56 protein-coding genes and 2 pseudogenes (2 of these 58 only partly in view) are annotated in these 54,871 nt (G+C 64.2%); 28 read left to right on the top strand and 30 right to left on the bottom strand.

The genetic code is table 11. The features are described 5' to 3' along the window. From F2P46_RS00715 to F2P46_RS00725, 3 genes and pseudogenes are all read right to left on the bottom strand, one after another. Positions 1–210 (bottom strand): annotated as a pseudogene (locus F2P46_RS00715) (flagellar biosynthetic protein FliR) (its annotated part extends 66 nt beyond the left edge of the window); the annotation flags it as partial. A 228-nt stretch (positions 211–438) separates the two neighbouring features. Then, positions 439–807 (bottom strand): type II toxin-antitoxin system PemK/MazF family toxin, encoded by a 369-nt coding sequence (locus F2P46_RS00720; protein ID WP_229508914.1) that lies wholly within the window; start codon positions 805–807, stop codon positions 439–441. Beyond that, positions 804–1,091 (bottom strand): hypothetical protein, encoded by a 288-nt coding sequence (locus F2P46_RS00725; RefSeq protein ID WP_368737863.1) that lies wholly within the window; start codon positions 1,089–1,091, stop codon positions 804–806. Before F2P46_RS00725 ends, F2P46_RS00720 begins: the two co-directional genes overlap by 4 nt. Before the next feature lie 379 nt (positions 1,092–1,470). Between F2P46_RS00725 and F2P46_RS00730 the strand changes: the two genes are divergently transcribed. From F2P46_RS00730 to F2P46_RS00745, 4 genes are all read left to right on the top strand, one after another. Next, complete coding sequence (locus F2P46_RS00730; RefSeq protein WP_229508916.1) at positions 1,471–4,479, top strand: M12 family metallo-peptidase; 3,009 nt, start codon at positions 1,471–1,473, stop codon at positions 4,477–4,479. 82 nt (positions 4,480–4,561) lie between these two features. Continuing rightward, entirely contained in the window at positions 4,562–5,125 is a 564-nt protein-coding gene (locus tag F2P46_RS00735; RefSeq protein ID WP_166884691.1) for a cohesin domain-containing protein, read from the top strand. Positions 5,126–5,194: 69 nt separating this feature from the next. Next, a complete protein-coding gene (locus F2P46_RS00740) occupies positions 5,195–5,569 on the top strand; it encodes a pentapeptide repeat-containing protein (RefSeq protein ID WP_166884322.1) in 375 nt (124 codons plus the stop codon). Positions 5,570–5,926: 357 nt separating this feature from the next. Next, entirely contained in the window at positions 5,927–6,979 is a 1,053-nt protein-coding gene (locus F2P46_RS00745) for a porin (protein ID WP_166884324.1), read from the top strand. 9 nt (positions 6,980–6,988) lie between these two features. On the opposite strand, the gene F2P46_RS00750 is transcribed toward F2P46_RS00745, so the two are convergent. Continuing rightward, a complete protein-coding gene (locus tag F2P46_RS00750) occupies positions 6,989–8,143 on the bottom strand; it encodes an epoxide hydrolase family protein (RefSeq protein ID WP_166884326.1) in 1,155 nt (384 codons plus the stop codon). A gap of 163 nt (positions 8,144–8,306) precedes the next feature. Between F2P46_RS00750 and F2P46_RS00755 the strand changes: the two genes are divergently transcribed. The 4 genes from F2P46_RS00755 (at position 8,307) to F2P46_RS00770 (ending at position 10,948) form a co-directional block, all read left to right on the top strand. Beyond that, a complete protein-coding gene (locus F2P46_RS00755; protein WP_166884327.1) occupies positions 8,307–8,993 on the top strand; it encodes a TetR/AcrR family transcriptional regulator in 687 nt (228 codons plus the stop codon). Next, positions 8,990–9,433 carry a hypothetical protein gene (locus F2P46_RS00760; protein WP_166884329.1) on the top strand — a complete coding sequence of 148 codons (444 nt, stop codon included), beginning with the start codon at positions 8,990–8,992 and terminating at the stop codon, positions 9,431–9,433. Before F2P46_RS00755 ends, F2P46_RS00760 begins: the two co-directional genes overlap by 4 nt. A 137-nt stretch (positions 9,434–9,570) precedes the next feature. Next, complete coding sequence (locus F2P46_RS00765; protein WP_166884330.1) at positions 9,571–9,750, top strand: hypothetical protein; 180 nt, start codon at positions 9,571–9,573, stop codon at positions 9,748–9,750. A 436-nt stretch (positions 9,751–10,186) separates the two neighbouring features. Beyond that, positions 10,187–10,948, top strand: coding sequence for a transporter substrate-binding domain-containing protein (locus tag F2P46_RS00770; RefSeq protein ID WP_166884332.1), 762 nt, complete (start codon positions 10,187–10,189; stop codon positions 10,946–10,948). Positions 10,949–10,951: 3 nt separating this feature from the next. Here F2P46_RS00770 and F2P46_RS00775 read toward each other — a convergent pair whose 3' ends face one another. Next, on the bottom strand, positions 10,952–13,459 hold the full coding sequence (locus F2P46_RS00775; protein ID WP_166884334.1) for a TonB-dependent siderophore receptor: 2,508 nt from the start codon (positions 13,457–13,459) through the stop codon (positions 10,952–10,954). A 120-nt stretch (positions 13,460–13,579) separates the two neighbouring features. Then, positions 13,580–14,419: a type 1 glutamine amidotransferase domain-containing protein gene (locus tag F2P46_RS00780; protein WP_166884336.1), complete on the bottom strand. Its 840-nt coding sequence runs from the start codon at positions 14,417–14,419 to the stop codon at positions 13,580–13,582. Positions 14,420–14,520: 101 nt separating this feature from the next. Here F2P46_RS00780 and F2P46_RS00785 point away from each other — a divergent pair, with 101 nt between their 5' ends. After that, positions 14,521–15,420, top strand: a complete 900-nt coding sequence (locus tag F2P46_RS00785; RefSeq protein ID WP_166884338.1) for a LysR family transcriptional regulator — start codon at positions 14,521–14,523, stop codon at positions 15,418–15,420. Here the strand turns inward: F2P46_RS00785 and F2P46_RS00790 are convergent. Next, positions 15,417–16,028, bottom strand: a complete 612-nt coding sequence (locus F2P46_RS00790; protein ID WP_166884340.1) for an ankyrin repeat domain-containing protein — start codon at positions 16,026–16,028, stop codon at positions 15,417–15,419. The genes F2P46_RS00785 and F2P46_RS00790 overlap by 4 nt on opposite strands. Before the next feature lie 187 nt (positions 16,029–16,215). Here F2P46_RS00790 and F2P46_RS00795 point away from each other — a divergent pair, with 187 nt between their 5' ends. Further along, positions 16,216–17,133, top strand: a complete 918-nt coding sequence (locus F2P46_RS00795; protein WP_166884342.1) for a LysR family transcriptional regulator — start codon at positions 16,216–16,218, stop codon at positions 17,131–17,133. Here the strand turns inward: F2P46_RS00795 and F2P46_RS00800 are convergent. After that, on the bottom strand, positions 17,130–17,537 hold the full coding sequence (locus tag F2P46_RS00800; protein WP_166884344.1) for an iron chaperone: 408 nt from the start codon (positions 17,535–17,537) through the stop codon (positions 17,130–17,132). The two genes, F2P46_RS00795 and F2P46_RS00800, sit on opposite strands and share 4 nt — an antisense overlap. A gap of 149 nt (positions 17,538–17,686) precedes the next feature. Between F2P46_RS00800 and F2P46_RS00805 the strand changes: the two genes are divergently transcribed. From F2P46_RS00805 to F2P46_RS00815, 3 genes are all read left to right on the top strand, one after another. Further along, entirely contained in the window at positions 17,687–18,154 is a 468-nt protein-coding gene (locus tag F2P46_RS00805) for an STY0301 family protein (protein WP_166884346.1), read from the top strand. A 156-nt stretch (positions 18,155–18,310) separates the two neighbouring features. Further along, complete coding sequence (locus tag F2P46_RS00810; RefSeq protein WP_166884347.1) at positions 18,311–18,802, top strand: type VI secretion system tube protein Hcp; 492 nt, start codon at positions 18,311–18,313, stop codon at positions 18,800–18,802. A 12-nt stretch (positions 18,803–18,814) separates the two neighbouring features. Further along, positions 18,815–19,270, top strand: coding sequence for a BPSL0067 family protein (locus F2P46_RS00815; RefSeq protein ID WP_166884349.1), 456 nt, complete (start codon positions 18,815–18,817; stop codon positions 19,268–19,270). 101 nt (positions 19,271–19,371) lie between these two features. On the opposite strand, the gene F2P46_RS38155 is transcribed toward F2P46_RS00815, so the two are convergent. The 8 genes and pseudogenes from F2P46_RS38155 to F2P46_RS00855 all read right to left on the bottom strand — a co-directional run bounded on the left by F2P46_RS38155 (position 19,372) and on the right by F2P46_RS00855 (position 26,718). Continuing rightward, positions 19,372–19,656 carry a tetratricopeptide repeat protein gene (locus F2P46_RS38155; RefSeq protein WP_306667665.1) on the bottom strand — a complete coding sequence of 95 codons (285 nt, stop codon included), beginning with the start codon at positions 19,654–19,656 and terminating at the stop codon, positions 19,372–19,374. 42 nt (positions 19,657–19,698) lie between these two features. Continuing rightward, positions 19,699–19,995: pseudogene (locus tag F2P46_RS38735) on the bottom strand (tetratricopeptide repeat protein); the annotation flags it as partial. A 203-nt stretch (positions 19,996–20,198) separates the two neighbouring features. Next, complete coding sequence (locus F2P46_RS00830; RefSeq protein ID WP_166884353.1) at positions 20,199–20,756, bottom strand: hypothetical protein; 558 nt, start codon at positions 20,754–20,756, stop codon at positions 20,199–20,201. Between the two features lie 67 nt (positions 20,757–20,823). Further along, positions 20,824–21,279: a hypothetical protein gene (locus tag F2P46_RS00835; RefSeq protein WP_166884354.1), complete on the bottom strand. Its 456-nt coding sequence runs from the start codon at positions 21,277–21,279 to the stop codon at positions 20,824–20,826. A gap of 16 nt (positions 21,280–21,295) precedes the next feature. Further along, the gene (locus tag F2P46_RS00840; RefSeq protein ID WP_166884356.1) at positions 21,296–21,592 is read right to left on the bottom strand and encodes a hypothetical protein; all 297 of its coding nucleotides are present in this window, start codon (positions 21,590–21,592) and stop codon (positions 21,296–21,298) included. A gap of 28 nt (positions 21,593–21,620) precedes the next feature. After that, a complete protein-coding gene (locus F2P46_RS00845) occupies positions 21,621–25,055 on the bottom strand; it encodes a DUF4132 domain-containing protein (protein WP_166884358.1) in 3,435 nt (1,144 codons plus the stop codon). Positions 25,056–25,187: 132 nt separating this feature from the next. Further along, positions 25,188–26,375: a sensor histidine kinase KdpD gene (locus F2P46_RS00850; protein WP_166884359.1), complete on the bottom strand. Its 1,188-nt coding sequence runs from the start codon at positions 26,373–26,375 to the stop codon at positions 25,188–25,190. 142 nt (positions 26,376–26,517) lie between these two features. Continuing rightward, positions 26,518–26,718 (bottom strand): hypothetical protein, encoded by a 201-nt coding sequence (locus F2P46_RS00855; protein WP_166884361.1) that lies wholly within the window; start codon positions 26,716–26,718, stop codon positions 26,518–26,520. A gap of 248 nt (positions 26,719–26,966) precedes the next feature. Here F2P46_RS00855 and F2P46_RS00860 point away from each other — a divergent pair, with 248 nt between their 5' ends. Continuing rightward, entirely contained in the window at positions 26,967–27,707 is a 741-nt protein-coding gene (locus tag F2P46_RS00860) for an aminopeptidase (RefSeq protein WP_166884363.1), read from the top strand. A 33-nt stretch (positions 27,708–27,740) separates the two neighbouring features. Here the strand turns inward: F2P46_RS00860 and F2P46_RS00865 are convergent, their stop codons facing one another. Together F2P46_RS00865 and F2P46_RS00870 are read right to left on the bottom strand one after the other, a co-directional pair. Continuing rightward, on the bottom strand, positions 27,741–27,989 hold the full coding sequence (locus F2P46_RS00865) for a hypothetical protein (protein WP_166884365.1): 249 nt from the start codon (positions 27,987–27,989) through the stop codon (positions 27,741–27,743). Further along, positions 27,986–28,297: a hypothetical protein gene (locus F2P46_RS00870; RefSeq protein WP_166884367.1), complete on the bottom strand. Its 312-nt coding sequence runs from the start codon at positions 28,295–28,297 to the stop codon at positions 27,986–27,988. Before F2P46_RS00870 ends, F2P46_RS00865 begins: the two co-directional genes overlap by 4 nt. A 9-nt stretch (positions 28,298–28,306) precedes the next feature. On the opposite strand from F2P46_RS00870, the gene F2P46_RS00875 reads away from it, so the two are divergent. Next, positions 28,307–28,456, top strand: coding sequence for a hypothetical protein (locus tag F2P46_RS00875; RefSeq protein ID WP_166884369.1), 150 nt, complete (start codon positions 28,307–28,309; stop codon positions 28,454–28,456). Here F2P46_RS00875 and F2P46_RS00880 read toward each other — a convergent pair. Beyond that, complete coding sequence (locus F2P46_RS00880; protein WP_166884371.1) at positions 28,453–28,608, bottom strand: hypothetical protein; 156 nt, start codon at positions 28,606–28,608, stop codon at positions 28,453–28,455. The two genes, F2P46_RS00875 and F2P46_RS00880, sit on opposite strands and share 4 nt — an antisense overlap. A gap of 39 nt (positions 28,609–28,647) precedes the next feature. After that, positions 28,648–29,589: a hypothetical protein gene (locus tag F2P46_RS00885; protein WP_166884372.1), complete on the bottom strand. Its 942-nt coding sequence runs from the start codon at positions 29,587–29,589 to the stop codon at positions 28,648–28,650. Positions 29,590–29,810: 221 nt separating this feature from the next. Here F2P46_RS00885 and F2P46_RS00890 point away from each other — a divergent pair, with 221 nt between their 5' ends. Then, positions 29,811–29,963, top strand: a complete 153-nt coding sequence (locus F2P46_RS00890) for a hypothetical protein (protein ID WP_166884374.1) — start codon at positions 29,811–29,813, stop codon at positions 29,961–29,963. Between the two features lie 39 nt (positions 29,964–30,002). On the opposite strand, the gene F2P46_RS38165 is transcribed toward F2P46_RS00890, so the two are convergent. Continuing rightward, positions 30,003–30,134: a hypothetical protein gene (locus F2P46_RS38165; RefSeq protein WP_267875812.1), complete on the bottom strand. Its 132-nt coding sequence runs from the start codon at positions 30,132–30,134 to the stop codon at positions 30,003–30,005. A gap of 17 nt (positions 30,135–30,151) precedes the next feature. Continuing rightward, positions 30,152–30,925: a hypothetical protein gene (locus tag F2P46_RS00895; RefSeq protein WP_166884376.1), complete on the bottom strand. Its 774-nt coding sequence runs from the start codon at positions 30,923–30,925 to the stop codon at positions 30,152–30,154. A gap of 241 nt (positions 30,926–31,166) precedes the next feature. On the opposite strand from F2P46_RS00895, the gene F2P46_RS00900 reads away from it, so the two are divergent. After that, entirely contained in the window at positions 31,167–31,967 is an 801-nt protein-coding gene (locus F2P46_RS00900; protein ID WP_166884378.1) for a ferritin-like domain-containing protein, read from the top strand. 67 nt (positions 31,968–32,034) lie between these two features. On the opposite strand, the gene F2P46_RS00905 is transcribed toward F2P46_RS00900, so the two are convergent. Both F2P46_RS00905 and F2P46_RS00910 read right to left on the bottom strand, forming a co-directional pair. Beyond that, the gene (locus F2P46_RS00905) at positions 32,035–33,396 is read right to left on the bottom strand and encodes a heavy metal sensor histidine kinase (protein WP_208296469.1); all 1,362 of its coding nucleotides are present in this window, start codon (positions 33,394–33,396) and stop codon (positions 32,035–32,037) included. Beyond that, entirely contained in the window at positions 33,396–34,067 is a 672-nt protein-coding gene (locus F2P46_RS00910) for a heavy metal response regulator transcription factor (RefSeq protein WP_166884380.1), read from the bottom strand. The genes F2P46_RS00905 and F2P46_RS00910 overlap by 1 nt, the downstream gene beginning before the upstream one ends. 137 nt (positions 34,068–34,204) lie before the next feature. On the opposite strand from F2P46_RS00910, the gene F2P46_RS00915 reads away from it, so the two are divergent. Beyond that, positions 34,205–34,714: a heme-binding protein gene (locus F2P46_RS00915; RefSeq protein ID WP_166884382.1), complete on the top strand. Its 510-nt coding sequence runs from the start codon at positions 34,205–34,207 to the stop codon at positions 34,712–34,714. Between the two features lie 12 nt (positions 34,715–34,726). Beyond that, a complete protein-coding gene (gene uraH / locus F2P46_RS00920) occupies positions 34,727–35,131 on the top strand; it encodes a hydroxyisourate hydrolase (RefSeq protein WP_306667660.1) in 405 nt (134 codons plus the stop codon). A 9-nt stretch (positions 35,132–35,140) separates the two neighbouring features. On the opposite strand, the gene pstS is transcribed toward uraH, so the two are convergent. Both pstS and F2P46_RS00930 read right to left on the bottom strand, forming a co-directional pair. Further along, positions 35,141–36,205 (bottom strand): phosphate ABC transporter substrate-binding protein PstS, encoded by a 1,065-nt coding sequence (pstS, locus tag F2P46_RS00925; protein WP_166884386.1) that lies wholly within the window; start codon positions 36,203–36,205, stop codon positions 35,141–35,143. A gap of 432 nt (positions 36,206–36,637) precedes the next feature. After that, positions 36,638–37,756 (bottom strand): hypothetical protein, encoded by a 1,119-nt coding sequence (locus tag F2P46_RS00930; RefSeq protein ID WP_166884388.1) that lies wholly within the window; start codon positions 37,754–37,756, stop codon positions 36,638–36,640. 104 nt (positions 37,757–37,860) lie between these two features. Between F2P46_RS00930 and F2P46_RS00935 the strand changes: the two genes are divergently transcribed. Continuing rightward, the gene (locus F2P46_RS00935; protein WP_166884389.1) at positions 37,861–38,319 is read left to right on the top strand and encodes a thioesterase family protein; all 459 of its coding nucleotides are present in this window, start codon (positions 37,861–37,863) and stop codon (positions 38,317–38,319) included. Between the two features lie 157 nt (positions 38,320–38,476). Here F2P46_RS00935 and F2P46_RS00940 read toward each other — a convergent pair whose 3' ends face one another. The 3 genes from F2P46_RS00940 to F2P46_RS00950 all read right to left on the bottom strand — a co-directional run bounded on the left by F2P46_RS00940 (position 38,477) and on the right by F2P46_RS00950 (position 43,102). Beyond that, complete coding sequence (locus F2P46_RS00940) at positions 38,477–39,874, bottom strand: amino acid permease (RefSeq protein ID WP_166884391.1); 1,398 nt, start codon at positions 39,872–39,874, stop codon at positions 38,477–38,479. Between the two features lie 215 nt (positions 39,875–40,089). Then, positions 40,090–41,478, bottom strand: coding sequence for a DUF4214 domain-containing protein (locus F2P46_RS00945; protein ID WP_166884393.1), 1,389 nt, complete (start codon positions 41,476–41,478; stop codon positions 40,090–40,092). A 253-nt stretch (positions 41,479–41,731) separates the two neighbouring features. Continuing rightward, positions 41,732–43,102 carry a DUF4214 domain-containing protein gene (locus F2P46_RS00950; protein WP_166884394.1) on the bottom strand — a complete coding sequence of 457 codons (1,371 nt, stop codon included), beginning with the start codon at positions 43,100–43,102 and terminating at the stop codon, positions 41,732–41,734. Positions 43,103–43,418: 316 nt separating this feature from the next. On the opposite strand from F2P46_RS00950, the gene F2P46_RS00955 reads away from it, so the two are divergent. Beyond that, on the top strand, positions 43,419–44,330 hold the full coding sequence (locus F2P46_RS00955; protein WP_208296470.1) for a M48 family metallopeptidase: 912 nt from the start codon (positions 43,419–43,421) through the stop codon (positions 44,328–44,330). 87 nt (positions 44,331–44,417) lie between these two features. On the opposite strand, the gene F2P46_RS00960 is transcribed toward F2P46_RS00955, so the two are convergent. After that, the gene (locus tag F2P46_RS00960; protein ID WP_166884397.1) at positions 44,418–45,815 is read right to left on the bottom strand and encodes a DUF4214 domain-containing protein; all 1,398 of its coding nucleotides are present in this window, start codon (positions 45,813–45,815) and stop codon (positions 44,418–44,420) included. Between the two features lie 505 nt (positions 45,816–46,320). On the opposite strand from F2P46_RS00960, the gene paoA reads away from it, so the two are divergent. The 7 genes from paoA to F2P46_RS00995 form a co-directional block, all read left to right on the top strand. Next, positions 46,321–46,959 (top strand): aldehyde dehydrogenase iron-sulfur subunit PaoA, encoded by a 639-nt coding sequence (gene paoA, locus F2P46_RS00965; protein WP_166884398.1) that lies wholly within the window; start codon positions 46,321–46,323, stop codon positions 46,957–46,959. Continuing rightward, complete coding sequence (locus tag F2P46_RS00970) at positions 46,956–47,909, top strand: xanthine dehydrogenase family protein subunit M (protein ID WP_166884400.1); 954 nt, start codon at positions 46,956–46,958, stop codon at positions 47,907–47,909. The genes paoA and F2P46_RS00970 overlap by 4 nt, the downstream gene beginning before the upstream one ends. A 2-nt stretch (positions 47,910–47,911) precedes the next feature. After that, on the top strand, positions 47,912–50,110 hold the full coding sequence (gene paoC, locus F2P46_RS00975; protein WP_166884402.1) for an aldehyde oxidoreductase molybdenum-binding subunit PaoC: 2,199 nt from the start codon (positions 47,912–47,914) through the stop codon (positions 50,108–50,110). A gap of 133 nt (positions 50,111–50,243) precedes the next feature. Continuing rightward, the gene (locus F2P46_RS00980) at positions 50,244–51,215 is read left to right on the top strand and encodes a cupin-like domain-containing protein (RefSeq protein ID WP_166884696.1); all 972 of its coding nucleotides are present in this window, start codon (positions 50,244–50,246) and stop codon (positions 51,213–51,215) included. Positions 51,216–51,357: 142 nt separating this feature from the next. Further along, positions 51,358–51,852, top strand: coding sequence for a hypothetical protein (locus F2P46_RS00985; protein WP_166884404.1), 495 nt, complete (start codon positions 51,358–51,360; stop codon positions 51,850–51,852). A 271-nt stretch (positions 51,853–52,123) separates the two neighbouring features. Further along, positions 52,124–52,873, top strand: a complete 750-nt coding sequence (locus tag F2P46_RS00990; RefSeq protein ID WP_166884406.1) for a bifunctional 2-polyprenyl-6-hydroxyphenol methylase/3-demethylubiquinol 3-O-methyltransferase UbiG — start codon at positions 52,124–52,126, stop codon at positions 52,871–52,873. A 119-nt stretch (positions 52,874–52,992) separates the two neighbouring features. Further along, positions 52,993–54,871, top strand: the 5' portion of a protein-coding gene (locus tag F2P46_RS00995) for a CHASE domain-containing protein (RefSeq protein ID WP_166884407.1). 1,208 nt of this gene lie beyond the right edge of the window; the window shows 1,879 of its 3,087 coding nt (coding positions 1–1,879); the start codon lies at positions 52,993–52,995; its stop codon lies beyond the right edge, outside the window.

The raw sequence follows: 54,871 nt of genomic DNA on the forward strand, positions 1-54,871 counted from the left end.
CGCCGTTGGAACAGGCGTCTGCGGCGTAGCCGCCAAACGCGGCACCCGGCGCGCCGTTTCAATGCCCTGGTTGAACAGCACCTGGAGCGGATTGCCCAGGTAAGGCAGCACCATCACGATCACCAGCATGCCCACCCCCAGTGTGATCGGAAAGCCAATCCCGAAAATGTTTAACTGCGGCGCGGTGCGCGTCAAAATGCCCAGCGCGAGTGGTGGATCTGCTGCAGAAGCGCCGGCGCGGCAACGGACATGACACGATTCCTGGTCAGGTGCCCTGCACCGACAAATTTGAATGAGAATTATTATCAAAATAGACGACGCCCGGATTGCATGGCAATTTCAATCGTGGGCCTGGGATGAACGATCTGGCAGCGCTGCTGTGCCACCGGCTTGACTGTCATTGCGTGGCGGCGCGGTATGCCGCTTGAACCGCCGGGATCAGGGAGGGATGAAGGATGCCCAGCTTGGGTATTTGTCCATGCGGCGCCGCAGGGGCACCGAGAACCACTCGCTGGTATATGGCAAGTCGATGGCGCGCTTAAGATCGAACTTTGTATCGTACCTCAATCCGGCCGCTTGAAAGCCGGCCCGGTTGCGGTCATGCAGTATGGAAAATTCGCCACGGTGAAGTGTCGTGGTGCGCTGGCTTGTGCCATAGGCGACTCGGACATGGAATGACGGTGCATCGTCGTCAAACACCTGCAGGATGAGCGCTGGCCTGGGCTTGGGACGTTGGCTGACGTTGTCCGGGAAGCGACACCAGACGATCTCTCCAGCGGTGGGCTCGGCCCACCACAGCGGTTTCATGGGGTCTTGATGTCAAACAGGCTCGACCTGACATAGCGTTTGACGCCTTGTGGTACCGCATTTGCGATGTCGCGCATTTGCTCGTCTGTCAGGGGGCCATCGTCGGCGTCGTATTGCGGTAGAAGCCTGGTTGCGAGATCGCGCAAGGCTTGATGGATTGCCTCAGTCTCATCAACACCCAGTAACTCGGCGAGGCGCTTGGCTGTTTCTCGCGTAACACCGGTGGCGCTATCAGTCGCGTGGTAGCGAAATGCAATTTGATCGGTCATGGTTGGGGTAGTCACGATGTTGTTCCTCACGGGGATGTCTTAAGTTATCCATGCGTTCATCCTTTGTCAAGCAGGTACTGCACGAAAAACTATGAAGGGCAGGAAGTCATGCATTTCCAGGGTCGATCATTGGCGGTTCCTGACGACGCCTTGAGCGTGGCATCCCTCCTTGATACCCACCCGGCATGTCCCCACCCGGTTGTTGCAAAAATTCAAAATTAATCTTGTGTCAAATGCCAATCCAGCAATACTATTAGTACAGTTTAGTTGCATTATTTGCAGCCAGGCCAGGGCGGCTTTTTTGACCAAAAAACATGCCCGTTGATCCGGAACAATGCGCAGGAAGACATCTCACCACGACCAGAATATTGACCAAGCCGCGAAAGGGCACCGCATGACAATGAAGCCTTGGAATCCGCTGTACAACGGCGGGTTGCAACATCCGCGTAGCGCCGCATGCAAGAAATCCTCCCTTGCCCTGTGTATCACCCTGGCCTTCGCCGCCGCCGCGCCCTTGGCGCAGGCCGCCGTGGCCGCACCGGCCGCAGCGCCGGTCTCGAGCCAGCGCGCCGCCCCGTACTGGCAGGATGCGACCGTCTCGAGCGGCCGCATGGGCATCGCCAGCGCCAAGACACCGGCCCTTTCGCTCAAGCGCTTCCGTGGCGCCACCCTGGACGCGGCCGGCATGGCCTCGCTCACCGCCAGCGCCCCGCTCGAACGCGGCAGCAGCATGATGGCCAGCAGCCAGACCATTTCGCTGCCGCACCCGGATGGCGGCTACCAGCGCTTCACCCTGGTCGAGTCCCCCATCATGGAAGCCGCGCTCGCCGCCAAGCACCCCGGCATCAAGACCTACAAGGGCCGGGGCATCGACGACCCGAGCGCCACCTTGCGCATGGATATCACCCCGCTCGGCTTGCACGCCTCGGTACGTTCAGCCAACGGCGGCTGGTACGTGGACCCGTACTACCATCTCGATACCAGCCTGTACGCCAGCTACAGCCGCAGCGACCTGATCAACCAGCACGGCCCGCTGGTCGAAGGCGCGCTGCCCGAAGCGCAACTGGCGCTGTCGCATTCCTTCTATAAAGAAGGCGTTCCGGTCGAGGTGCTCGGCACCGGCTTCGCGCCCGGCGCCACTGTCAACCTGAGCGTGCGCGGCGAAGGCGACACGGCCACCCTGCACAGCGCCACCGCCACGGCCGATGGCCGGGGCACGATCCGCGTGACCCTGCCGGCAGGCCGCGCCGGCGCGTTCGACCTCAGCGCCACCGACGGCCAGAACACCAGCGCCGTGCCGTTTCGCGTGATGGATGGCGCCATGGCGCCGAACGTGGCCGTCAGCGACCAGTTGCGCACCTACCGGCTGGCGCTGGTCACCGACCCGACCTACGCCACCTATTTCGGCGGCGCGGCCAACGTCACCGCCGCCAAGGTGACGCTGATCAATCGGGTTTCGCAAGTGTATGAAGACGAGACCTCGATCCGCCTGGTGCTGATCGACGCCACCGACGCCCTGAACCTGGACACCGCCGCCCAGATGACGGAACCCAACGGCCCGTGCGGCGCGGCGGCGTGCTTCACGCCGACCCAGGCCGAAGGCTGCGGCAGCGGCACCTTGTCGCGCAACCGCGTCGTCACCGGCTTGCTGGCCGGCGCCGGCAACTTCGACGTCGGCCACATCGCGCTCGGCCTGAACGGCGGCGGCGTCGCCAGCCTGGGCGTGGTCGGCGCGAACGGCAAGGCGCAGGGCTGCACCGGCCTGCCGAAACCGATCGGCGACTCGTTCGCGGTCGACTATGTGGCGCACGAACTCGGGCACCAGTTCGCCGGCAACCACACCTTCAACGGCGTCATCTCCAATTGCAGCGGCGGCAACCGCAATCCGGGCACCTCGGTCGAAGTGGGCAGCGGCTCGTCGATCATGGCCTACGCCGGCATTTGCGGCGCCGACAACCTCCAGCCGCACAGCGATCCGTACTGGTCGCAGCGCAGCTTCGATGAAGTCGTCGCCTACACCTCGAGCGCCGAGTCGATCCTGAACGAAGTGCAGGTCGCCGCGCTGCGCGGTTTCAATACGGCCGGCCAGCAATTCCGCATCAAGGTCAATGGCAACCTGTCGGCGCCGATCGTACGCGGCACCAACTACACCACGGCCGGGGTCAAGGCCGCGCTGGAAGGCAGTCCGGGATGGCCGGCGGGCGGCACGGTGAGCGTCAGCGCCCTGAGCGACGCGGCGTTTACCGTGACGTTCAACGGCAAGCTGGCCGGCCTCAATGTCGCGCCCCTGCAACTGGTCGACTTCACGGCGGGATCGAGTGGTTTCGTGGGCGAAGTCGCCGTGGGCGGGCCGACTACGCGTGGCGGCAGCGTCGTCGCGACGGGCAACAACGCGCCGGTGGTGACGGTGGCGGCCAGCTACACGATTCCGGTGCGCACGCCGTTCGCCCTGACCGGCAGCGCGACCGACGCCGATGGCGACCCGCTCACCTACATGTGGGAGCAGAACGACCGGGGCGCCGCCGGCGGCACCGGGCTGACCAGCAACGTCAAGCTCAATGGCCCGCTGTTCCGCCAGTTCGGCACGCGCGCCACCGTGAGCGCCGCCGCCACGCTCGAGTACAACTCGCCGGGCGAAAACCACACCACAAGCGATCCGACGCGGGTGTTCCCTGACCTGGCGCAGATCCTGTCGAACAACACCAACGCGATGACGGGCGCGTGCGCCGTCGCGGCCACGCCGCCGAGCCTGGCCGACATCGAGTGCTATTCGGAATATCTTCCGACCGCAGCCTACGTCGGCCTGGCCGGCACCAACGCGGCGCCGGCCTCGCTCAACTTCAAGCTGACGGCGCGCGACGGCCGGGGCGGCGTCAACAGCGCCAGCACCTCGCTGGTGCTCGCGCCCGAGGCCGGCCCGTTCCTGGTCACGTCGCCCAATACGGCGCAAACGCTCGATCCGGGCTCGCTGCAGACCGTCACCTGGAACGTCGCCAACACCGACGTGGCCCCGGTCGGCGCGGCCAGCGTGAACATCGCGCTCTCGACCGACGGCGGCAAGACCTGGCCGGTGCTGCTGGCCGAAGGCGTGCCCAACAACGGCAGCGCCCAGGTCACCTTGCCGGCGGCGCCGGCGTCGGCGGCGCGGATCAAGGTGGAAGCGGTGGGCAATGTGTTTTTCGACATCTCCAACGCCGACTTCGGCATCCACCTCGCGGGCGACCAGAACATGGACGGCAGCGTCGACTGCGCCGACCTGGCGCTGGTCAAGGCCGCTTTCGGCAAACGCACGGGCCAGGACGGTTTTGACGCGCGCGCCGATGTGCTGGCCGACGGTGTCGTCAACGCACGCGACCTCACTTACGTAGCGCAGCGCCTGGCCAAAGGCGCCGCCTGCAACTGACCGTAGCACGGCCGGCCGGGTGCATGCGCATCGGGCCGGTCGTTACCGCATATTGAGCCCCACGGGGCATGAGGATGAACAGATGACGACATTCAAGAAACTCTTCGCCGCCATGATGCTGGCCGCGAGCACGCAGGCGTTTGCCATTCCGACGCTGTCGGTGAACGCCGTGCCGTCGCCGGTGGTATCGGGCGGCAAGGTCGACCTGGCGGTGAATATTTCGGATATTACCGACCTGTACGGCTACCAATTCACGCTCAGCTTCGATGCGGCGCTGCTCAAGGCGAGCGGTGTCAAGGAGGGGGCGTTTTTGAGCGGTGCAGGCACGACCTTCAGCGACGGCGGCACGATCGACAACGCGACCGGCACGATTTCATTCGTGTTCAACACGCTCGTTGGCGCGGGGCCGGGCGCGTCCGGCAGCGGCGAGCTGGGGCTCTTCAGTTTCGATACCTTCGGCAACGGCAATGCGGCGCTGACGTTTTCCGACGTGCTGTTCCTGGACGCCAACCTGAACGAGATTGCCGTGGCGGCCGATGGCGGCTCGGTGCAGGTGGTGCCCGAGCCGGGAAGCTTCTTGCTGATTGGGATCGGGCTGGTGGCTGCGGGCGTGGTGCGTCGACGCCAACAGGCGGCGCGTCACTGATTGATTGATTGATGATGTCAGGCCTGGCACTGCGCGAGCCACCGCGAGCGCGGGCGCACCGGGAGGCAAATGGACAGTACAGATATTGCCTCTGAAGTATTAGCCGCATACGAACGCGGCGAACGGTGCTTTCAAGGCCTGACGATCTGCCGTGAGAGTTTCGAGGGGCAGGTGTTGGAGGATGTGGTGTTTCAGGACTGCAATTTGTATGCCGATTTCAGGCATGCCAATCTGCGCAACGCCACATTTCGCAATGGCGGCATCAAAACCTGCGATTTCAGGGATGCCGACTTGACCGGCGCCCGTTTCGAGAATGTGTCCGTTGAAAGCTCGCAATACGCACGAGCAAAAACGGATGGGGTTTGTTGGAACAACAACTGGGCCTACGGCAGCATCTCAACGCAAGACGATTTTGACAGCTGGATCAAAGACCATGAAGAGTAGTCTCAGCGGTAACCACGCCGTGCCTCCCCAGGGGCGGTAAACGTGGTGGATGTTGTTTTTTGTTTACAATGCTGTCCTCCTAAATTCCTCCCCGATAATTACCTCTTCCTCCGTCCGCGCCCTATGGGGTCGCCCCCTCGTGTTGCATGCAGGCACTTACTTCCGCTGTAAATCTGTTTCATAAAACAAAAGAAAATTTGACACATTTTCTGAAAGCCATTCCAATGGCGCATGCATATACCTATGCGAGTACATTTAGACAATAAAAGTTTTTTGTTAGCAAGGTGGCGGACATCGTTCCTCCACCTATTAAAGAAGTCATCAGGAGTGCAATTGAAAAGAATTATCAGGTGCAGTATGGCCGCAGTCGTATCAGGTGCGCTGGCTTCGCCAGCAATGGCGCAGGGCAGCATCACCGTCGGGGGCGTTCTCGACACCGGCTTCATGTCGGTCAGCAATATCGGAGAAGGTTCGCAATCGAAGATCGTTGCGGGCGATGGCATCATGGGCATGTCGCATGTGGGCGTGCGCGGCAAGGAAGACCTGGGTGGCGGCGTGAACGCCGTGTTTACCCTGCAGGCGGGGATCAAGCCCAGCAAGGGCAGCCAGACGTCGACGGGTCTGCTGTTTTCCCGTAACGCCTACGTCGGCCTGGATGGTGCTTTGGGCACGCTGACGGTAGGCCGGCAATGGGGTTTCAATGACGACTGGATGGTGGGCAGCGTGTTCATGGGGGGCTACCATGCCGGCGGGGTGTTCAAGTTGACCGAGTTCGAGGCCCTCAGCGCGGTGTATGACAACACCATCAAATACGTCACCCCGACGGTTGGCGGCCTGCAGGGTGGGGCGATGTACGGGCTTGGCGAAGTCGCTGGCAAGGCTTCCGCAGGCAGCATGTACAACCTGGCGCTGCGTTATGCGCAGGGACCGTTCTACATGGTCGCCAGCTACGCTCATGAAGAGGCGGCCAACGCCAGCGCGAGCGTTTACACGGTCAGCACCGTGGGCGCCAGCTACAGCGTCGGCGCATGGCGTGCGCGGCTCGGCTATGCCGCCAGCGATATCGGCGGTCCCGGCAAGTTCCAGTCCATTATCAGCTTACCCAAGAGTAAGGCCAGCGTTGTCGAGGCCGGCGTGGACTATACGGTGTCGAGTGCGTTCACAATGTCGGGTAACGTCGTTTATCGCGAGAACAAGACCTTCTCCAACAAGACGACCGTGCTTCGTTGGCTCGGCCGCTACACCCTCTCCAGTCGCACCAGCCTGATCGCCAACGTGGCGTATCTGAGCAATGCCGACGGCGCGACGGAAGCGCTGGTCAACAACAGCTCGCCCCTGGCCGGGCTGGGAGGGGCCATCGCCGACCAAAGCCAGACCGGCATTGCATTGGGCATCATCCACTCGTTCTGACCGCAAGGCTTATCGGGCGAACCGGAACGTTGCCCGGACCTCGCCGATAAAGTCCGCAGGCTGCTCCAGCGCCGCAAAATGGCCGCCGCGTTCAAGCTCGTTAAAGTGAAGCAGCTTGGCAAAGCGCCGTTTGGCCCAGCGCTTCGACAGCCTGGTCTGCTCGCCCGGAAACATGCTGATGCCGGCCGGCGTCGCCATCGGCGCGGACGGCATGCCGCCTTGCCGCATCGCCTGCATGGTTTCCCAGTACAGGCGGGCCGAACTGGCGCCAGTGTTGGGCAGCCAGTACAGCATGATGTCGTCGATCATGTCGTCCAGTTCGAATGCGCTTTCGGCGTTGCCGCCGCTGTCGGAGACGTCCTGGAACAACGCATAGATCCATGCGGCCAGTCCTGCCGGCGAGTCCGCCAGGCCGAAGCCGACCGATTGCGGGCGCGAACTTTGCAGCTGGTAGTCGCCGGAGAACTCTTGATTGTAGCGCCGGGCGTCGTCCAACATCGCTTGCTCGGCCGGCGTGGCGTTGGCCCGCTCCTGTTCGGTCGGCTGGAACATGACCATGTTCAGGTGAATGCCGATCAAGCCCGGCGGCGCCATATAGCCCAGCGTGGTGGTGACGGCCGCGCCCCAGTCGCCTCCCTGCGCCGCCCAGGACGCATAGCCGAGGCGGGCCATCAAGGTCGTCCACGCCTGCGCGATGCGGCCGACGTTCCACCTGGTGGCAGCCGGCTTGCCCGAAAAGCCGAAGCCCGGCAGCGAAGGAATGACCAGGTGAAAGGCGTCGCGGGCCTTGCCGCCATGCGCGACCGGGTCGGTCAGCGCGCCGATCACCTTGCGAAACTCCAGCACCGATCCCGGCCAGCCATGCGTGAGCAGCAGCGGGACCGCGTCCGGCTCGGGTGAGCGCAGGTGCAGGAAATGGATGTCGAGCCCGTCGATTTCGGTGCGGTACTGGCCGAGGCCGTTGAGCAGGGTTTCGCAGCGGCGCCAGTCGTAGCCATCCTGCCAGCGGGCGACCAGCGCGCGCAGTTTGGCCAGTTGCGGCCCCTGACTGGTGTCGGGCACGGTCTCGGCATCGGGCCAGCGGGTCTGCGCGAGGCGTCGCTGCAGGTCGTCCAGCTCGGCTTGGGGAATGGACAGATGGAATGGATGGACTGCGTCGGACATGGTGTTGCCCTCACGGTGTGCATCGGCTGGCCCGCGGCGGCAGGGCAGGTGGGACGCGGGTACAATCAGCGGGTTTGCTGGATTTAAACTGAACTGAACGGTTCAGTCTAGATTAGAACAGATTCAATTCGACATGAGGAACGACGCTGTGGGGAAGGACAGCATGGACGCGGTAGAACACGACAAGCGCGGCGCCGGAGGGCGGCCGGCGGCGGGGCGCAAGGGTGAGGTCGATGCCCGGCTTCTCGACGCGGCGACGCGGCTGTTCCTGGCCTTGGGATTCGACGCCACCAGTTGCGACCAGGTGGCCCTGGATGCGCGCGCCGGCAAGGCGAGCATCTATGCGCGCTATGCCAACAAGGGGGCGCTGTTCGCCGCACTCATCGAGAGTAATCTTGCGCGCCTGTTTGCGACGCCCGACGCGCTCGACGTTGCCGACAGCCCCTTGCGCGAACGCATGACAGTGGCCTGCCTGAGCGTGGTGGAGAAAGCCTTGCAGCCGGATGCGGTCGCTTTGCTGCGCCTGCTCGTCGCGGAAGCGCCGCGCTTGCGCGACATGGCACTGAGTGCCGACCAGGTGCGCTGGCGCATGGGCGTGGGGCGGGTTGCCGACGCCATTGCCGCGCGCTCGTCCGAACCCGATGCGATCGCCAGGGCGACCGTGCCCGCTACGCAGTTGATCGACATCGTGCTCGCGCCGGCATTGATGCGCGCGCTGCTGGGTGAGGATGAGGCTGGGCTCATGCCGAGCGCGAAAGAGTGCATCGGCGCGGCCATCGACTTCCTGGCTGCGGGCGGAGCCTTGGACAGCTGGGATGAAGCTGCCTCCCCGGATACTTTCTACAAATGACAAAAACTGACGCGTCCGTATTGAATGAACTATCCCGGCTGGAGAAGCAGGCAATTGTCGTCGAGGATTTTGATGAAGGTGGTGACGCCCTGCAAGCGCTGGCGAAGTTAGATAAAGCGCGTGCGCGGGAGGTGGCATTGAGGATCCTGCGCGAGGAGATCGGCGACGTGTATTATCAGGCCTCTGCGTTTGATGTTCTTTATGGTATTTCTGCGCCAGATGCGGTTCGGTATATGGAGGCAGCCGCCACGACCGTCGATCCCTATATTCTGGGTAGCATGCTTACCGAGATTGCCGTCGATTCGGGCTATATCGAACATCAGGCCCTTGTGGCGAAGGCGGTTCCGCTACTGCGCCGCGCGCTCGCAAGCCGGACCACGAAGGAGTTAAGTGCAATTGAGGCATCCGTAAAACACTTCGAGGAGACTTATCCTGCCTAAATCCGGTGTCAGGTCTGACATTCGGACACGAACTCAGCATAAGATGGCCAGTCGTTTGCTTTACGCTCGAGTTTGTGTCCGTTTGTCAGACCTGACACCGGGTTGCTGGAGCTCGATGCGGACGGGCGCCGGTGCACATGTTGGCAATATTGGGCGTACACGCCAACAAATGGACGATCGTCAAAATCGAGGTGTCATTTACCAGCGCTTACGGCGGGCAGAATCTGACGCCGCAACAAAAAATCGCGCAAAGCTGTTCGGTGCCGTTTCATATCCGTCTGCGCAATGATGTCGCCCTGGCGTCGATACGGCGATAGGACCGCAGGTTTCATCGGCTCGGCATCCGATGCCAGGGGCGTGACACCGGTGGTGGCCGCCGTAGCGCACTGCGACCCCGCTCGACGTCACATCGAGAACACAACGCCGCCCCGCTAATCCCCCTTGCGCAATTGCTCGCTTCGATGGCTGCTCGCGATGGATGGCCACCCTTGTGCCGTATCCACGCTTGGCCGTCGGAAAGGAATTTGTTTCCCAAATTCACTAAAATATTGACGCAATTTTTGAAAAGATCTTTAATGGGTGATATAAGCAACTATATGCGATGAGGGTCATCGTTCAAAACAAAGGTGGCGACCTTCGTTCTTCCTCCCTTTGCAGACATCGTGAGGAGCCAGTGAAAACAATTATCGAGTACAGCACCTCACGGGCGTTGTCGGGCGGGCCGTGCCCTGTTACCGGCCTCGCGAGCGTCCGGTGAACACACTGGCCGCGCTGTGCATTGCTGTTTTGTTGAGCCTGGCCGCGCCCGCGCGGGCGGCCGATCTGTTGGCGCTCAAGCAGGGCAACAGGCCGCCGTTCTCGTTTCTTGACGCGCAAGGCAATGCGGTCGGCATCGAAGTCGACCTGGTCGCCGAAGCGCTGCGGCGCGCCGGACGGCGCGTGGCCTTTCATGAGGCCCCCAACGTACGGCTGCTGCCATTCATTGAGGGCGAAGGCGTCGACCTGGCCGTGAGCGTGCGCGGCAGCGACGCCGATGGCGTGTACTTCTCGGACGAATTCATCAGGTATGAGAACGTGGCCATTTCGCGCAGGGACAAGCGCATCGCGCTCAAGGCGATCGCCGATCTCGACCGCTACACCTTCGCCATTTGGCAAAATGGCTGGCGCGACCTGGGGCAGGTCTTCGAGGCGCGCTACCGGCCTCGCGCGAATGGCCTGTTCCCCAGGAACTATTTCCAGCCGGCTAACCAGAAGGCCCAGAACAGGATGTTCTGGGTTGGCAGGGTGGACGTGATCATCGTCGACAAGAAGGTCTTCGAGTGGTATCGCAAGCAATACAGTGCCGAGTTCAACACCCAGGTCGAACTCGACTACCATGCGATTTTCGATGCGACCACCGGGTTCAAGGTCGCGTTTCGCCGTCCCGAACTGCGCGACGCTTTCAATCGTGCGCTCAACGCCATGCGCAGGGACCGTAGCTACGACGAGATTGTCGCGCGCTACGGCGCCAGATGAACGTCAGAACTTGTAGCTGGCCCGCGCGTACACGAAGCGCCCCGAGCGGCCGAACGGCGCGCGGTTGGCGTACGGCACCGCCGCCGTGGTGTTGAGCGAGGCCGGCACCGGGTCCGAATACACGTCGAACAGGTTGTCCGCGCCCAACGCCAGCGTCGCGCCGCCGGCCAGGGTGTAGCGCGCTTCCAGGTTGACCACGGTCTTCGGCGTCAGCCAGAAATCGCTCGCTTGCGTGCTGCCCGCCGACAGCACCTTGCCGTACCGCGTGGCGTTGAAGGTCGCGCCCCATTGCGCCAGCTTCCAGCGCGCGCTGGCGCTGATCTTGTTCTTCGGCTGGCCTTCTTCGATACCGAGCACGTTGGCGCGCCCGAACAGGGAAGGCGCCGGGCTCAGCGCTTCGAGCTGCGCCGTGACCGGTACGCGCGTCACTTCGGTGGTGTTGAAGTTGCCCGCCAGGGTCAGGTCGATCAGGCCCGCAGCGCTGCGCAACGGCCAGTTGGCCACCACGTCGATACCCGTGGTGGTCGAGTTCACGCCGTTGATGAAGAAGCGGCTCCCGCCCACGCCGCTGTAGCCATTGGCGCTGAGGAACTGGCGCACATTCGCTTGCGTCAGGTTTTCACTGAGCACGATGCGGTCGCGGATCTTGATGCGGTAGGCGTCCAGCGTCAGGCTCACCGGGCCGATGCGGGCCACCGCGCCAAGCGCCAGATTGACCGATTTTTCCGCTTCCAGCGGCTTGGCGCCGAGCGCGACGGCCACCGGGTCGTCGGGACGGAAGGTGGCGATATTGAACGCCGCGCCGTCGATGAAGGTCATCGCGGTCGATGTGTAGAACTGCTGCTGCGGAGAAGGCGCGCGGAAGCCGTTTTGCAGCGAGCCGCGCAGGCCGAACGCCGGCGTGAAATCGTAGCGCGTGGCCAGTTTGCCGGTGACGTTGCTGCCGAAGTCCGAATAGCGCTCGGCCCGCACCGCCAGCGAGGTCAGCAACTCCGACGTCAGCTTGGTTTCCAGGTCGAGGAAGGCGCCGATCGAATGACGCCCGCTGTCGATGGCGTTGGCCGGGGTGTAGCCGGGGAACACTTGCGAGCCGGCCGCGCTCGGACGGCCGTCGGCCAGGGTCACGCCGCCGTAACGGTAAGAATCGGGCTCGCCGGCCCACAGTTCATAGTTTTCGCGGCGCGCTTCGGCGCCCACGGCCACGTTCAGCGGCGCCGGCAAGATGGCCACGCTGACCGGTTTGACGGCCGAAAAATTCAGGGTCAGCTGGTCGTAGGCAAAACCGCCGGCGTCGAATTCGGTTTTGCTGGTCGCGCCGAGCGAGCGGTTGAGCGAGTTTTCGACCGTGAACGCCATTTTGTTGCGGCCGAAACCGAGCGAGGCGTCGAAGTCCCAGCCCTGCGCGCTCCACGCCAGCCCGCCGGTGGCGCTGAAGTCGTCCACCGTCGGCGCGATGACGGGCAGGTAGCCATCCGGATAGACCGAGACGATGTTTTCATCTTGCAGCGGACGGCGGAAGAAGCCGGCGGCGCTCGAATCGCGCTTCTGGTAGCTGGCCGAGCCGTACAGTTTGGCCTCGCCCGATAAGGCAATGCCGGCGTTGGCGAAGATGGTCGATTGGGTCAGTTCCGGCTCGCCGCCCCAGGTGTTGTAGCGCTTGATGGTTTGCTCGCGCGGGTCGAACTTGCCGTTGATGAGGGGATACTGCTGGCGCACGTCGTAAGCGCTGCGCTCGGTATGCGATTGCTTCTTGTATTCGGCCGCCACGGTCAGGAAGCCGTCCTCGCCCAAGGTAAAGCCTTTCCAGCCGCTGACGGTGGTGGTCTGGCCGTCGGTGCGCTTGCGCTTGTTGGGCACGTCGAGCGCCAGGCCGGCCGGCACGGCGCCGGTGTTGTAGTCGTATTCCGAGATGCGCGCGCCGGTGCTCACGCCAACTTCCCCGCCGCTGCGGTTTTCGCGCAGGCGGAAGTTGATCACGCCGGCAATCGCGTCCGAGCCGTACTGGGCGGCGGCGCCGTCACGCAGCACTTCCACCGTCTGGATGATGCCCGCCGGGATGGTGTTCAGGTCGGCCGAGGCCGAACCGCGCCCCACGGTGCCGTTGACGTTGACCAGCGCCGACGCATGGCGGCGCTTGGAGTTGACCAGCACCAGCGCCTGGTCCGGCGCCAGCCCGCGCAGGGTGACCGGGCGCACGGTGTCGGTGCCGTCGGTCAGGCCCGGACGCGGGAAGTTCAGCGCGGGCAGGGCGGCCGACAATGCCTGGCTCACTTCGGTCACGCCATTGTTGTTGATCAGGTCGGCCGACACCACATCGACCGGGGAGGCCGTATCGAGCACGGAACGGTTCGATACGCGGGTGCCGGTCACCACCACGGCCGGCGGCGTCTCGGCGCCGGCGCTGGTGTCGCCGGTCTGGGCCAGGGCCGGAATCCACAGCGACGCCATCGACATGGCCAGGATGCTGAGACGCAGACCTTGGGGGGCGCTTTGATAACCGTGTTGCTTCATTCTGTTGACTCCTCAGTGATGGGGCGCCGGCACTGCGGCCGAACGGGCTGCCACTATAATTTGCGCCCGGCGTTAACAGAACGACGCATTTCACATAAGCTTAGAAGGGCCGGCGAGGTGCTATTTCGTCAGGCGATCGAGCAGTGCTTGCCCGACTTGCAGGGCGGACGCCGGATTCTGGCCCGTGATCAATTCCCGATCCGTGACCACGTAGCTGGTCCATGGCGTGGCATTGCTGCTGTAGCGCGCGCCGGCCGTTTCCAGCGCCGTTTGCGGCAGCAGTTTCATGACGCCTCCCTTGAGCGAACCTTGCGCCAGGCCTTCTTCCTGGTTGCTGATCACGGTCATGCGGTAGCCCGCGTAGATCCAGCCCGGCGGCGTCGCCTTGCCGCCTTGCTCCATGCGCTCGATGCTGGCCTCCGGCTTACTCAGTGCCGACAGCAGCGCCGCCGGGCCGTGGCACACCAGCGCGGTCGTCTTGCCGGCCTGGTGGAAGTGGGCAAGCAGGCGTCCGAGCGCGGCGCTGCGGATCAGGTCTTGCATCGGCGCGTGCCCACCCGGAATGTAGAGCGCGTCGTAACGCGCATAGCCGATCTGCTCGACCCGCGCCAGGCTGATTACCGGCGAGCGCTGCTGCGAGGTGATCTCGAGTTTGGCGACCAGGTCCTGATGCTGCTTGAGTGTGGCCGCATCGCCGCCGAAGTACATGACGTCGAGCGAGGTGGCGTCGACCGTCGGAGCCTGTCCTGTGGGCGTGGCGAAGGTGACGTCATGGCCGGCGTCGAGCAGGAGCTTGAGCGGCTGGGCCAGTTCGTTCAGGTAAAAGCCGGTCGGGTAGCGTTTGCCATCCTTCAGCTCGAGGTGGTTGGCGTCGGACAACACGACCAGCACGTTGGCGGCCTGGCTGGCGCCTGCCAGGGTCAGCAGCATGGCGGCGACGAGGGGTTTGAGGTGGTTCATAGTCGGTTTCCTTCGGTAGTTAGCGTAGGCAAGACTATATTCGCGCCTTGAAAGGAGATAAACTACCTGCCCGGTCAATGATTAGTTCTTGAAAGGCAAAAATGGCGCGACGTTACGGGCATTTGGGCGATGTCGAGATTTTCCTGGCGGTGGCCGAGCACGGTTCGCTGACGGCGGCGGCGGTGACCCTGGCGACCACGGCGTCGGTCGTCAGCCGCGCTTTGGTCCGGCTGGAGCAACGCCTCGGCAGCCAGCTGTTGCGCCGCACCACGCGCAGCCTGAGCATCACCGATGCCGGCCGGCTGTACCTGGAACAGTCGCTGTCCGCGTTCGCGCTGATCGACGAGGCCGAGCGCGCCATTTTGGGCCAGGCCGACGAGGTGGCGGGGCGGGTGCGGCTGAGCGTGCCGACCACGTACGGCCATTACCGCCTGCCGGCCTTGCTCGACGCCTTTGCGCGGCAGTATCCGCTGGTGCGGGTGGAACTCAACATTGCCAACCGCAACGTGGACCTCGTGGCGGAGGGGTTTGACGTGGCGGTGCGCCTGGGCGAGCTGCCCGACAGCGGCATGGTGGCGCGCAAGCTGGAAGACGCGCCGCTGTGCCTGGTGGCTTCGCCGGCTTACCTGCAACGCGCGGGCACGCCGGCCTCGTTCGACGAGCTGCAGCGGCACGCCTGCATCTGCTTCGTCATGCCCAGCACCGGGCGCGTCTCGCCCTGGCTGCTGCGCGATGCGGGCGGCGATGTGGACTGGTCGCCGGCGGCGCGCTTGACCGTCTCAGACGATGTGCTCGGCGTGGTGTCGCTGGCCGCGCATGGGCTGGGTGTGTGCCAGAGCTACGACTTCATCGTGCGCGAACGCATCGAGCGGGGCGAACTGGTGGAGCTGCTGCCCGCCATGCGCGGGCGCACGCGTGCGTTTTCGGCGATTTATGCCGCTCACCGGCGCCCGTCGGCGGCGGCGCGCGCCCTGATCGGCGCGCTGACGGGCGCACGCTAGCGCGGTGGCGCCACCTCGAACAGCGCGTACAGCGCGTCGAGCGCGGCGCTGGCGGCGGCGACATGCTCGGCGCTGAAGACGGCGCGGGATTGGTCGAACCGGGTGCCGATCATCCGCACATGGTCCTTCATCGGCGCGGTGATGTGGGCGCCGGCCGCCAGCAGGTCCCTGGCGATGACGATCATCTCGGTCAGCTGCGCGTTGTGGCAGGTCTTGAGCGCCAGTTCCAGCGGCGTCAAGCCCTGTGCGTCGACGGCGTCGACGCGCGCCCCGTGCGCGAGCAGCACGCCGGTGCTGCCGGCGCGGTGGCAGCGCGCGGCGTCGTGCAGCGGCGTGGCGCCGGACGCGCTGGGGCGGTTGACGTCCGCGCCCAGTTCCAGCAACACCCCGATGCGGCCGCGCCAGCTGCATGCGCGCAGGTGCAGGGGCGTGTCGCCGGAGGTGTTGGTCGCGTACAGATCAGCCCCTTGCGCAAGCAGCCAGCGCGCCAGCGGGTCCGGGCACAGGTCGAAGGCCAGCGCGCTGCGCTTGTCGTCGCCGCCACGGGCGTCGATCAGGCGCGTGTCGAACACGGCTTTCAGTTCATCGAGATCGCCGTTGTCGAGCATCGCCTCGAACTCCTTGGGCAGTAGTTTCCTTTTAGGCTAGACCATGCCGCGTCCTCGATAACAGCAATATGATCGGTTTGCGCATTCTAAACCGGCCCGGCAGGCGATGCGCAAGGATGGGATAATGGACCATGCGCCTGTCCCTGTTGCGCCGCATCCTCGCGAAAACCGGTTCCGGAGCCTACTTATGCTGATGCTGTCGAAACATTTACCCAGCACCAGGGCCTTGCAGTGCTTCCTGGCGGTGGCGCAAGAGCTCAATTTCCGCCGCGCCGCCGAGCTGATGAACATGTCGCAGCCGCCGCTGTCGCGCCAGATCCAGGGCCTGGAAGAGATGCTGCGGGTGCGCCTGATCGAGCGCGACACGCAGCGCGTGAGCCTGACCCCGGCCGGCGTCGCGTTCAGGGAAGAGGCGCACAAGCTGCTGCTGGCGCTCGATGCCGCCGTTGGCGGCGTGCGGGCGAACTGCGACGACGCCGATGCGGTACGCATGGGCCTGACCAGCGTGATCAATCACGCGCTGATGCCGGCCTTGCATGCGCTCGTCAGCGATGCGGCCTTTACCGGCGGGCGGGCGTTGGAACGGGCATGGTCGCGCCAGCTGGCCGAGCGCGTGAGCAGTGGCGCGCTCGATCTGGCGATCGTCGGCGATATCGCCGCGTCGGGGGCGGACCTGGCGGTCGCGCCGCTCGCTTGCGAACCGATGATCCTGGTCTTGCCCGAGACGCATCCGGCGGCGGCAAACGCGCAGGTCGACCTGGCCGACGTCGTCGACTTGCCGCTGTTCTGGTTCGCGCGCGCCGACAATCCGGCTTTTTACGACAAGTGCGAGCGCGCTTTCAGGCACCTCGGTTATGCGGCCCCGCGCCGGCCCGAACCGAAAGACTTCACGCTGTTGCTGGCCGCGGTGGCGGCGGGCGAGGGCGTGGCGCTGTGCCCGCAATCGATGCGGGCGACGTCGCGCCTGGGCGTGGCTTACCGCGCGCTGCCGCCCGCTGTGGCCCGCTTGTTGTCGATCGACGTGCAGGTGGTGGCGCGCGCGCACGAAACGCGCCCGGCGGTGTTGGACAAGATCGCGCATATCCGCATGGCGCTGGCGCGCTAGCCTTGACTGCTGGCGGCTGCGCCGGGCTTGGCCTGCTTGCGCCAGAAGGTCGCACAGTCGGCTTTGTCGGCGATGTTGAAGCCGATGATTTTCCCGAGCAGGGAAAAGTCGACGTCGGCGCGCCAGGGAATGCGGATTAACAGTTTGGTGTGCTCGTAGCCGGTCTGCTTGATCTGGCCGGAGAAGTGCGCGATGGCGGCCGCTTCGGGAGCCACCGCCAGATGATGCCGGGCCGTGCTGAAACCAACGATAAAGGTGCCGTGATCGGTGAACATGGGCTGGTTCCAGGCAATCCTGCGTTCGAGCGCGGGGAATGTCTGGCCGACCCAATCGAGCACCTCGCTCGTTCGCGCGCGCTGGGATGGCTCGTCCATCTGTGCCAGATAATCCGAAAAAACGTTCATGGTGTGCCTCAGGAATGACGTTGATTTTCCGCAGGCCTACGATGTTACCTCAGCATTGACGACATGTCGGGCTTTTAGCGTCGACATTCATTGGCAATCGCATGATGTTGCCGCGATAATATTATCCAGTCCAGCTTTTGGGAGTTAACATGATCATGCAATCTCTATCTTCAAGTCGCGGCGCCGTGAAAGCGCTTTTGCTGGCAGCGATTTTCCTGTCCTCGGCAGCACAGGCCGTCGAGGTGACGTGTCCTGACTTCTATCGGAACAAGACGCTGACGCTGCCGCCCGATTCGTCCGATCCGGAAGGCCATGGACTGCTGAAACCGGCGCATCTGAGCTATACGTATATTCACGATGGCGATCTGTACAGCGAGCAGACAATGGTTCCGCCTGCCTCCAGGAAGGTCAAAGGTGGGTGGCAAACCGAGTTCGGCGTCGTCGCGGATACGGATAACTGGCTGGTGTGCGTGTATGGCGGGCAGACGTGGGGCGATGGCAGCCTGGAGCGTTGGCAACGGATCGACAGCAAGCTGAGCTCGTGTGTATTGCACGTCACGCAGACCAGTAAGCCGCGCAGCCAAACTGTCTGGAAGGCCCGGGCGAGTTGCAAGTAATCATCCTGATGCGGTCCGGATCGAATCAGCTTATCGTCACCGGCCTCGGCTTGCCGCAATTGTATCAACCCGAAGTCTGCGATTTAACATTAATTTATTAGCAATACTGCGGCGTTGCAGCGATAATACTGATTAGTTAATATTTTTGGAGTCAACATGGCAACAGATGTCTACATGCAACTCGACGGTATCAAAGGCGAATCCACGGATGCGGGCCACAAGGACTGGATCGAGGTATCGCGCGTGACCTGGAGCGTGTTCCAGCCGGGTGCATCGACAGCGTCGACGGCCGGCGGGATGACCACCGGCAGGGCGGAACTGTCGGACCTGTCTTTCAAGAAGCTCGCTGACATGGCGTCGCCGATCCTGCAACAGCATTGCGCCATGGGCAAGACCATTCCCAAAGCGTCTTTCCAGTTCATGCGCGCCGATGGCGATGGCAAGCCGGTCAATTATTACACCGTGGATCTGGAAAACGTGATCGTGTCGAGCGTGACGCCCGATAGCGGCGACAGTGGCATCGTGATTGAATACGTGCATCTGGCGTATTCCAAGATGAAATGGAAATACACCCGCCAGGGCATCAAGGGCGGACCAGAAGGCAACTCCGCCGGCGGCTGGGATTGCGCAGCGAACCGCTGCGCGTAAGGGGAGGTTGCAATGCCTCACCCCGTCGTTTATCGTGACAACCTGGATGACCTGATGGCGGAATGGAAGCGCACGGACACGAAAAAGATTGGAAACGGGCAGTGCGTGCGCCTGCCTCAAGAATATACCAATGTTGGACATACAAGCAGATGGCAACGCGGGGCCAGGGTGCTCGATTTGACTACCCTGCCGCCTGGCACGGTCATCGCCAACTTCAAGCTCGTGAATAACAAATGGCGGTTTCCTAACGAAAAAGGGTGGCATGCCGCGCTATTTTATGGTTTCGCCGAGGTCGAGAAAGATCCCAAAGGCAAGCCCACTGCGATTGTCATGGTTGATCAGTGGACAAACAAAGCACCGGGCATGCGTCGCGTAAGCTCCTGGACAGCTGCGGAAAAAAAAGCCAATCCGAAACGGGCGGAGGCATCGAACGAAGCCACGGAATTTTACGTGGTAGAGGTGCAGTGACAACGCTGTTATGCAAGCACCTATACCGTGTCCGCCATGTGCAAGTAAGCAAGCAGGAGATGCACGAAACCCGTACGTCGCCTGCGCCCCCACCGTAGCGCTCAGCGTGGCCGGGGGACTGGAATCCCGGCCGCTTTGCGCCACTCCGCAGCTCTGACCGGATCGGCCGCCACGCCAATGCCGCGTTCGTAGATGTTGGCCATGGTGCGCTGCGCGGCCTTCTCGTACAGCGCCCGCGCCTGGCCGTCGTCGCGCGCCACACCGCGTCCGGTTTCGTAGCAGCGCGCAAGATACGATTGTCCCGACGGGTCGTCTTGTGCCGCCGCCATGCGCAGCAAGGCCACACCTGGTTCCATCGAGCCGGGGCCGTTATCGTCGATCAGCATCGCTCCGTAGTACGCCTGGGCGCGCGCCAGTCCTTGCGCGGACGCCTTGCGCAGCCAGGCCCGTGCCGCCTCCTTGTCGGCGGCAAGGCCGACCCCTTCGAACAGCAGCGCGCCCAGCATGTGCTGCGCATCGGCCAGGCCCAGCTCGGCGGCCTTGCGGTACCAGACGATGGCTTGTTCCAGGTCGGGTTGACCGTCGTCGCCCATATGCAGCGCCATTCCCAGAGCGAAGTGGGCCTTGGCGTAGCCTTGCGCGGCCGCTTTGCGCCACCATGCGTATCCCTCGGCCCGGTTTTGCGCGACACCTTCGCCATCGAGGTAGATCGTGCCGAGCCTATACTGCGCCGCCGCTTAGCCACGTTGCGCCCCGGCACGGACCACGGCCAGTGTGGCTGCCGCCTCGGCCGGGCCGGGTCCGTCCAGGGTCCATGCATACTGCATTTTCATCCACGCCTCGACCGGCTGGCCGCCAGCGCCGGGGTGCTGATGACGGCCGAAAACGTATCAATTCTACATGTCGACGTTTGGTTCGGCAGGTCTGATCAGCTGGCGCGCTGCCAGTCCATGATCCAGTTTTCCGCCCAGCTGCGGCCGCCGTCGCGCGACACCGCCTGGCGCCAGCGGCACGACGCCGGGCCGATGCGGTCCCAGACGCCGCGCACGATGACCGCCTGGCCGTCTTCCACATCGGCCGCGTCCCAGGTGCCCACGCCACCCTCGAAGCCGCCCCAGCTTGCCGGATTGAGCACGCCGTTCTTGCGGTTGCACCAGTAGTCGGCCCAGCGTCCTTGCTTGACATCGAGAATGCGCAGTCCCATGCCGCTGAAGTTGCGTGACGGGATGCGCAGTTCCTCGACGCTGGCCAGGCCGCCCAGCAGGCTGCTCACGCTGGCCTCGCCGTCGAATGCATCCCACTGCGTGTCCTTGAACTGCCTGTGCCGGATTTTCCACTCGCCCGACAAAAAATCGAAGTCGCCCGGCTTGCCGGTTGCCGCCGCTGGCGCTGCGGCGGCGCTGCTTGCGCCGGGCTGGCCTGCTGCGACGAGGCCGGCGGCCGCTTGCGGCAGCATGCGGCGTTGGATGTTGGTGGTGCTGCTCATATCGCTCTCCTGTCACTGTGGTTAACGACAGCGAGCATGAGGCTTATTCAGGGCCGATTGCGCCCTGTTAAGATTCTTGGGGCGGTTCGTGTCCGAGCGCTGTGACGACGTACGCCAGTGCGTATTCGAGATCGTGCAGCGCGATGACCGCGGCGGGTGAGGTGAAGTACAAGGTCAGGTCGAGCGTCGATTCCATGCGCCAGATGCTGCTGACGAAGGCGCGGCAATCGTCAATGCGCGCCACGATGTGGAAGGGCTGCCCGCAAGGGATGTGAACCTCGGGGCCGGCGCTGGCGATGCCGGCACAGACAAGGTCCAGGACGGCGGCCCGGTCGACCGGATGAGGCCAGTGCCGCAGCGTCGGCGCGTCAAGCGCGTTCGCCTGCGCAAGCGCTTGCCGATGACGCAGGAAGTCACCCGGCGCGGGCATGGTGATGCGCACATCGCCAAGCCCGTCCAGCGCGGCGGCGAACTGGCGCACGCGGCGCTCGAGCAGCTTGATGCGCAACTTCTCGGAGGTCATGGTGGTTGTACCCGGCTCACCCGGCGATAAGAACCCAGAGCGCGGCGCCGAGGAACATCGGCACTGCGTTTAACACAAAGCTCACCCACTTCAGCCCGGGGAGGGTATCGGGCTCACTGAACGAGGCCATGGCGACGAACATGCCGATGCCGCTGCCGATCACCAGGGCGGTGGCCGCGTCGACGACGCAATCGAGCATGAAATTGCCGCAGCTGAAACCAAGCGATTCAGTCCATGCCAGCACGAATACGACGAAGGTCAGCAGCGCGATGGCCACGCTGAGAAGGGCTAGCTTGCTGGCGTGAATCAGCATGGTGATGCTCCGGAAAGGCTGGTGGTGTTCATGCGCATAAGGCCTGCATATCGCGAATCAGTTCGCTGGCCGCGATCGGATCGAGTGCGGACAGCGGTTCGGCGGTGCCGACCGAGCCCCATTTGTCGCCCTCGCCGGTGACCAGCTCGCACAGCCGTTGTTCGGCGGCGCTGTCGGTCGCGTCGGCGTGGATGCCCGGTTCGAGCCACAGTACCGCAATGCGCCCGGGCGCGACGAATTTGAAGACGTTGGCGATGACGCCGCCGCCTTCGGGCGTGCCGCGCCGCCAGCCTTTGCCGGCCAGGCCCAGCACCCGCCCTGTGGGCACCGCCGCGCCGTTCCAGCGCAGCAGGCGGTCGGACGTTTTTTCAGCGTCGCTCAGGGTGTAGGTGTCGCGCCCGATCTGGGCGAAGGGCTGGGTCAGTTCGTAGTCGGCCAGCAGGGCGCCGAAGGCGGCGGCGTGCGCCGCCGGCAGGTCGAGCGCATGCGGGATGCCGATGAGCGCGTCGGGCGGCAGCGCATACGCGTCGTCGGCGGCGTCGGTCAGGGCGCCGTCGGGGGCGACGCGGAAGCATCCGAGCAGGCGGGGGCCAGCGGCCTCCCAGGCGCCCCAGACGATGCGCTGCACCAGGTGGCGCAGCAGCGGATGGCCGGCCAGGAAGGTGTGGAACACCTGCGCGTCCCAGCGCCGGCGCGTGCACATCGCCACTTCCAGGCGCTGCACCTGTTGCGCGGCGATGGTGCGCGCATCCTTTTTCAGGAGCTTGAAGCGCGCCACGGCGGCATCGGCCAGCGCCGCGTCGTCGCCCTTGTTCGGCTTGGGCAGGTCGGGCAGGCGCTTGCCATCGGCGTCGCGCACGCAGGGCTTGAGCGCCTCGTCAAAGCCGACCAGGAAGGCGCGTGGCCCGAAATCGAGCCGCAGCGTGCCTTGCGCGTCCAGGCCCAGGTCCGGCGCCAGGCGGTCTTCCAGCTCTTCGCTGGTCAAGCCGCGCGCGGCGGCGACCTCGGCGATTTTTTCGCGCGCGCGCTCTTGCAGGGCCTTGAACTTGACCTTTTGGGCGATGCCGTTAAGGAGGACCAGCGCGGTGTCGCTGCCGAGCCGGGCCAGCACGTCGAGGCCGGTGACGGCGCGCGCGTGCTGGCCTTCACCCGGCCAGGCGCGGATCAGCGGCGCCAGCTTGCGCGCGGTGTCGTCGTTGCCGACCAGGCCGAGCGCGCTGAAAATCCAGCCCTCGCGCGATTCCGAGCCGGCATCGGTCCAGGCGCGAAAGGCGTCCCACGCAAAGGCGGCCAGCGATTCGCCGGTGCAGGCTTGGTGCAGCTGGTCCACGCCCGCGTACACGCCATCGGCGTGCGGGAAGCGCAGCATGACGCCGATATGCTCCAGGCTCGCGACGGGGAGTGGCTGGCCGCTGGCGGCAAGGCGCGGCCGGGTCCAGCCCTGTGGCTGCCAGAAGTCGGGCAGCTTGGCGATTTTTGCCGGATGACGATCGAGCCTGTCCTGCTCGAGCAGGGCGCGCAAGGCCGCTTCCACCTTCGCTTGCTCATAGCGTGCCGCGACCTGCATCAGCAAGGGCGCGTGGCCGGCGCCGGCGATCAGGAGCAGGGCGGCGCGCGCCTGGTCGCGGGCCGCACCCGGCTTGCCCAGCGCCGGCGCGATCAGGCCGCAGGCCGCGTGCTCGGGATTGGCCAGCAGCCAGTCGCGCGCGGCGCTGCGCGGCGCGCCGGGTTTGAGCGTGGCGCAGGCGCGCGCCATCGGCGCCGCCAGTTCCACCGCGCCGAAATAGCGGGCGTGCCGCAGTTCCTGGGCGGGGCGGCGTTCGCACAGCGTGACCAGGTTGGGCAAGCCGCGCAGGCCCAGGGTGCCTACCACGCACTGCGCTTCGCTTACCTCGAAGCCGTCCAAGGCGTTCCAGACCTGTTCATTCATCGGTTCCGGCAGGCTGGCGAGCATCCAGCCGCTGATCCACGCATCGGCGCCGCGGTGGGCCTCCCAGATCGCCATGAACGCGTCCGCGTCGGCCTTCATGACCGCCTGCGCGGCCTGCATGGTAAAAGGCGACGTTTGGATTCCCAGGTGTTTGACCGCCATGACCGGGTCGCGTAGCACGTCGGCCGGGGCGTATCGGGGAACGGGAATGTGCGCCATGGTCGCGCGTTCGGCTGTGCTCCAGCGTTCCACAGGAGCCAGCGCGAGCGCTTCGAGCAGCAGCGGCGCCGCCGCTTTTTTGGGCGCCGCGTGCCAGGGCGGCGAGGCCAGCACCGGCGGCAGGTCTGCCGTGCCTGCATCATCGGCCGGGGTGCCGGTTGCGGCGCGCGCGCCGATCTGCGCCAGCACGCGCGCCGCCTCAATCGATATCCACGGCGTGAAATCGGGCAGCGAGCGCGCGTGCGTGTGCGCCAGGGCGGCGAGCACCGTGCGCGCCGACGCCGGGCCGGCGCCGTCGGCCGCGACCAGTTCACTGAGCGCGGCGATGGCGGCCAGCGGCCAGCGCTGCGCCGCTTTCGAAAAACGCACCGCCGCGTCCTTGTTGACATCGCAGGCGAGCGCCATGGCGCGCATCGAGGCGGGGGTGCCGATGCAGGCCAGTGCGCGCCCGGCCGCCGCGATGGCCGCGCCGTCTTGCAGCAGCGCGACCGCGTCCACGCCGCGTTCGCGCACCGCGCTGGCCACGGCGGCCGGGGTGGCGTGGTACATCTGGTGCCAGTGGCCTTCGCGCGCCGTCAAGCCGCTCAAGGCGGCCAGGCTGGCCGGCGCGGTCGCGGTCAGGCGCAGCCAGGCCGCGCTTTGATCATGCGCCAGGATGGCCGGCAGCAGCGCCAGTTGGTCGGACAGCGCCGGCTCGTCCGGCAGCAGCACCCCGAGCAGCGGCTGGCGGCATGGATGCAGCGTCGGCACGGCGCTCCGGATCATCTGCACGCACTGCGCATAGACGGCGGCGTCGGCGACGGCGAGGTGGGCGCGCAGGGCCAGTTCGGTGGCGCAGAAGGCGGCGTGCATGGTGGACAGGCGCTTGCCGTCGCCATCGCATGTGTACAGGCTGACGCTGCCCATGAACGAGTACACCCAGAACTTTTCCAGCTCCAGCAAGACCTGCAGCGCATACGCCAGCCCTTTGGAGGCAACCAGGAAGTCGATGAAAGGCGATCCCTGCGCGCGTTGAAGGTCGCTCTCGAACACGGTTTGCCCGGCCAGCAGGACCACGTCGGATTCGGGCGTGCCTTCGCGTACGTCTCGCGCCACGCGCCCGGCCGCTTCGGGGTGCTCGGCCCAGGTCGACATGAAATCGCATTTGCGGCGCGCTTGGGCGATGTAGGTGGCCCAGGCGACGCCGGCGTCGCGCGGTGGGGGCGCTCCGGGAAAGCGGCGCGAGGGCAGCGCGGCGCCGGCCAGGCTGGGGGACAGTTCGATGAGCGGGCCGGCACCAAGCCAGGGTGGGACGAGCGTCGATGTGTGCGGCATGCATTTTCCTGGCGTGAATAGTGATGAACCCAGCGATGAAACCAGTGATCAAACAGCGCCGGTCTTGGTGCAAGGCGTGCGGAAAGGCGGGCGCAATTTTAACGCCATACTAACATTGCAGGTTTAGCACGCCTATTTGGGCACGGGATGGCACCCGGCCGCGGGCAACGCCGGCGTAGCTTGCGGGGCCGCGCGGCTGCCGGCGTCGACATGCGGACGGCAGTCGACCGGCACATCGATCAGGAAGGTGGTGCCGGTGGCCGCCGAGCTGTCCACGGACACGCTGCCGCCATGGCTTTCGGCGGCCTGCTTGACGAACGGCAGGCCGATGCCCCAGCCCTGCGCCTGCACTTGCCGCTCGCGCCGCAGATAATCGAAAATGCGGCCGCGCTGTTCCTCGTCGAGCGGATTGCCGGTGTTGTGCACCGTGAGCACGATATTGCCGTGCGCTTCGGTCAGTGCGATGCGGATCGTGCCGCCATCGCCGTATTTGATCGCGTTCGCCACCAGGTTTTCCAGCGCCCGGCGCAGCGTTTCGCGGCACCACCAGCCGGTGACGCGCGGCGCGGCCACTTCCAGCGCGGAAGGGTAGCGGTCGGCGAACTCGCGCCGCACCTGCTCGATCAGTTCGCGCATGTCGAACCGGCTCAGGCGCAGCGGAAGGCGCGCGCCGTTGGGCGCCGTGAGAGCGTCGAGCACTTCGTCGACCATGCTGTCGAGGCGCAGCCCGTTGGCGGCGATTTTTTGGCCGAGGCGCCTGGCCTGCGCCAGGTCACCGGCGAGCTCGATCAACTGCGCGCCGTTGGCGATCACCGCCAGCGGGGTGCGCATGTCGTGCGACAGCGCGGCCGCCACTTTGTGGCGCAGCTCTTCATGGATCGCGGTGAACGCGCGCACCGCTTCGCGGATGGCGGCGTAGATGGAGCGTTCGATGATGATCCATTCGGCGCCGCTGATGGCCACGCCCTGCGCGGCGCTGACATCGCGCAGCGCCTCCTGGAACAGCTGGTATTCATGGATCAGTTGTTCGGCGCCATAGTCGGTCATGCGGGCGCGCTCGCCGCCGTGCGCGGTCGCCGCGCTGGTGTGGCTGGTGGCGTCGTCGCGCGGGTAGCCGGGCGTGAGCGCCTGCACCAGGTTGGCGTAGAAAGAGGGAAGGGTGTTGATCAGGATGGGCGTGAGCAGCGCCCGGGCGCCGCGTATATTGCGGCGCACCAGCATGGCCCAATGGTCCAGCACGAGTTCGCGGATACCTTCGAGCGCCACCGCCACCCCGGACAAGGGCCGGGCGCCGCTGTTCTGATCGGTCGCCAGTGTCATCTCATCGCTCTCAGTGTGCCTGCATCGCCATCGTCGGCCGGGTGCGCTTCTCGCGCGGTTCCCGGCATCACGGATTTTTCAGGTTTACAAGCGTACTGTATTTTCAGGATTTCGGTGTGCCACTTGAATCGCTATTTCTCGATCAGCAACTGCCCTTGGCCTGCATGTGCGGAAAGGTGGCCTCGTCTGTGTTGTCGGTGTCGGCCAACTCACCCGGGTCTGGTTCGACCCGAATCGAGACCATTTTGCCGGCATTGACTTCGAACAGGATGCGATCGTGCCCGCGCTGCTGCATGATGATGAAGGTGCCCTCGGGCGGGACAAGGTGTGGGCGTGCGGGCATGGTAGTTCCTTTCGGGTTGTCGGATAGCTCGATCCGGACTTGCGCCATCGTTGGCTTTGCCTACATAGCGCATGGCGCCGCCATTCGGTTGACACGCCGGCGCCGCAGCTTGATGCGCCATGCGCGCAGCGCCGCTCGTCAAGCTGAAACTTTTCGTAACAAAGTTAGTGGAGAAGGCTTTCATTTTTGCTTAGCAAGGCCAGTCGATTCCCGTATGATCCGCTGATAATATTAATTGAAAGTTAAAGATGCGTGTTCCACAAGTGATTGCCGTGCGCGCCGCCGCCGGCCTGTGCCTGTTGCTGCTGGTGAGCGGATGCGCCACCCGGTCCATTTCCGATTCCGGGTATCCGGGCGACTCCGGCCGCTACGGCCGCAGTCATGGCATGGCTTACCAGGGCGAGCTGACCGAATTTAATGTGCTCGGCATCGACACCAGCGTTCCGGTGACGGACGAGGCGATTCGCGCCGCGCTCGATTCGCGCCAGAAAATGACGGTCGCCAGAAACAGTTCGGTGATGCTGGTGCAATCGGGCGCGATGATTCCCGATGAATCGATGGTCAAGGCTTTTTCGCAGTACTACCAGCCGATCGCCTTCAGCGGCCGGCCCGAAGCGAGCCAGGGTAAAACGAATTACGCCGGCCACCTGCGCCTGGCCGCCGCCCGCAGCGGCACCGAAAAAATCATGGTGTATTGGGGCATCCTGGAATCGGGCCGCGAAAACCTCTCGACCAAGGTGGTGTCGTGGGTGCCGATCCTGGGTGCGCTGGTTCCGGATGAAAACCAGCGCATGCGCATTCGCCTGAAAGTGGCGCTGGTCGATGTCAAAACCGGGCAGTGGGAGATGTTCTCGCCGGAGCCGTTCGAAGATGTCGACTTCAGCTCGCGCGGCTCGCGCGCGGCCACCGACCAGGCACAGGTCGCACTGCTCAAGGATAAAGCCTATCGCGCGGCGGTGATGCAGTTGTTCTATAAGTTTTCGACCTGATTTTCCGGCCATGGCGCGACCTGGGGAAAACGCTTAATCGCTAGCGATCGTGTCGTTTTCCTGCTTCGGCGGCTGCGCCAGCACCCACATGAAATACAGCGCCTTGGCCGCCTTGGCCGCCTTGGCCGCCTTGGCGCGCGTGACGAGCGTCTCCGGCGCCAGGGTGCGGCCGTTGACCATGCGCCCGCGCGCAATGCCTTCTTCCGACCGGATCAGGCCCAGGTCATACGCATCCTGCAGCTTGTCGGCGTACATGGCAGGGGCCGCGCCGCTGTCGTTCAACTGCTCCCAGCGGGGATGCCCATCAGGCGGCGTAGCGCCGCGATGAATTCATGCGTTCGCATCACAGCAGCGGGATTGAAATTGCCTTCCGCATCCTTGCGCAAGGCGCCCAGTTGCAGCAGCTTTTCGATCTGGTTGCGGTAGTACGCACCGTCGCCGCGCACGATGTCGTTGGCGATCCCGGGTTGCAGAGGCACCCAGTTCGCGCTGGCGATAGCCTGGCGCACGGCGGGTGTCAACTTGTCGGCGATGCCGGCGGCGACCGGGTCGCCCGCTTTGCCGAGCCGCGCCAGTTCGGTGGCGACCATGCGCGCGTATTGTCCGGACAGCGCTTCCTTGAAGTGCGTGCCATCGATCTTGTTGGCCGGGTGGCCGGGTGGCCGTTGGCGAAGGTGCCATCGTTGGTTTTGCCCGGGGTCTCGCCGGCCTCGATCGACATCACCATCACCATCGCCGTCATCGCTTAGACGCCGCTCTGGTTGTAGTACGCCAGGCTGGGGGTATTGAGGTCGACCAGGGTCACGCCGTGTTCGGCGGCGACCTTTTTCAGCAGGTCCGGAAAGCGCCGCTTGTTGAACGAACTGACGTACGCCTCGCCCGGCTTCATCTGCCCGTTCACGCGATGCGATTCGCAGGTGCAGCGCCCGCCACGGGGTACCTAGTTCTCCAGGGTCAGGCGGACGAATTTTTCCAGCAGGCTCATTTTGGAGTTTCCACCAGAGACTAAAATACCGTTGGTCATAGTGTGGAGATAGAAGTGCAGTAGCGGTTCGTCGAGCAATCCATCAGCGATTACTTCGCCATTATTGGTATACACCATTACATCGCGCATGCCCGACAAGGATGTGCCAGTCCCATCAATGCCGTCGGCCGGGGGAATGAATACGCGTACCCATCGGCCTCTGTCTTGCAATGGGATAAGTTGGCCGAGGCTTTCCGTGCGCGCCTTCGTGCCCTGGTCGCGCATGGAAATGTAATACGGTAGCAGATTGTAGAACTTGCTTTTTGAATAAAATTCGACATCCCTGAGACCGTTACGCTCATTCTCTTGATATGCAAGCGCTGCCTCAATGCCCGCGTAGCGCTGATTGAGGAGAAGCTTGGGGACAAAACTGCCGTGCCAGGTTCGCAAACGCTTGCCGCTTGTCGCGTCGATCATCCAGAATTGCCGGTCTCGTACTTCTTGATCTTGATCGACCAGAAAAGGAAACTGTTCCACGAACCCGAGGTTAGCAAGGCGCTCCTCCGACCATGGAGTACGGCGCGTGCTGCGTACCCGGACGCCAGCGCTGTCGATATCGACCTCGATACTTGCAATCAGTGTTTTTCTGCTGTTGCGCCCACTGTTGAGAGAACGCGTGCCGAGCAGGGTCAGTCGATGGACGGTCTCGGATGGTACGGGGTGCGAAACGGGGAACGGCTTGACACCGGCAACAATCTCCTTGAGTGACAATTCAACCAGGCACCGCTTCACCTCCTCCCTTAAGGTTGCCGAAACATTCGTGTTGGCGCCGAGCCCGGACAATTCTGCAGGGGACCGATCGAGCCCCTGCGTGCAGAATCCAAACACGGCGCGATTCATTAAAAACGCGAATTTCATGCTGGTGTAAGGATCGGTGCTCGCGCTTTGGGTCTCCAGGTGTCAAGATCCGCTCGTTCCTGACCCTGTTGGGTTTTTATTACTATAGCAAACTTGGAAGAAATCCATGGACGGTTAGGCAAGGTGGAAACAGAGTCGGGCCAGCACCTTCCCGATGAGAGTTTCATTCTGCGGCTACAAGCACCCCGCGATCACCGCTTCCGCTCGCCTTCGTACTTGAAATGCACCAGATGGTCGCGCGCCAGGGTGAGCACCTTCTCGCTGTCGCTGGCATCGGGTGCGAGGGTGCTTCGGTGGAGGCCTGGGTCATTGAACTCTTAATGCCGGTGCGCGGCGACGGCGAATTGCGCGTGGATGCCGGCGAGCGGCAATAAAAAACCGCCCGAAGGCGGCCAGTGGTGGAGCGCGTGCGGTCAGTCGATGGTCGCGGCGGTGATGAACAGGGTGTCGATGTCGGCGGCGGTCAGGCCCAGCACCTGCTGGATGCCTTCCCGTCGTCGCCACGCCGGCCACATCCGCCTTGGGCTGTGAAGCCGATAGCCCAAGGCGTTGCATCGTTGCTTTAGAAGCTGATTGTCTCGCCGGTATTTCCTTTGATCATGCGAACTTCTTCAACGGCGACCGAGCCCGCCCCGATAAAGGCGTTGGCGCTGCCGAGCGAGCCGTTGGTGCCGGTCGCGGAAGCGGTGGCTGACGACCTGGCCAGCACCTCGATGGTATTGACGCCGCTGTCCATGCCCGGCGCCACAAAATTGAATGCGTTGGCGTTCAGGGTTTTCAGGATCAGCTGCAGTTCTTCGGGGTCGGCGCAGGTTACCACGCCGTAGGCATCGGCTTTGCAGTTCAGGCCGGAGAATCTGGCCTTGAGGGTTTGGGAACGGTCGCAAAACACGATCCCGTCGCCCACCGTGTTCATGGCGTCGCGCCCGGTCGAGGGCTGGGCGTAGCTCACCACGCCGGTCGGGCTGGTGATTTTGACTTTCACGCGGATGGTGGCGCGCGCTTCGGCCGTATCGAGCGACCCGTTGGTGCTTTTGACGGTGGTATCGGTCACGATGCCGCATTGCAGGGATGCATTGATGAACAGGTCTTTCTGGTTCGCGGTCTTGAGCTGCTGCTTCAGGATACTGGTCCAGCCATCGCTGCCACTGCCGGCGCAGCCTGCGGCGTCGGTGCTATTGCACGGCGGTAAAACGGTGAGCGACGTGTACGCAAACGTCGCCTTTGCCGACGGCGTCGACTGTGCCGAGGCACTCGCGCCGGTCAGTCCGGCCAGCAGGCCGACACAGATTGCTGCGGTTTTCAAATGAATACGGAACGTGCTTTGCTTATTCATCATCACTCCAGGTCTCAAATTGAAACGTCAACGTTGAATGCATCGGGAGATGGCTTTCAACGACCCTGCCCGTCCGCCAATTTCTGTCGGCTGAGCAGTCTGGAAACTGTATTTGCATTGCAGTGGTTGAACTTTGACTTTGTACAAAATTTATCGAAGAGACAATATTGTTTCCGGGAGGATCGGTCCGCGTCCGGCGGGCTTGATATACTGCCCGCATTTTCACGCACAAGGTTATCCGATGGCCCACCCGCTGGAACTGCGCGCGTACGCGCTGCAGTGCTTACTCGAACCCGATCCGGCCACCAAGACGGCGGCGATTGCCGTGCTGGCGCAAGCGCACCTGAACGGCGACTGGCGCGTGGATAATGGCGCCGTGTTCGACGTGGCCCGTCCGATACCGGGCCGGCCCGAGCGCCCGCAACTGGTGCCTCCGCGCCTGGTGGGGCGGCGCTCGATGGTGACGGTGGAAGGGCGCGCGATGCTGGTCCATTCGCTGGCCCACATCGAATTTAACGCCATGAACCTGGCGCTCGATGCGTTGTGGCGTTTTGCCGGCCTGCCGGACGGGTACTACACCGACTGGCTGCGCGTGGCCAACGAAGAGGCGTATCATTTTTCGATGCTGGCCGCGCACCTCGAGGTGCTCGGCTACCGCTACGGCGACTTCCCGGCGCACGACAGCCTGTGGGAAATGGTGGAGAAAACCAAGGGCGATGTGGTGGCGCGCATGGCGCTGGTGCCGCGCACGCTCGAAGCGCGCGGGCTCGATGCGATTCCGCCGCTGCGCGCAAAAATCGCGCAGGCGGGCGACATGGCGGCGGCGGCCATCCTCGATATCATCCTGCGCGACGAGGTCGGGCATGTGGAGATCGGCAACCGCTGGTATCGCTATCTGTGCGAGCAGCGCGGGCTCGATCCGCAGGCGGCGTACGCCGAGCTGGCGCTGCGCTACGAGGCGCCCGTGCTCAAGGGGCCGTTCAATCTCGAGGCGCGCCGGCGGGCGGGGTTCACCGAGGCCGAGTTGATCGATTTCTCGTAAATCACATACGGCGGATCTTCCTGGGGCGTGCCACCAGTGCTCACGGAGCTCGGCGCGCCGGACGACTTCATTCGACCGGTAAGCGCAGCCTGAAAGTACTACCTTCGGCGCCGCTGTCCACCTCCGCGCTGCCGCCGTGCAGCTGCATGATCGAGCGCACGATCGCCAGCCCGAGCCCGCCGGTGTCGCCATGCCCGCTGCGGGCGGCGTCGGCGCGGTAAAAGCGCTCGAACAGGTGCGGCAGATGCGCGGCGCCGATCTGCGGGCCGACGTTATGCACGCTGAGCTCCAGCATGCCGTCGACGCTTGCTGTGGCGATGCCGACCGTGCTGCCCGGCGTGCCATAACGCAGCGCATTGGCCAGCAGGTTGGCCAGCGCGCGCCGCAACAGGGCCGGGTCGGCCCGCACGCTGCCTTGCACGCGGCTCTCGAACGTCATCTGGCGCTCCTCGGCCATGCCCTCGAAATAGTCGCACAGCTGCGCCACCAGCGGCGCCAGTTCCACCTCGCTGCGCTGCACCGCCGCGTCCGGCTGCTCGTTGCGGGCCAGGAACAGCATGCTGTCGATCATGCGTGAGAGCCGTTCGTATTCTTCCTGGTTCGAGGCCAGCAGTTCCTCATAGTCATCCGTGCTGCGCACCCGCGACAGGGTCTGCTGGGTGTGGCCCATCAGGTTGTTGAGCGGGGTGCGCAGTTCGTGCGCCAGGTCTTCCGAAAAACGCGACAGTTGCGCAAAGCCGTGTTCCAGCCGCGCCAGCATGGTGTCGAGCGCGGCGGAGAGTTCGGCCAGTTCGCTGACGTCGCCTTGCCCGGCCAGGCGCAGGTGCAGGTGCGCGCTGTCGATGGCGGCCGCGCGCGCCGCCAGCCGGCGCACCGGCGCCAGTCCGTGCCGGCTCACCTGCCAGCCCAGCGCGAACATGAGCAGGCCGCTGGCGGCCAGCGCGATCAGGAGCTTGGCGCGGTACGAGGCCAGCATCTGCTCGCGCTCGGCCAGCAGCTTGCCGGCCACCAGGGTCAGGCCGGCGCCCCGGTGTTCCAGGCGGCGCCAGGCCAGGCGCGCGGGCGCGGCCCCTTGCATGTCGCCGAACTGGGTGTCGGCACGGCCCGGCAGGCGCGGCACCGGCAGCCGCGCCGGATTGACGGAAATGCGCGCGCTACCCTGGTCGTCGATGATCCACAGCATGCTGTCGCGGTTGCCGAGCATGTTGCCGTAGAGCTGGGGCCGGCGTTGCAGGGCGTCGATGCTGGCGCTGTCGTCGATCAGCGCAACCATGCGTTCGACCCGGCCGGCCAGCGCCTGGTCGTCGCGCCAGGCCAGTTCGCGCGCCAGCGACTGGTACAGGTACAAGCCCATGGCGCCGCTCAGCACGGCGCCGGCCAGCGCGAATTGCAGCGCCAGGCGCAAGCTCAGCGAGCGCGGGGCGCGCATCAGGGCGGCGCTTCCAGCCGGTAGCCGGTGCCGCGCAACGTGTGGATCAGCTTGACGGGAAAGGGGTCGTCGACCTTGGCGCGCAGGCGCCGGATGGCGACGTCGACGACGTTGGTGTCGCTGTCGAAATTCATCTGCCACACCTGGGAGGCGATGAAGCTGCGCGAGAGCGCTTCGCCTTCGCGGCTGAGCAGCAGGTGCAGCAGCGCGAACTCCTTGTTGGTGAGCACGATGCGCTCGCCATTGCGGGTGACCTTGCGGCGCAACAGGTCCAGGTGCAGGTCGGCCACTTGCAGGGTGTCGCGTTCGCGCGGCGGACCGCGCCGCAGCAGGGTGCGCACGCGCGCCAGCAGTTCGGCGTAGGAAAAGGGCTTGACCAGGTAATCGTCGGCGCCCAGTTCGAGTCCCTTGACGCGCTCTTCGACGGCGTCGCGCGCGGTCAGGAACAGCACCGGCGTGGCGCCGCGCCGGCGCACGATGTCCAGGAGCTGCCAGCCGTCCAGGCCGGGCAGCATGACATCGAGGATGATCAGGTCGAACGTTTCTTCCTCGATCAGGTGGCGGCCGTCATGGCCGTCGCACGCGACCGATACCATGTAGCCGGATTCGCCCAGGCCCTTGCGCAGGTAGTCCGCCGTCTTGCTTTCGTCTTCCACCAACAATATGCGCATGCCTGCTCCCGGTATGCGTCCGATTATGCCCCAGCCGCGCTTGCGAGCCGATTACAAATTCGTCATCCGGGCGTCATCGTGGCGTCGGGCGGGCGGCGTTAGCATGGGCTCTTTGCTGCCAACTGCGAAGGATTTACATGGCTTTGCGTCTCGCTTCACTTTCATTTTCGCTGCTGCTCATGAGCGGCGGCGCGGCCGCTGCGCCAGTGCTGCGCCTGGACATCGCGCTGCCGCTGGCCGGCGACCTGGTCGACGCCACCCTGGCCGCCTGCCAGGCGCAGGGGCGCGGCGCGGCGGTGGCCGTAGTCGATCGCGGCGGCAACCTGGTGGCGCTCAAGCGCGCCGACGGTGTCGGTCCGCACAACACGCTGGCGGCCCAGCGCAAGGCGTACACGGCCTTGTCGGCCAAAACGCCGACCCGGGTGCTGGCCGAACGGACGCGCACCGAACCCGACACCGCCAACCTGACCACTTTGCCGGAATTGCTGTTGCTGGGCGGCGGCTTGCCGCTCATGTCCGGCAACGAGGTCATCGGCGGTATCGGCGTGGCCGGGTCCGGCGGCGCGGCGATGGACGAGGCCTGCGCCGCACGCGCCATCGCGACGCACGCAGCGAAGCTGTCCATTCAAACGAATCAAACCAATTAAGGGAGTATGACCATGAACATCACATCGCTTGCCGCCGCCCTGATCCTGTCAGGCGTCGCTCAACTGGCCGCCGCCGCCAATCCGCTCAGCGTGCATGTGCTCAATTTGCAGGATGGACTGCCCTCGGCCCAGGTCGAGGTGACCCTGGAAAAGCAGGCCGGCAAGCAGTGGGTCGCGCTGGGTGCGGGCAGCACCAATGCCGAGGGCCGCATTCCGGCGCTGTTTCCCGAGGGGGAACGCTTCGACAAGGGCATTTACCGGGTGACCTTCAAGACCGGCGCCTGGTTTGCCGCCAGGAAGATCGACAGCTTTTTCCCGGAAGTGCCGGTATTGTTCGTGGTCGATGGCAAGGCTGCGCATTACCACATCCCATTGCTGATCAGCCCGTTCGGCTTCTCGACCTATCGCGGCAACTGAGTCGCCGGATCAGCGCATCTTGAGGGCGTCGGTGAGGGACCATTTGAGCGGTGCCCCGGCGCTGTCGGTGATGGTGGTCAGTTCGCCGAAGATGCGTCCCTGCACGTTGTCCGGCAGGCGCACGAAGGCCGTGTTGCCGACCGCATCGTCGCCATGCACGAAACCCCAGGTAAAGAACTTGATCGCCGCGACCGTCTTGTCGGGCGTGTTGCTGACCTGCGGCACGATGGCGTAGGTGCTGGCGGTGATCGGCCAGCTGCCGGCGCCTGGCTTGTCGGTCAGCATTTCTTCATACGTCCCTTTGCTCGCCCAAGCGCTGTTGTTCATCGCCGACGAGAAACCGGCGCCGCTTGGCGAGACGAATTTGCCATCGCGGTTTTTCAGGCTGGCGAAGCTCAGCTTGTTCTTCGCGACATACTGGAAGTCCACGTAGGCAATCGCGCCTGGCGTTTGCTTGAGCGCGGCCACCGCGCCGGCGCTGCCTTTCACCGGCGTGGTCCCGGCGGCCCAGGTGATGCTGTAGCTGCTGCCGTAGCTGGCTTTCCACTGCGCGCTGCTTTTGCTCAGGTAGTCGGAGAAGTTGTAGGTGGTGCCGGACCCATCCTGGCGGGTCACGACCGTGATCGGCATGTCGGGCAGGGCCAGTCCCGGATTGAGGGCCTGCACTTTCGGGTCATTCCATTTCGTGATTTTCCGGCTGAAGATGTCGGCCAGCACGTCGCCCGTCAACTTGAGCTGTCCACTGCCCACGCCAGGCAGGTTAAAGACCGGAACGATGCCCGACACAGCGGTAGGGAAGCACAATAGCTTGCCGGCCTTGCGTTCGTCGGCGGACAGGGCGACATCGGTCGCGCCGAAGTCGACTTTGCGGTTCTTGACCTGCTGTATGCCTTCGGTGGAACTGCTCGATTGATAACTCAGGTTCACGTTCGACGACTTGCTGTAGGCGCTCGCCATCGAGGTGTACAGGATTTCGGCGGCCGATGAGCCGGCGCCGGTCAATGACGTTTGCGCATGCAGGGCAGGCGAGGATGCGACGATGACGGCAAAAATGATTCTTTTAGCATAAAACATAGCGGTATTTCCGTGTTCGATAGAGGGTTCTGGTGTGGCGGCCGCGTGGCTCGGCGCCATGGCGTTGATTGGGCCATGGCGGGCGGAGACGTGAGCGGGAGTGTCGTTGATCCCGGGCCGGGCCGGGCGCGGCAAGTACGCAGGCGCGCAAGACGGCGCAACAGCGCGGCAGGCCGGATCGCTGGCAGTGACGCTGGCTACGCGGCCAGCGACCTGTTGACAGATAACGTTGTACGATCGATGATTCTACACGGAAATACGTCAGCCACAAGCCGACGGCGCGGCTTTAGAGGAAAATCTCGGAATTGCGCGACGTTGACGACATTAGAGCGCAGGGCCGATTGCCGGGCAAAGTTTGTAAATACGCAAAGTTGTCATTGAAATCAAACTTATCCGGATTTTGATTGACTCAATGACATGTCGCCGCGCGCATCAGGCGAGCGCGGCGTCGCTTGCTTCGTCGTCGCCTTCACCTTCTTCCATGGCCTCGTCCGCCTTGTATTTGAGCTGGGCGGCGCTGCAGGCCGAGATGTCCAGGTCGTCGCGCACGCCCTTGTAGGTCGAGATATGCAGCTTGCCGTCCGGATGGGCGTACAGGTAGCGCACGTCGACCAGGGCGCCGACCGGCGGAATCTCGAAATTCGATGAAATGGTGACCTTGCCCATGTCGACCTTGGCGCCGCTGGCGTCGAACACCACCACGTGCACGCTGCGCTTGCCCTTGGCAAGCTGCTCGACGACAAAGGTGCTGGTTTCATAGAACACGTGCTTGAGCGCGTCGCCGCCCGAGGCTGGCCGGCCGTGGGCGTAGGTGGCGTCCTTCTTGCGGAACACCACGCCTTCGCCGCGTTGTTGCCGGATCCGTTCGAAGGCCTCGGTCTTGGCCGCCGTGCCCTGGTACAAGGGCGAGACCGACACGTTGGCGGTCGCGCCCAGCGCCGCGCCGAGCAGCGCATGGCGCTCCACGAAGCCGAGCTCGTGCAGCTTGCGCCCGCCCAGTTCGAGGATGTCGAAAATGGACAGGCGCGGACCGGGCAGCGCTTCGCCATCGAGGATGGTGCCGGCGGGCAGGCCCGACAAATCTTCGACCACGCCCAGCGGCAGCGGGACCGGAAAACCATTGCGCTTGCTGCCGACAAGTTCACCCGGCGCCTTGACCGACACCATGCGCCGGTGGCCGTCATCCTTTTCCTGCATGACCCAGGCGTCGTCTTGCAGCAGCTTGAGGGCGCGCTCTTCGGGAATGGGATTGAGCAACTGCGGCAGCACGCCGGTGAAGGCCGATTCGAGCTCGGTGCCCTGGTAGGGCACGCCGGCGTCATCGGGGCTGTAGCCGCCTTTGAGCTTGCTGCGGACCAGGGTGTCGTAGATCTCCTTCGCCTCGGCGTAGGGCAGGGGCGTGGCGGTCTTGGCCTGGTGGGTCAGCGCGCTGCCGCGCCGGCCGTTGCGCCCATACACCATCCAGCCGCCCTCGACCGGGTCGAGGTGGCAATGGTATTCCTTGTCGGTCGAGCCCTTGGTCTGGTACAGCGAGACTGAATGTTTTTCCATGCGATTACCCTGACAATAAAATGAGATGCATAACGAGAAGCGCCATGGCGCGCCGGCGCCAGCCATGCTGGCACGCACAGCCGCGCCGATGGTAAGATCGTGCCATGACAAATACACTTGCCACCACTCTTCAGCCGACCCTGGTCCATACCCTGCGCATGCCGATCCGCTGGGGCGACATGGATGCGATGGGCCACGTCAACAATACCGTGTACTTTCGCTATATCGAACAGGCCCGCATCTCCTGGTTCGACGAGATTGCCTGCACCCCCGATCCGGCGGGCGAGGGCCCGGTGATCGTCAACGCCCACTGTTCCTTCCTGAAACAGCTCAAGTACCCGGGCGAGATCGAGATCAGTACCTTCGTCGGGCCGCCCGGACGCTCCAGCTTCGAGATGTTCCACCAGATTCACATGGTCGGCGCCGATGGCAATCCGGGCGTCTTGCACGCCGAAGGCGGCGCCAAGATCGTGTGGGTCAATTTTCCAGCCGAAAAATCGGTGCCGTTGCCGGCGGAGATTTGCAAGCTGCTGCCGCCGCAAAAGCGCTTGCCGCCGAAGTAGCAGGTCGCCGGGCACCCGATATCGTATCAGCAATTTTTAGTTCCAGGAAAATTGGGTCGATGACCCGCTCAACGGCTCGCACCCGATCCACGCAAAAAAGCCCCTGATTCCAGGGGCTTTTTTGTTAGCGGGATGGCGCTCGCGCGCCATGCAAGGCTTACTCGGGGGTATTGAGCAGCGAGTGACGGCGCGAATACGCAAAATACACGATCATGCCGATCGCCAGCCAGATGCCGAAGGCGATCCAGGTGGTCTTGCTCAGGAAGGTCATCAGGGCCACGCAGAAGATGATTGCCAGTCCCGGCACCACCGGCACGCCAGGGCAGCGGAAGGCGCGCGGCAGGTCCGGACGGGTGCGACGCAACACGATCACCGCCACCGACACCAGGCAGAACGCGGCCAGGGTGCCGATGTTGATCAGCTCGGCCAGTACGCCGAGCGGCACCACGGCGGCGATCAGGCCGAACACGATGCCGACCATCCAGGTGGCAAAGAACGGGGTGCCGTATTTCGGGTGGATCTTGGCCAGGCGCTGCGGCAGCAAGCCGTCGCGCGACATGGCGAAAATCACGCGGGTCTGGCCGTAGGTCATCACCAGGATCACGGTGGTCATGCCCAGGATCGCGCCCAGGTCGACGAAGCCGGCGACCCAGTTCTGCTTGGCGAACTGCAGGGCCAGCGAGACCGGGTGATCGACGCCGGCAAACTGCTGGTAAGGCACGATGCCGGTCATGATGGCCGAGACGATCACGTACAGGATGGTGCACACCACCAGCGAGCCGATGATGCCGATTGGCAGATCGCGCTCGGGGCGCTTGACTTCTTCCGCCGCCGAGGTCACCGCATCGAAGCCGATGAAGGCGAAAAACACCAGCGCGGCCGCACTCATCGTCCCGTTCATACCGAATGGCATGAAGGGCTGCCAGTTGGCCGGCTCGACATAGCGCGCGCCGACCACGATGAACAGCAGCACCACGCCGATCTTGATCACCACCATCACGCTGTTGATGCGGGCCGATTCACGCACGCCGAACGAGAGCATGGCCGTGAGCAGCAGCATGATGATCATGGCCGGCAGGTTGAACAGGGTCTCGACGCCGGGAATCGATCCGGGCGCGGCCGTCAGCGCGACCGGCAGCTTGATCCCGAGCCCGCCGATGAGCGACTGGAAATAGCCAGACCAGCCGACCGACACGGCCGAGGTGGCCAATCCGTATTCGAGCAGCAAATCCCAGCCGATCATCCAGGCCACCACTTCGCCCATGGTGGCGTAGCTGTAGGTGTAGATCGAGCCGGCCACGGGAATGGTGGAGGCAAATTCGGCGTAGCAGAGGGCGGCGAAACCGCAGGCCATCGCGGCGATCACGAAGGACAGGGTCAGGGCCGGGCCGGCCGTCACGGCGCCGGTGCCGGTCAGCACGAAAATGCCGGTGCCGACGATGGCCCCGATGCCCATCAGTACCAGGTCAAGCGGCCCCAGCACTTTCTTCAAGCCACCGGCGGCGCGGCTTTGCGCCACCATGGCGTCCAGATTTTTCGTTCGGAAAAGGCTCATTCAATTGTCTCGCTTAAAGTCTTATGTTTTTAAGATGCCACCCAGGCAGCTTCTTTACGGCCGGGGTGTACGACTACTGCGCCCGCGATTGTAACGTACCGGGCGCGGGCATTGACGAGTTGCGGGAATAAAGATGGCGAAAAGAAAACAAAAGCGGGGGGTGAGGCGGGCATTCCCCGCACCGGACGGCGCTGGCGCGGGGGTGAAACAGGGGATCAGGCGAACAGGAAGGCGCTGTTGTCGCTGCTGTCGATGCCGGTAAGCAATACCGGTGCGTGCCCGGCGTCAGGCGGCGCCAGGTCCTGGATCGGGCTTTGCACGCCGGGGAGCTTGGCCATCTTGCCGATCACCTGTTGCACCATCGGCTGGAAAGCGAGGACATCGGTGCTGGCGCTGAGCGAGCCGAGCATGGTGCGCACGGCGGCCGCCGGGCCGGCGCCGTTGTACGCGCCGCCCAGGTTGCCCATGTCCAGGGCATAGGTAAAATTGCTCGCCACGTTGATTTTTACGCCCAGCAATTGGGCGTCGGCCTGGCCTTGTGGCGTGTTGTTCGACTGCGCGCCGGCCATGATGGCCAGCGATGCGCCGGCGCGCGTCAGGCTGCCGGTGTCGATGGCCTTGCTCCAGAATTCGAGGCCGCCCTGGTCGGGAGCCCGGTTGAGCACGTTGGCATAGATGGCCGTCACGAAGCTTTTGTTGTCGCCGCCGTACAGGGCGTTCGATTCGGCGCTGGCGCCGAACGAGTCGACCAGGCTCTTGAGCGCGGCATCGGTGCCGTAGCGCGCATTCAAGCCGCTCACGGTGGTGGGCGCTTTCAGCGCGGCCAGCTGGGCCTGGAAGCTGTTCAGGCCGCCGACATCGGCGGCGCGCCCGAAGTAGCCGATATACAGCGATTCGGCCAGGTCGACATAGGTCATGTCGAGAAAGGTCGTCTTGCCCGTGATATCGGAAAAGCGCAGTACTTCGACGTTCGACAGGACATCGTTGCCCTCGTTACGCAGGATCGAGGTCACGCTGGTGGTCTGGCCATGGCGCAGGATGCTGTAATTGACGCGCGGATTGTAAAACACGACCTGGTCGATGCCGCCGCCGCCATCGATCAGGTCGTCCACGCTGCTCCCGTACCCGACAGTCTCGTCGAGGTCGCTGCCCTTGATCCGCTGCGGCGCTTTCGCCGGCTTGTTCATGTCGGCGTACACGGTGAGCGAGGTGGTCATGTTGGTGCTGAGCTGGTTCCAGCCCGCGGAGACATAGAATTTGCCCGAATAGGGCGCGACAAAATTGATCAACAGGTCGCTGGGGTAGGCGCCATCGTACTCCAGTTCGCGGTCGACGGCGATCGCATTGCCGGCCATGTCGTACACGGTGATGCCCGACGGATCGCGCGCGCTGTCGCTGGAGATGTCGTAGGGGATGTTGGCGATCCCGTTAAAGTAAAACACGTCGTTGAACAGCAGGTGCGCCCCGTCGCTGCGGAAACTGGCCGATTCGTCCCAGTCGAACGAGTAGCCGTCGTAGCGGATCGGGTAAAAGGTCAGCAAGGGAGCGATATTCATTTGCGCCGCGCTCAGGTCGGGCAGGGTGTCGATGGTGAGGTAGGTCATGGTCGTCGTTGGGGAAGGCGAGCCCGTCCTTTACGCAGACGGGGGATTGATCGGGCAAAACAGCAGGGGCGTCGGCAGCTCGGGCGCCGCTGTGGATGCCTCGCTCACCAATCTTAACCGGCGAGTGTAGCGGATCTTATGCTCAATCAGCAACAGATATTTGTTTTTGTTAACTATTTGCCGGTGATGGGCGCGCGGCGAAGGTGGGCATGCCTGTGCCGGCGCGGGCCGGCACAGGAGAGTTAGGCGTCAATCAGGCATACATGACGGCGGGGGAGTGGCTGTCCACGCCGCTCAGGGCGATGACCGGTGCATCCGGCTGCGCGAGGGCCGGCGCATCGCCCGGGCTGGCCAGGCCGCCGGTCGAGGTTGGCAAGGAGTTTACCGCTTTCATCACCTGGGTCTGGAAGGTGAACGCGTCGGTACTGGCGGTGACCTGCTTGAGCAGCTCGCGCGCCACGGCGGCCGCGCCCAGGCCGTTGTACGCGCCGACCTTGTCTTCGGTTTCCAGGCCGTAGGTAAAGTTCGAGGCCACGCTGATCTTGTTGCCGATCAGCAGGGCGTCCAGCTTGCCCTGGGTGCTGCTGTTGGCCTGCGCCCCGGCCATGATCGACAGCGAGGCATTGGCGCGCGTGAGCGCGCCGGCGTTGATGGCATTGGTCCAGAAATCGAGACCGCCCTGGTCCGGCTCGCGCCCGAGCAAGTTGGTGTAGATCGCCCGCACGAAGGCCTTGTTGTCGCCCGAGTACAGCGCGCTCGACTCGGCGCTCGATCCGAACGAGTCGATCAGCACTTTGACGGCCGGGTCGCTGTTGTAGCGGGCGCTCAGTTCGGCCGCGCTGGACGGTGCATTGAGCTCGCCCAGGCGCGCCTGGAAGCCCTTCAGGCCGCCCGTGTCGGCCGCGCGGCCGAAGTAGCTCACGTACAGCGCCTGGGCCAGGTCGCTGTGGCGGATGTCGGTCACCTGGCCGGAGAAGGAGAGCTTTTCGACGTTGCGCAGGCTGTCCACGCCATCGTTGCCAACCAGCGAGTAGACCAGCAATTCGGCGCCGCTTTTGACGATGTCGTAATCGCCGCGCTTGCCCTGGTAGACCATGGTGTCGACCCCGCCCAGCCCGTTGACGAGGTCACTGCTTTTGGTGGCGACGAAGACGTCCACGCCATCGGTGCCGGTCAGCGTGTTGGTCGGTTTCGGTATGGTGTCGAGGTCGGCATAAACATACAGCGAGGCGCCCAGGTTCACATCGGCCGAGCCCTGGTGCCATCCTGCGTCGACGTACACCGTGCCCGAATACGGCGCGACGAATTTGGACAGGAAATCGTTGCCGTAGCCGCTGTCGCTCTCCTTGTCGACCGCGATCACTTTGCCCGATTTGTCGTACAGCCTGATCAGGAAGGGGTCGAAAAAGCTGAAGCTGAAAATATCGTAGGTGGCATTCTCGACTGCTGTGAACGCATACAGGCCGTCCAGGCTCGCGTAACGGGCGCTGGTGTACACCGAGGCCGACTGGTCCCACGAGGAGGTGGCGCTGGTCGGAACGTACGTGGCAAGCGTTAGCGTATGGGCTTGGGCAAGCTGTTGCGCTGTCAACGAGGGAAGGTAATCGATAGTGGGGTAGGCCATGGTGGTGTCCTTGTCGTTCGTCAGGGAAAGCGCCATGCCCGGCATGTCGCTCGCATCGGCTCAGTATTCCACGAGTATCGTTCAATTTCTAGATAGAAATATGTCTTTCTTGTTAATGAGCTGTTAGCAAGTGTAAGCACTGGTAAGCTTGGGTGTCCAACGGCCAATTTCGTGATGATTTAGTCTGAACAGGGACCAACGTGTTGATAAAAACGACATTAGTATAAAATATATCATTGATCTTGATAAAAATCATGACATCCGCATAAGAAACTATTATCATAGGCAATTCTTTGTGTAACTCGGAGTAGTAAAAATGTTGAACACCATGCAAACCAAGCTGTGCCTGACAGTGATCGCCGTGGCGGCCCTGGCCGGTTGCGCCACCAGCACCAAGCCCGGAGCCGTGGGAGTCACCCGCTCCCAAATGATGCTTGTGTCGGCCTCGGAAGTGGATGCGATGGCGCTGTCCAGTTTCAGCAACCAGAACCAGAAGGCAAAAAGCGAAGGTCGCCTGGTGACCAAAGGCACCGAATACAATCGCGTGGCGCGTATCGCCAAGGCCCTGCAGGTGCAGGTGCCGGTATTCCGCGATGATGCCAAGGACTGGAAATGGGAGCTGGCGCTGATCGACGCGCCGGTGCTCAACGCTTCCTGCGCTCCAGGCGGCAAGATTACCTTTTACACCGGCCTGATCCGCCAGCTCAAGTTGACCGACGATGAAATCGCGATGGTCATGGGCCACGAAATTGCCCACGCCTTGCGCGAGCACGGACGTGAACGGATGTCGCAGGCCAAAGCCACCGGTGGCTTGACCGCACTGGCCGGCGTGCTGGCCCCGAGCAAGGGCTTGCAGGTCGCGGTCGCCAGCGAGGCGACCCACTACCTGTTCACCTTGCCGAACTCGCGCGAGCATGAATCGGAAGCCGACACCATGGGCCTGGAACTGGCGGCGCGCGCCGGCTACAATCCGCGCGCGGCGATGTCGGTGTGGGAAAAGATGGCTGCCGCATCGGGCGGCGCCGGCAACGCCGAGTTTTTGTCGACCCACCCGTCCGACTCCACCCGGATCGCCTCGCTGACCGCGATGCAGCCGCGCGTGACGCCGCTGTATGATGCGGCGACCAAGCCAGAGGGGGCGGCCAAGCAAGAGGCGCCGGCCAAGCCAGAGTCGGCGACCAAGCCAGCGTCGACGACCAAGGCAGGCAAGAAGAAGTCATCCAAGTAAGTGAAGTCAATGCGCTTGCCTTGCAAGGCAAGCGCTTCTGTTCCCTATACAGTCACCATCCTCTCAGCACGCTCACTTGCCGCGCACTTAGGCAAACATGAATGCGTCCGCAATGCCGCCGACCCCGGTCAGTTCGATGAGCGGCGCGTCGCGCAGCGCCTCATGCGCAGCGAACGGCATCTCTCTTGCCTGGTCGGGCACGCCACGTGGCGGCGGCAGGGCGATCATCGCATCAATCACATCGTCCTGGAAATCGAACGCATCGGTCGTTGTCGTGACTGCCCCGAGCAGCTTGCGCGCCATGCCGGCCGCGAGGTCGCCGTCATAGCGGTTGCCCTTGTCGAACGTTTCCAGCGCCAGGGTAAAGTTCGAGGCGACGCTGATCTTCTTTTGAAGCAGCAGCGCGTCTGCCAGCCCCTGGGCGCTGGTGTTGCCCTGCGCGCCGGCCAGGATCGACAGCGAGGCGTTGGCGCGCGTGAGCGAACCGCTGTCGATCGCATTGCTCCAGAAATCGAGGCCGCCTTGGTCCGCGTCGCGGCTCAACAGGTTGTTGTAGATGGCCTTCACGAAGGCTTTGTTGTCGCCCGAGTACAGCGCTTTCGATTCGTGGCTCAATCCAAAGGAATCGATCAGGTTCTTCACCGAGGCATCCTTGGCGTAGCGCGCGCTGAAGTCGTTGACGTTGGCGGGCGCGCCCAAGGCGGCCAGCTGGGTCTGGAAGCTTTTCAGGGCGCCGACATCGGCCGCGCGGCCGAAGTAGGCGACATACAGCGACTGGGTCAGGTCGCCGTACTGCATGTCGTAACTTCCATCCGAGAAGCTCAGTTTTTCCACCGAGCGCAGGGTATCGACGTCCTTGGTGTCGGGAATCGACCAGATGCGCACCTTGTCGCCGTCCTTGATGATGTTGTACGAGGCGCGCGTGCCGGCATAGGCGACGGTATCGATGCCGCCACCGCCATCGATCAGGTCTTCGGCGCGGGTGGCGACGAAGCGGTCGGCCCAAGCGCTGCCCGTCATCGTGCTCACGGGCGGCAGCACGGGCGGCGGGGCGACGTTCTTGGTATCGACGTCGCCGAACACTTTGAGCGACACCGCCAGGCCAAGCTCGGTCTGGCCCTGGTTCCAGCCGGCGTCGACATACATCGTGCCCGAGTACTCGGCGAACAACCTGGGCAGATAATGCATGCCTGAGCTTCCATCCGTATCATTGTCGGCGCCGATCGGGCGGCCGAGATTGTCGTACACGATGATGCGGGTCGGTTCCAGGTAGCTGGTGCTGAACACATAGTATGTGACGCCCTTGACCGCGGTGAATGAAAACAGGTCGTGCTGCATCGCGCCGACCTGGTTGCTTTTTACGCTGGCCAGCTCGTCCCATGGGGTCAAGTCGACGTTCTCGTAGAACGGGTCGAACGTCAGCGGCGCGGCGCTGCCGAGCTCCTGCTGGGTCAGCGATGGTAAATTCAAAACTGGGTAAGTCATTGACATCCTTGTTGTTCGTCACGGGAAAGCGGCCTGCGCGCACGCGGCACGGCCGGGTGTCCCGGCTGCACGGGAGGTCCGGTACCTCGGCCCCGCCGACTGGCTTGTCGTCAACAGCGGGGTAGGGTAAAGGCATGCGGGCGTGGCGGGCGATCGCCCACAGCCGCTGGCCGCAGGGGCGTCGCGCCCCGACGGCTTGTTGTGATTGTTAAGTAAGCACAAATGGTATCGCAAGTTCATTAATGCGCATAGGAAATGATTATTCCCCGTGCTTACAGCGCTGAAGTGTTGTTAAGAAATAACAAAATGCGCTAGCGCCCCGCTGGAACCGCTTGCCGCCACCATTGCCCTGTGGCCGACGGCGTTACCCGAGCGCTCAGCCCTGTTTTTCGCACGAGCGTGCGTCGACTAACAGACCAATCTATGCATGCCCGGCATTCTTGATAAATTGCACGTTTTACGTAAGCGCAACACATCATTCAACGCCTTCAAAGGATGCCAACACATGAACGAGTTCAGCGACATCAAACTATCGAGGCGGGAACTGTTAATCGCAGGCGCCATCAGCGTGACAGCGGCCGGCGTGCCGGGCGCGGCCGGGGCGGTTGCCGGCGCGCCCGCCGCCGCCCCGGTGACCAACAAGGTGGCCTTCCAGGTCAACGGCAAGCGCCACGCGCTCGAGGTCGACACCCGCACCACCTTGCTCGATGTGCTGCGCGAAAACCTGCACCTGACCGGCACCAAGAAGGGTTGCGACCATGGCCAGTGCGGCGCCTGCACCGTCATCGTCGATGGCCGTCGCATCAATTCCTGCCTCAGCCTGGCGGTCATGCATGAGGGTTCCGACATCACCACCATCGAAGGCCTGGGCAACAAGGACAAGCTGCACCCGATGCAGGCCGCCTTCATCAAGCATGACGGCTACCAGTGCGGATACTGTACGCCGGGGCAGATCTGTTCGGCCGTCTCGGTCCTCAGCGAGATCAAGCAGGGCATCCCCAGTCACGTGAGCGCCGACCTGATGGCCAGGCCGCTGCTGTCGGCGGAGGAAATCCGCGAGCGCATGAGCGGCAATATCTGTCGCTGCGGGGCCTATTCGAACATCCTCGATGCGATCACCGAGGTCGCGGGGAGCGGCGCATGAAGGTGTTTACCTACCAGCGCGCCACCAGCGCCGCCGACGCCGCGTCCGCCGCCATGCGCTCTCCGGGCGCCAAATTCATCGCCGGCGGCACCAACCTGCTCGACCTGATGAAGCTCGAGATCGAAACCCCGGGACACCTGATCGATGTCAACGGCCTCGGCCTGGACAAGATCGATGCCACCCCGGATGGCGGCCTGCGCATCGGCGCCCTGGTGCGCAATACCGACCTGGCGTCCGATGAGCGGGTGCGGCGCGACTACGCTGTGCTCTCGCGCGCCTTGCTGTCGGGCGCCTCGATGCAGTTGCGGAACAAGGCGACCACCGCCGGCAACCTGCTGCAGCGCACGCGCTGCCCCTATTTTTATGACACCAACCAGCCCTGCAACAAGCGCCAGCCGGGCAGCGGCTGTTCGGCCATCGGCGGCTTCAGCCGCCAGCACGCCATTGTCGGCGCCAGCGACGCCTGCATCGCCACCCATCCGAGCGACATGGCCGTGGCCATGCGCCTGCTCGACGCCCAAGTGGAAACGGTGCGCCCCAATGGCGCCGCGCGCACGATTCCGATTGCCGACTTCCACCGCCTGCCGGGCAGCACGCCGCACATCGAGACGCTGCTCGAACCCGGTGAACTGATCACCGGCGTCACCTTGCCCAAGCCGCTCGGCGGCACGCATGTGTACCGCAAGGTGCGCGACCGTTCCTCGTACGCCTTTGCGCTGGTGTCGGTGGCCGCCGTGATCCTGCCGGACGGCGGCGGCCGGGTGGCGCTCGGCGGGGTGGCCCACAAGCCCTGGCGCATCGAAGCGGCCGAGCAAAAGATGGCCGGCGGCGCCAGGGCCGTCGCCGACCAGTTGCTGGCGGGGGCAAAAACGACGCACGACAACGCATTCAAAATCACGCTGGTCCAGCGCACGCTTCACGCGGTGCTGGCGGATGCGAAGAAAGGCTGACCATGAAGTTTTCCACACCCGCCACCACCAACCCGATCGACCAGATGAAGGTGCTCGGCCGTCCGTTTGATCGCATCGACGGCCCGGCCAAGACCACCGGCACGGCGCCCTACGCCTACGAGCAGCATGAGGCGGCGCCGAACGCCGCCTACGGCCACGTGGTCGGCGCCGGCATCGCCAAGGGCCGCATCACGTCGATCAAGCTCGATGAAGCGCGGCGCGCGCCGGGCGTGATCGCCGTCATCAGCGCCGAAAACGCCGGCGCCCTCGGCAAGGGCAAGTTCAATACCGCCAGACTGCTCGCCGGGCCGGACATCGACCATTACCACCAGGCCATTGCGCTGGTGGTGGCCGAGACGTTCGAGCAGGCGCGCGCCGCCGCCAACCTGGTCAAGGTGACGTACGCACAAGAGAAGGGCGCGTATGACCTCGCGAAGGTCAAGGGCTCGGCCACCGAGCCCAAAGGCGAGAATGCGGACACCAAGGTGGGCGACTTCGAACGCGCCTACGCCGGCGCGCCGGTCCGGCTCGACGCCACCTACCGCACGCCGGACCAGTCGCACGCGATGATGGAGCCGCACGCCTCGATCGCCTCGTGGGAAGGCGAGCAGCTGACCGTGTGGACCGCGAACCAGATGATCGACTGGACCCGCGGCGACCTGGCCAGGACGCTCGGCATCCCGAAAGAAAATGTGCGCCTGGTTTCGCCGTACATCGGTGGCGGCTTCGGCGGCAAACTGTTCCTGCGCTCGGAAGCGTTGCTGGCGGCGCTGGGCGCGCGCGCGGCCAAGCGGCCGGTAAAGGTGGCGCTGAGCCGCCCGCTGATGATCAACAACACCACGCACCGTCCGGCGACCATCCAGCGCATCCGCATCGGCGCCACGCGCGACGGCAAGATCAGCGCAATCGGCCACGAAAGCTGGTCGGGCGACCTGGCGGGCGGTCAACCCGAGACGGCGGTGATGCAAACGCGCCTGCTGTACGCCGGCGCGCACCGCATGACCAAAATGCGCCTGGCGGTGCTCGATCTGCCGGAAGGGAACGCGATGCGCGCCCCGGGCGAAGCGCCCGGCCTGATGGCGCTCGAAATCGCCATGGACGAAATGGCCGACAAGCTCAAGATCGACCCGGTCACCTTCCGCATCCTCAATGACACCAAGGTCGATCCGGAAAAACCGGGCCGGCCGTTCTCGCAACGTCGCCTGATCGACTGCCTGCGCAGCGGCGCCGACAAGTTCGGCTGGAAGGAACGCAGTGCCGAGCCGGGCAAGAAGCGTGAAGGGCGCTGGCTGATCGGCATGGGCGTGGCCAGCGCCTTCCGTAACAACCTGGTGATGAAGTCGGGGGCTCGCATTCGCCTCGACGGCAAGGGCGTGGTCACGGTGGAAACCGACATGACCGACATCGGCACCGGCAGCTACACCGTGATCGCCCAGACCGCGGCCGAGATGATGGGCGTGACGATCGAGAAGGTGGTGGTGCGCCTGGGCGACTCGCGCTTTCCGGTATCGGCCGGCTCGGGCGGGCAGTGGGGCGCCAACAGTTCCACCGCCGGCGTGTACGCGGCGTGCATGAAGATGCGCGAGGCGGTGGCGCAAAAGCTGGGGATGGACCCGGCCAAGGCCCAATTTGCCGGCGGCGCCGTCAGCGCGGGCGGCAAGAGCGTGCCGCTGGCGCAGGCCGCGCAGGGCGGCGAACTGGTGGCCGAGGACACGATGGAGTACGGCGACCTCGACAAGAAATTCCAGCAGTCGACCTTTGGCGCGCATTTTGTCGAAGTGGCGGTCGATGCAGTCACCGGCGAAACGCGGGTGCGGCGCATGCTGGCCGTGTGCGCGGCGGGACGTATCCTCAATCCGAAGTCGGCGCGCAGCCAGGTGATCGGGGCGATGACGATGGGCCTGGGCGCGGCGCTGATGGAAGAACTGGTGGTCGATATGCGCGCCGGTTTTTTTGTCAATCACGACCTGGCCGGGTATGAAGTGCCGGTGCACGCCGACGTGCCGCACCAGGAGGTGGTGTTCCTCGACGAGACCGATCCGATGTCGTCGCCGATGAAGGCCAAGGGCGTGGGCGAGCTGGGTATTTGCGGGGTGGCGGCGGCGATTGCGAATGCGGTCTACAACGCCACCGGCGTGCGCGTGCGCGACTATCCGCTCACGCTCGACAAGCTGCTGGAGAAGATGCCGGCCATGAGCTGACGCGGCTCTTCCTCGCCACGAAGAAGTGGAACAGCGCCATCGCATGCGTTATGCTGTCGCCCCACGGCGCGAACCGCAGGTTTTTCGGTTCGCCGCCGGGTCGACAGTCATAACGGGAAGATGGTCATTGTCTATGTCAAGTGAGAAGAATACGGTGGTTCCCGAGCTGGAGCCACTACCGGCGCGCCTGGCGCCACGGTTGCCGCCAACGCTGCTGGCGACCGAAACGGCATGGTCCGGCGACGCCGCCGCCAAAAAGCGGGCGCGCGAGGAACGCGATGCGCTGGTGCGCGGGGTGACGTCGATCGACGCCATGCGCGAAGCGATCAAGCGGGTCGCACGCGCGCTGCCGGTCATCGACCAAGTGCCGCGCATCGGCGTGCTCGATGCGGCGGCGTTTCGCGCGCGCGCGGCGCACGGGCTGCCATTTCTGATCACGGGCGTGGCCACGCGCTGGCCGTTGTCGTCCCTCACCCCGCAATCGCTGCGCGAGCGCTTCAGCCACGTGCCGGTGCGCGCGCGCGTGGGCGACTATATCAACACCGCTTTCGCGCCCGACCGCGCCATGCGCGATATGTCCATGCTGGAGTATCTGGAGCTGGTCGCCGCCGGCACGCAAGGCTTGCCGCCCTACCTGGGCAATCTGGAATTGCGCGAATTGAACAGCATGTGCTACTGGCCGGCGTACTTCAGCAAAATGGGGCCGCCGCGCTTCTGGCTCGGGCCGGCGGGCACGGTCACGCCGCTCCATTGCGACTACGACGACAATATCTTCGCGCAGGTTTGGGGCAGCAAGCGGATCTTCCTGGTGCCGCCGCACCACGACGAATTCCTGTATCCCAGCCAGGCCAATGCCATTTTATTCGGCTCGCCGGTCGACCCCGAGGCGCCCGATTTCGACAAATTCCCGCTGGCGCGCCAGGCAGCCATGATCGAGGTCATCGTCAATCCGGGCGACATGCTGTATGTGCCGGCAGGCTGGTATCACCAGGTGCGCGCGCTGACGTTTTCGCTCTCGGCCAACCGCTGGGCAAGGGCGATGCCGTATGCCTTGAATGAGGACCCGTCCTTGCGGCGCACGCAGGATCAGCAAAAAAGCCGGTAGATGAAGGAACTTTCGTTTGGTGCGCATTGTCTTATGAAAATGCCACTATATGAAGGGTTTACCCATGTCCACCTCGTACGAACATTTGGCCCGTCGGTTTCAGCACCAGGCACCACCATTTACAGTGTCGCGGATCAGGCCCATGCACCCGCTGTGGCGATACCTGTGGCCGTATCGTTCGGCGAACCATTTCATGCTGACGATGTGTTTCTACGTAACAATGTGGACATTGCAGGACATGTTTTTCCAGCTGCCGCCGTCCGCACGTGGCTTTACGCCGCTCGGCTTGCTGGCTTTGGTGTTCATGGCCACCATCATGATTCCGTACGATGAACTGCCGGCAAAGGTAACGATCACCACGCAGGTCCCGGCCCAGCGTCTTCTGGACGACATCGGGGAAGAAATGGCCGAGAACCGCTATGCGGTCCAGGCGTCGGCATCTGGTGAGCCCGGCCATGTACATTTCTTCCCGCAAGAAAAGACCGAATGCTGGCCCTTGTCCTGGATTGCGCAAGATGTGGATGTCTGGCTGCGCAACGACAACAAGATTGACGTCTACGGCTCCAAGGTGGATTTATCCAAGCTGGTCCATTGCCTGAAACGACGCTACAAAAGATCGCGCAGGGCAGTGGCGTAAATTTTTGCTTGGCTAGCAGCCTGTCGGACTTGGGATCGTCGGCTGCAAAAATACTGGGACGGTCCATATTTCGCCGCTTTCTCGGCCAATAGCTCGCTATTGGCACTGCGAAATCGTCAAAATCTGGCCTCGCCCAGCTATTTTTTCGCTTCGACTCCCCAAGTCCGACAGGCTGCTAGTGTCAGCCCAATGATGTTGGGCATCAACTTTGCCTGAATGCTATTATTCCCGTCTATCCACGAGCTTGCGCTCCGCCATTGACGAGGAATCCATGTCCGATTTTTACGACCGCCTGACGCCGTTTTACCACCTGATCCACCAGGACTGGCACGCCAGCGTCGCCTTGCAGGGCGAGCAGCTTGGCAAGCTCATCGACACCGAATGGCCGGGCAAGCGCAAGTTGCTGGACGTCTCCTGCGGCATCGGCACCCAGGCCATCGGACTGGCCCAGCGCGGCTTTTCGGTCAGCGCGTCCGACCTGTCCGAAAAAGAGATCGAGCGCGCCCGGCGCGAAGCGATGCTCGCCAACGCCAGCGTCGGCTTTTCGGTGTGCGACATGCGCCGCGCCCACGATCACCATGGCGGCGGTTTCGATATCGTCCTCTCCTGCGACAACTCGCTGCCGCATCTGCTCACCGATGACGACCTGCTCATCGCGCTGCGCCAGATGTTTGCCTGCCTGACGCCCGGCGGCGGCTTTTTGATGTCGATGCGCGATTACGAGCGCGAGGAGCGCGGCGTCAACCTCGTCAAGCCCTACGGCGCGCGCACCGAAGACGGCAAGCGCTATGTGCTGTTCCAGGTCTGGGATTTCGCCGGCGAACACTACGACCTGACTTTTTACTTCATCGAAGAAGACCTGGCGAGCCAGGCGGTGCAAACGCATGCGATGCGCTCGCGCTACTACGCCATCTCGACCGACAAGATGTGCGCGCTGATGCGCGAAGCCGGGTTTGACAATGTGCGCCGCATCGACGACGCCTTTTACCAGCCGATCCTGATCGGCACCCGGCCCGCATAATTGGCATGCCATTGCAAGGGCAACGACGCACCCCGCGTAAAGTAGGTGTACTGCAACACTTTGCCTCGGAGAATCTCACATTTGGTGAATAATGCGCGTTCTCCTTCTCGAAGCTGCCTATGCCGACCAGCGTTGCCCAACCTGAAGAAAAGCGCCACGGTGGTGCGCTCGTCACTGCCATCCATGGCAAATACGCCCCCTCGGTGTTGGCGCTGACGATTTTTCTAATTGTCATTATTGCAACAGCGTTCGCCTGGCAAATTGCCCGCGCCGAGCTCGAAGATCGCCAGCGCGCCGAATTTGCCTTCGAGGCGCGCCAGATGGAGCGCCGCATCGAACAGCGCATGGGCAACTACGAGCAAGTCCAACGCGGCACCCAAGCCTTTTTGCTCGGCTCGATGAAGGTCGAAAGCGCGGATTTTCGCGATTACATCGCCTCGCTGCGGCTGGAGGAAACCTATCCCGGCATCCAGGGAATTGCGCTGGTCGAACTGGTCGCGCCATCCGAACTCGACGCACATACCGCCGCGCGCCGCCGTGAAAGCCCGGGCTACACCGTCCATCCGCTGGGCGATCGGCCGGTGTTGTCGACCATTACCCGCATCGAACCTTTCACCGGCCTGAACCTGCGCGCGCTCGGCTTCGACATGCTGAGCGACCCGACCCGGCGCGCCGCCATGGAACGGGCGCGCGATACCGGCCAGTCGGCCGCCTCGGGCAAGGTGCGCCTGATTCAGGAAAACGGCCGCAACGAACAGGCCGGGCTGGTCATGTACCTGCCCGTGTACCGGCGCGATGCCCCCGCCGCCACCGTGGCCGAGCGGCGCGCCAGCATCATCGGCTGGGTTGGCGCGCCGTTCCGCATGGACGACCTGATGGCCGGCCTGGGCGGCGAACGCTCGGCCGACATCATGCTCTCGATCTACGACGGCAACGCGATCGCGGACAGCGCCAGGCTATACCGCTCGGCGCGCGAAACGCCGGCCGACATGCGGCGCCCGGCCCGTTTTTCCACCGTCGTGCGGGTGGTCGTCGCCGGCCGTCCATGGATTTTGCACATGCGCTCGGCCGCCCAGTTCGAGGCGCGCCAGGGATCGGACCGGCCGCACTTCATCGCCGTCATCGGCCTCGCCACCGGCGCCCTGCTGGCCTTGCTGGTGTGGACGCTCGCCTCCGGCCGCGGGCGCGCCGTGGCGCTGGCCGCCGACATGACGCGCCAGCTCAGCGAAAGCGAATTTCGCTGGAAGTACGCTCTGGAGGGCGCCGGCGACGGCGTCTGGGACTGGAATCGCGGCACCGGCGACATCGTCCATTCGCGCCGCTGGAAAGAAATGCTCGGCTACGGCGCCGACGAGATCGCGCCCACCGACGCCGCCTTCCAGGCGCTGATGCACGACGAGGACCGCGAGCGCGTGCTGGCCACCCTGAACGCCTACGTCGAGAGCACCGACCAGTCGTACGAATGCCAGTTCCGCCTGCGCTGCAAGAATGGCGCCTGGCGCTGGATCCGCTCGCGCGGCATGGCGGTCACGCGCGACGCCGCCGGCCACCCGCTGCGCACCATCGGCACCCACAGCGACATCACGCGCGCCAAGGCCGACGAACAAACCCTGCTCCAGGCGAACACGCGCCTGGCGGCCGAACAGCACCGGGTCAGCGTCATCCTCGACCATTCGCACGACGCCTTCGTCGCCGTCGGCGCGGACGGGCGCATCACCGACTGGAACGCCAAGGCCGAAGCCATGTTCGGCTGGCCGGCGGCAAGCGCCATCGGGCACGACCTGGCCACCCTGATCATTCCGGAAGAACTGCGCGCCGCCCACAACGCCGGGATTGCGCGCATGGTCGCCAGCGGCGCCGGCACCATGATCCGCAACGTGTTCGATGTGAGCGCGCAGCACCGTGACGGGCGCCGCGTGCCGGTCGAACTGGCCATTGCCGGCTTTGCGCAGGCATCCGGCTTCGTGATCAGCGCCTTCATGCGCGACATTTCCGGAC

It is taken from the genome of Massilia sp. CCM 8734, assembly GCF_011682155.1.
Classification (GTDB): Bacteria; Pseudomonadota; Gammaproteobacteria; order Burkholderiales; family Burkholderiaceae_D; genus Telluria_A; species Telluria_A rubra.

What these genes read in the sequence shown, in the direction of transcription:
- F2P46_RS00980 (WP_166884696.1), top strand. Translation starts at nt 50,244, where the DNA reads ATGTCAAGTGAGAAGAATACGGTGGTTCCCGAGCTGGAGCCACTACCG.
- F2P46_RS00765 (WP_166884330.1), top strand. Translation starts at nt 9,571, where the DNA reads ATGTTGGCAATATTGGGCGTACACGCCAACAAATGGACGATCGTCAAA.
- F2P46_RS00800 (WP_166884344.1), bottom strand. Translation starts at nt 17,537, where the DNA reads ATGAACGTTTTTTCGGATTATCTGGCACAGATGGACGAGCCATCCCAG.
- F2P46_RS00900 (WP_166884378.1), top strand. Translation starts at nt 31,167, where the DNA reads ATGGCCCACCCGCTGGAACTGCGCGCGTACGCGCTGCAGTGCTTACTC.
- F2P46_RS00760 (WP_166884329.1), top strand. Translation starts at nt 8,990, where the DNA reads ATGACAAAAACTGACGCGTCCGTATTGAATGAACTATCCCGGCTGGAG.
- F2P46_RS00845 (WP_166884358.1), bottom strand. Translation starts at nt 25,055, where the DNA reads ATGCCGCACACATCGACGCTCGTCCCACCCTGGCTTGGTGCCGGCCCG.
- F2P46_RS00805 (WP_166884346.1), top strand. Translation starts at nt 17,687, where the DNA reads ATGATCATGCAATCTCTATCTTCAAGTCGCGGCGCCGTGAAAGCGCTT.
- F2P46_RS00750 (WP_166884326.1), bottom strand. Translation starts at nt 8,143, where the DNA reads ATGTCCGACGCAGTCCATCCATTCCATCTGTCCATTCCCCAAGCCGAG.
- F2P46_RS00955 (WP_208296470.1), top strand. Translation starts at nt 43,419, where the DNA reads ATGTTGAACACCATGCAAACCAAGCTGTGCCTGACAGTGATCGCCGTG.
- F2P46_RS00785 (WP_166884338.1), top strand. Translation starts at nt 14,521, where the DNA reads ATGGCGCGACGTTACGGGCATTTGGGCGATGTCGAGATTTTCCTGGCG.
- F2P46_RS00990 (WP_166884406.1), top strand. Translation starts at nt 52,124, where the DNA reads ATGTCCGATTTTTACGACCGCCTGACGCCGTTTTACCACCTGATCCAC.
- F2P46_RS00910 (WP_166884380.1), bottom strand. Translation starts at nt 34,067, where the DNA reads ATGCGCATATTGTTGGTGGAAGACGAAAGCAAGACGGCGGACTACCTG.
- F2P46_RS00960 (WP_166884397.1), bottom strand. Translation starts at nt 45,815, where the DNA reads ATGACTTACCCAGTTTTGAATTTACCATCGCTGACCCAGCAGGAGCTC.
- F2P46_RS00970 (WP_166884400.1), top strand. Translation starts at nt 46,956, where the DNA reads ATGAAGGTGTTTACCTACCAGCGCGCCACCAGCGCCGCCGACGCCGCG.
- paoA (WP_166884398.1), top strand. Translation starts at nt 46,321, where the DNA reads ATGAACGAGTTCAGCGACATCAAACTATCGAGGCGGGAACTGTTAATC.
- F2P46_RS00850 (WP_166884359.1), bottom strand. Translation starts at nt 26,375, where the DNA reads ATGACACTGGCGACCGATCAGAACAGCGGCGCCCGGCCCTTGTCCGGG.
- uraH (WP_306667660.1), top strand. Translation starts at nt 34,727, where the DNA reads ATGAACATCACATCGCTTGCCGCCGCCCTGATCCTGTCAGGCGTCGCT.
- F2P46_RS00830 (WP_166884353.1), bottom strand. Translation starts at nt 20,756, where the DNA reads ATGAGCAGCACCACCAACATCCAACGCCGCATGCTGCCGCAAGCGGCC.
- F2P46_RS00835 (WP_166884354.1), bottom strand. Translation starts at nt 21,279, where the DNA reads ATGACCTCCGAGAAGTTGCGCATCAAGCTGCTCGAGCGCCGCGTGCGC.
- F2P46_RS00740 (WP_166884322.1), top strand. Translation starts at nt 5,195, where the DNA reads ATGGACAGTACAGATATTGCCTCTGAAGTATTAGCCGCATACGAACGC.
- F2P46_RS00855 (WP_166884361.1), bottom strand. Translation starts at nt 26,718, where the DNA reads ATGCCCGCACGCCCACACCTTGTCCCGCCCGAGGGCACCTTCATCATC.
- paoC (WP_166884402.1), top strand. Translation starts at nt 47,912, where the DNA reads ATGAAGTTTTCCACACCCGCCACCACCAACCCGATCGACCAGATGAAG.
- F2P46_RS00940 (WP_166884391.1), bottom strand. Translation starts at nt 39,874, where the DNA reads ATGAGCCTTTTCCGAACGAAAAATCTGGACGCCATGGTGGCGCAAAGC.
- F2P46_RS00735 (WP_166884691.1), top strand. Translation starts at nt 4,562, where the DNA reads ATGACGACATTCAAGAAACTCTTCGCCGCCATGATGCTGGCCGCGAGC.
- F2P46_RS00720 (WP_229508914.1), bottom strand. Translation starts at nt 807, where the DNA reads ATGAAACCGCTGTGGTGGGCCGAGCCCACCGCTGGAGAGATCGTCTGG.
- F2P46_RS00890 (WP_166884374.1), top strand. Translation starts at nt 29,811, where the DNA reads ATGCACCAGATGGTCGCGCGCCAGGGTGAGCACCTTCTCGCTGTCGCT.
- F2P46_RS00885 (WP_166884372.1), bottom strand. Translation starts at nt 29,589, where the DNA reads ATGAAATTCGCGTTTTTAATGAATCGCGCCGTGTTTGGATTCTGCACG.
- F2P46_RS00950 (WP_166884394.1), bottom strand. Translation starts at nt 43,102, where the DNA reads ATGGCCTACCCCACTATCGATTACCTTCCCTCGTTGACAGCGCAACAG.
- F2P46_RS00935 (WP_166884389.1), top strand. Translation starts at nt 37,861, where the DNA reads ATGACAAATACACTTGCCACCACTCTTCAGCCGACCCTGGTCCATACC.
- F2P46_RS00780 (WP_166884336.1), bottom strand. Translation starts at nt 14,419, where the DNA reads ATGAACCACCTCAAACCCCTCGTCGCCGCCATGCTGCTGACCCTGGCA.
- F2P46_RS00790 (WP_166884340.1), bottom strand. Translation starts at nt 16,028, where the DNA reads ATGCTCGACAACGGCGATCTCGATGAACTGAAAGCCGTGTTCGACACG.
- F2P46_RS00915 (WP_166884382.1), top strand. Translation starts at nt 34,205, where the DNA reads ATGGCTTTGCGTCTCGCTTCACTTTCATTTTCGCTGCTGCTCATGAGC.
- F2P46_RS00810 (WP_166884347.1), top strand. Translation starts at nt 18,311, where the DNA reads ATGGCAACAGATGTCTACATGCAACTCGACGGTATCAAAGGCGAATCC.
- pstS (WP_166884386.1), bottom strand. Translation starts at nt 36,205, where the DNA reads ATGTTTTATGCTAAAAGAATCATTTTTGCCGTCATCGTCGCATCCTCG.
- F2P46_RS00930 (WP_166884388.1), bottom strand. Translation starts at nt 37,756, where the DNA reads ATGGAAAAACATTCAGTCTCGCTGTACCAGACCAAGGGCTCGACCGAC.
- F2P46_RS00895 (WP_166884376.1), bottom strand. Translation starts at nt 30,925, where the DNA reads ATGAATAAGCAAAGCACGTTCCGTATTCATTTGAAAACCGCAGCAATC.
- F2P46_RS00775 (WP_166884334.1), bottom strand. Translation starts at nt 13,459, where the DNA reads ATGAAGCAACACGGTTATCAAAGCGCCCCCCAAGGTCTGCGTCTCAGC.
- F2P46_RS00860 (WP_166884363.1), top strand. Translation starts at nt 26,967, where the DNA reads ATGCGTGTTCCACAAGTGATTGCCGTGCGCGCCGCCGCCGGCCTGTGC.
- F2P46_RS00945 (WP_166884393.1), bottom strand. Translation starts at nt 41,478, where the DNA reads ATGACCTACCTCACCATCGACACCCTGCCCGACCTGAGCGCGGCGCAA.
- F2P46_RS00985 (WP_166884404.1), top strand. Translation starts at nt 51,358, where the DNA reads ATGCACCCGCTGTGGCGATACCTGTGGCCGTATCGTTCGGCGAACCAT.
- F2P46_RS00905 (WP_208296469.1), bottom strand. Translation starts at nt 33,396, where the DNA reads ATGCGCGCCCCGCGCTCGCTGAGCTTGCGCCTGGCGCTGCAATTCGCG.
- F2P46_RS00730 (WP_229508916.1), top strand. Translation starts at nt 1,471, where the DNA reads ATGACAATGAAGCCTTGGAATCCGCTGTACAACGGCGGGTTGCAACAT.
- F2P46_RS00795 (WP_166884342.1), top strand. Translation starts at nt 16,216, where the DNA reads ATGCTGATGCTGTCGAAACATTTACCCAGCACCAGGGCCTTGCAGTGC.
- F2P46_RS00840 (WP_166884356.1), bottom strand. Translation starts at nt 21,592, where the DNA reads ATGCTGATTCACGCCAGCAAGCTAGCCCTTCTCAGCGTGGCCATCGCG.
- F2P46_RS00755 (WP_166884327.1), top strand. Translation starts at nt 8,307, where the DNA reads ATGGACGCGGTAGAACACGACAAGCGCGGCGCCGGAGGGCGGCCGGCG.
- F2P46_RS00745 (WP_166884324.1), top strand. Translation starts at nt 5,927, where the DNA reads ATGGCCGCAGTCGTATCAGGTGCGCTGGCTTCGCCAGCAATGGCGCAG.
- F2P46_RS38155 (WP_306667665.1), bottom strand. Translation starts at nt 19,656, where the DNA reads ATGCTGATCGACGATAACGGCCCCGGCTCGATGGAACCAGGTGTGGCC.
- F2P46_RS00815 (WP_166884349.1), top strand. Translation starts at nt 18,815, where the DNA reads ATGCCTCACCCCGTCGTTTATCGTGACAACCTGGATGACCTGATGGCG.
- F2P46_RS00870 (WP_166884367.1), bottom strand. Translation starts at nt 28,297, where the DNA reads ATGGTCGCCACCGAACTGGCGCGGCTCGGCAAAGCGGGCGACCCGGTC.